The following is a 43611-nucleotide window of genomic DNA, read 5'->3' on the forward strand; positions in this document are numbered from 1 at the left end:
CTGAGATGAGCTAGTCATGGTAAAGAGTTTTTTTATCACTTTAAAAAGTCCATATATCAAGCTGAAATATCATCGATGTGAACTCTGTGATTAGAGTGTCAATATATCAATGAATGTGCTGTCACATGCTAACATATTCTATTAGTTGGTTTTTGATTGAGGAAGTCGCTCGACGACCAAATCGATAAAGGCCCTGACCTTAGGTGATAGATGCTTACGGCTTGGGTAAACCACAAACACATCTATGTCTGTCGTTGGGTACTCGGGAAAGAGGATCTCAAGCTGGCGTGTCTCTAGGGTGTCTTGCAGATAGAACTCAGGTAAGCGGCAGATCCCTAAGCCATCTAAGGTCATTGCAAACTCCATCTCACCGCTATTACAAAGAACTTTTTGTCGAACATCGACGAAAAAGCTCTTACCTTGCTTGTCGCTATAGTGCCAACGTGTGGGTAGCTTTAGGTTGGAGTAACAAAGGCAGTTATGTTTAGCTAACTCTTGAGGGTGATAGGGTCGCCCATGTTTGGAAAGGTACTCTGGCGTTGCTACTGTGTAGGCTTTGCAAGAGTATATCTTACGGCAGATTAGACTAGATTCATCTAAGTTCTCAGAGGCTCGAATCACTAAGTCATAGCCTTCGCTTATGACATCGACGCGGCGATCATTAAGATCTAACTCTAAATTTACATTGGGGTAATTCAACATATACTGGCTCAATATAGGCCGCAGATAGTTATTGGCAAACCCCACGGGGCTGCTGATTTTTAAATGCCCCTTTGGACTGACATCATGTTGAGTGATGAGTTGAACCGCTTGCTCTGCGTCCTGAACAAGTTGAAGGCACTGTTGATGGTAGGCTTGTCCCTCTGGGGTTAATCCAATAGAGCGTGTTGTTCGGTTAAGCAGTCTTACCCCTAGGCGACTTTCAAGCTTGTTCACCTCTTTGCTGATGTAAGAGGTGGAATGCCCTAAGGCTTCGGCCGCCGCAGAGAAGCCACCACTTTTGACCACCTGAGTGAAGATCACTACGCCATCAAATAGTTTATTCATAGTCATATGGAAATAGTCTTTATGAATTGAGGTTATTAATCTTAATTGAGTGTTAATATACACTGCTTCTCATTGAGTTGTTAGTTGTCGTTCACTGACAGCAGCTCGTCTTTTAAATGAATTATGACTAATTAAGAGAGAAGCCCATGAAACTATTAGCCCTTGCTGCCAGCAGCAGCTCAAAATCTATCAATAAACAACTTGCTACTTACGCTGCCTCACTTGTTGAAGGAGCCGATGTAGAGGTACTCGATATTAATGATTATGAGATGCCACTTTTCAGTCAAGATAGGGAGGATGAGTTAGGTCACCCTGAACTGGCACAGCAGTTTTTTGCCAAAATAGGCGAAGTCGATGGCATTATCATCTCATTCGCTGAGCACAATGGCTCATACACGGCCGCTTACAAGAACCTGTTTGATTGGACCTCTCGTATCGATCAAAAAGTATTTCAAAACAAACCTATGGTACTACTTTCGACCTCTCCAGGGCCTGGTGGCGCCAATACCGTATTAACGGCTGCAAAAGGTTCAGCACCACACTTTGCTGGTGATGTTAAAGCGAGCCTATCTATCCCGAGTTTCTTTGATAACTTTGATATGGAAGCCGGTAAACTGCGTAATGAAGAATTAAAGCAAGCTTTGTATGATGCGGTGAATAAGCTTTAATATTTACATATCAAGTTGAAAAAAACCGCTTAGGCGTTAACTAAGCGGTAACATGAAGTTTCATGTTAAAAGCAAGGTTGGGAGACCTTGGATGGAATCTCTAGCCCATTTCAAATGGGTAAAGCCTAGATTTACAAAGCATATTTCACTGAGAACTGCAGGTAAGTTGAGTCTGCATCGGCATCACTGACCTCATAATTACCGATCTCTATCCCTGTCCACAGGTGTGGCGTGAGCTGTTTAATCAGGTTTACTCCCCACATCTGTCTCTCTCTATTTTGAATGTCGGTTTCTGCATGACCGTAAAAGAGGGTGCTGCGATAACTCTCACTCCAGAAATGACGGTAGGCGGCGTAAAAGGCCGTGGTCTCTTCCGGTACGCTAGTGTCACCATCAGGAATAATATCTGTGGTCAGCCCCGGTGCCACATACCTGCCTGACTCTCCAACATTGACCTGAAAACGAAAATCATCCCTTTCTCCAATTAACAACTTACCGTAAAGGTTAAATGCGGCAGTGGTTTTATCTATGCCATCGCTGTCAAGTTGACGGACTAATGCGGCAACCCCAATCTCTCCCCAATCAGCTTTATGTATGTAGCGTCCAACAATATCGGGAATAGCATCATTCTTGTTGTCGGCGCCAGTTGTTTCTGGATTTTCCAATGCGAACTGAAAGCCACCATAGGTGTAGCGGATCTGAGTTTGACGAATAAAGGCTTCACCGACATGGGGGCCACCAAAATCTAAGGTCTCAGGAATCGCTGTCAGTGGCATGAAGGTTGACCATGTTTGACCTACAAGCCAGTTGTCATATTTGATAAAGGCGTGACGTAATCTTGGGTCGTAGTTATTGACGATCGCCTCGCTGCCATCGGAGCCGTAAAAATCCATCTCCACAAATCCCATCACCTTGCCATGGGTGTAGCTGGCGTTAAATCTTGACTCTCGCATGGTGAAGTTAGTTTGTGATGAGTCTTCACCTGTAGCGCCCGATGCTATCCAAAATGGGCGATAAGGCACTTCGCCGGATACGTGGCGGACATCAGCTTTAAGATACCCTCCGAATTTGAGCTTATTGTCTTCACCGAGATCAAACTCGAAAGCTGCGTAACTCGAACTGCTAAAGAGTCCTAATGTGATGAGGGCTAATGTTGAAGTTTTCATATCTATCTCCTTATTTTATTTTTAGTTTCGCTTTTTAACTCAATCGACTAAGGCCAAATAGTTCTGGGAAGAAAACCAGAAGAGCCAGAATTAACATCTGTATGGCGATAAAGGGCAGCACGCCTTTGTAGATCGCTAATGTCTTAATTTGTGGTGGCGCGACTCCCTTGAGGTAAAACAGACTGAAGCCAAAGGGAGGCGTTAAAAATGAGGTTTGTAGGTTCATGGCGATAAGAATGGCGAGCCAGTTCATATTGAGTCCCAACGAGAGGGCTATCGGGGTCAAAATTGGCACTATGATGAAGGCGATCTCAATGAAATCGATGAAGAAACCTAAGATAAAAATGGTGAGCATGGCGATAAGTACAAATGTCCATTGGGCGTTTGGCAACGAGACAAAAAACTCCTCAACGATGGACTCTCCTCCGCTATAGCTAAACACCATAGAAAATGCTGTGGCGCCGATAAGCACGGCAAACACCATAGAGGAGACCTTGACGGTTTCCAGTGCGCTGTCAAAAAGGAGTTTGAACTTGAACTTGCCATAGATGAGTGCCAGCAATAGGGCGCCAACGCCACCCAGAGCGGAAGACTCTGTGGGAGTTGCCAGTCCTGAATAGATAGAGCCCAAAACCGCAACGATGAGAAATAGCGGTGGAATAATCAGTTTCAAGCACTTGATAACCATGGTCAGGTTAGGCTCATCAAGCTCATTTTTTATGGGCGGTGCAATACTGGGTTTGATGTTGACTATGGCTAAGATATAGATGAGATAAGCACTCACCAGTATCAAGGAGGGCAGAAGCGCTGCGGTGAACAGATCGCCAACAGGCAGTCCCATTACATCTCCGAGGATGATTAAGATAATCGAAGGGGGAACGATTTGACCTAAAGTGCCTGCTGCACAAATAATGCCTGTGGCTAATTTCGGATCATATCTATGCTTGAGCATCACTGGCAGGGATATTACCCCCATGGCAACCACACTGGCGCCAACCACTCCCGTAGATGCCGCTAAAAATAGGCCGACAATGATGGTCGATATTGCCAAGCCGCCTTTAAGTCCTCCAAAGAGTTTCCCCATGGACTCAAGCAGCTCTTCAGCCAAATTAGTCTTCTGCAATACGATCCCCATAAAGATAAACAGGGGAACTGCCATCAAAATGGTGTTTTGCATCGTGCTCATAATTCTAAATGGCATAAATGCGAATAGATCGATGCCGAGCACTAAGATCCCGATAGCCATAGAGACGCCAGCAAAGGTAAATGCAATGGGGAAGCCAAAGAAGATGGCGATCATCGCGATAATAAAGAGTGCTAAACCTGTCATTATTTTGCCTCCACTAGTGAGCCAAGCAGGACTGATACTTCACCGATTAACCGGTATATCCCTGCGATGATCACGAAGACAAAGGAGAGTGGAATGACTGACTTTATGATCCAGAAGTAACTGAGTCCGCCGGGATCTGGGCTTTTCTCGCCGAGTTGGTAGGCATCCTCAACAAAAGCGGCACCGAAATAGATGATAAGTAGGCTAAAGGGGAATACCGTGATGAGTACCCCTAAGATGTTGATCATAGCTTGAGTTTTTCGGCTTAGGTTGTCGTAGAAGATATCTACCCTTACATGCCCATCCTCCTTCAGTGTGTAGCCTATTCCGAACATAAACATGGCGGAGAATAGGTGCCACTCCAGCTCTTGCATCGCAATGGAGATGTTATTGAATAGGTAGCGCATCACAACGTCATAAAAGACATTAAATAACATCAAAATCATTAAAATGGCGCAGAGATAACCTAAGCTATCCAGTAGTTTACCGAGTAGAGTATGTGTTTTTTTCATACGACTTTTCTTATATTTATGGCCGAGTAGGCACTGAATGCCGAGCTAAGGTAAAGTCAGAGCTCTTTAGTAAATGGGCTTGAAACGCATCAAGCCCTTCAGTCGTTACTGGCTAATTTCCAGATAGGTTTGATCAGATATTTGTGTCCATGGACGTGTTATCTCTTGATAACGTTCCTGTGACTCGATGATCGCTTTTGTAAGCGGGTCTTGCTGTTTGAACTGCTCTATTAAATCGTTATTGGCTTGTTGCAGCTTGAGCATGATGCTTGCTGGGAAGGTCTTTATCTGGATCTCTGGGTGCTCTTTCGCTATTTTTTCAAGGTTGATGGCGTTTTCATGCATCGATTGAGCATACATGTCATAGGCAGAAGCTCGCATGGCGATAGTTAAGATAGCTTGCAGATCGTTTGGCAGCGTATTAAAGGCTTTCTCATTCACTAGAAACTGCAGCTCAGTCGCGGGTTCATGCCAGCCTGTGTAATAAAAGGGAGCAACCTTTTGAAAGCCCATGCGTAAGTCCAGTGATGGTCCTACCCACTCCAAAGCATCGATAGTATTTCGCTCAAGTGCAGTATATAGCTCACCTGCTGGGATATTGACTGGGCTTGCACCTAGTTTAGATATCACCTCTCCGGCAAAACCTGGGATCCGCATCTTAAGGCCTTGCAGATCATCTACCGACTTGATCTCTTTACGAAACCAGCCACCCATTTGATTACCAGTATTGCCACCCGGGAAGGAGAGGAGTCCATAGGGCCCGTAGACCTCCTGCATTAGCTCCATGCCGCCGCCATAGTAAAACCAAGCGTACTGTTCGGTTGCGGTCATGCCAAAGGGTCTGGTTGTAAAGAACATGGTTTTGAGATCTTTTCCCTTCCAATAATAGGAAGCTGAGTGGCCCATCTGATATTGTCCTGCTCGAACCATATCGAAGATGCCTAGAGGGGCTTTGTGTTTATTTTTGGAATCAATAGAGATAATTAGGCGGCCGTTAGACATCTCTTTAACCCGCTGTGCCATGCTTTTCACTGTGTCGCCAAATACTGGAAAATCCTTTGGCCAGGTTTCAGCTAATCGCCAGCGATAGGTTTTCTTTTCATCAGCGATTGAGTTGCTAGATGCTAAAAGTAGCGTTGAGATAATGAGTGTCGCAGATAGGAGTTTGAACATCTTGGTGTCCCATAATCAAATTAGTGAACTGCCAAGTTAGTTATTTTTTTAAAGGCTAGATATTCGTTTTACTACTGAGCCATCTAAGGGTTTTTACGTAGTTGTTCTTAGTTTTTCTCGTAATGTTCCCTCTGTCTAAGCCTCTTTAATCGGATTGAGCATAGAAAAGACAAATTTTTTATAGATAAAACTCAACTGGCTTATCATTTTTTAAAACAATAATTTACCTTTCTGTAACATTGCTCTGCGGTATTTGTTAGTGCTGAAATATCACTCTGTAAAATCGGGTTAGGTTGAAATTTACTCTGGCTAGTGCACTAATATTAAGACAATAACAAAATAAAAATATTTCAATGGGACCCAGTTTTGGACTTCAAACAGAAGATTATTGCACTCAGTATTCTTCCGCTAGTGCTCTCAATGCTGATTATTGTTTTGGCGTTACATTATCAATCTGAACTCTTATCGGAGCAGAGTGGGGCATCTTATCGAGAGAAGATCCTTGAGTTAAGAAAGCAGCAGCTGCAATCAAATATCGAGCTAGCGATGGGAGCGATTAGCCATATTTATCAGACTGCCAGTGAGGAGGACTTGCTTGCCCAGAAGCAGGTTGCTGAGATCCTTAATACCTTGCAACACGGCGATGATGGCTACTTTTTCGTTTATAGCGACAGAGGCGTCAATATTGTTCATCCTCGTCAGCCTTATCGTGTCGGCAAAGATCTATGGGATTGGGTTGATGTGTCCGGTAATCCCTTAATTCAGATCTTGATCTCCAATGCGCAGCAAGGGGGCGGTTTTCATGAATATCTGTGGGAGAAGCCTTCAACGGGGTTACTGGCTAAGAAGCTTGCTTACTCTGTCATGTTGGATAAATGGCGTTGGATGGTAGGAACTGGGATCTATATTGATGATATAGACCGAGATGTCGTGACGCTACAAAATGAGATTAATGGATATATTAATCAGACATTTGTAGTTATTTTTGTGTTAACGGTTGCTGGTGTTGTGGTGGTGTTTTTTTCCGGTCTTTTTCTGCAGGCAAGCGAGAGGAAATTGGCTGATGTAAAGCTTAAAGCCCTGACTAACCGTATTGTCGATACCCAGGAGGTTGAGCGTCAACGGGTCTCTAGAGAGCTACATGATGGCATTATTCAGATGTTAGTCTCGACAAAGTACGTGGTTGAAAATGCTATTTTTAGATTGGATAAAGGGGAGGTAGCCACTAAGGAGTTGACCCAATGTGAGCAGTATTTAGATGCGACGATTAATGATGTGCGTCGAATATCTAGGGATCTGCATCCAAACTTACTAGAGGATCATGGTTTATCTGCTGCGCTCTCGGCGTTAATTGAAGACTATCGAAATAGACTCAATATCGATATCGCTTTTGAGCCTCTTGCCATTAATAAATTACTTCCCAGCGATGCAAGAACGACCCTGTACCGTATTGCACAAGAGGCACTGACTAATATTGAGCGCCATGCTCATGCTACAAAAGTCACAGTAAAAGTTAAGGTTAATGACGCTTGGTTTATTCTCTCAATCTCTGACAATGGAGCTGGTTTTGATACGCAGAAGTTAAGCCGGAATAAATCTCCATTTGTTGGAATTGGACTGAGAAATATGGCGGAGCGTATTAGCTACTTTAATGGCAGGCTCGATATTTACAGCGCGTCATCGGGGACTAAAGTCGTGGCCAAACTACCCAAAAAACTACTCAAATACAGTAATTCAGAGAAGAGGTAGCCGATGCGAATTTTTATTGTGGACGATCATCCGATCTTTAGAGAGGGGTTAATTGCCCGCTTATCTATGGATGATGACTTTGTCATTGTTGGCCAAGCTGCAAATGGTAAAGAAGCCCTTGAGAAGATGCCTAATCTAATGCCCGATATTGTGTTGATGGACATCAGTATGCCTGAGATGAATGGCATGGATGCAGCGGAGATTTTTAAAGATAAGTTTCCCGAGATTAAAATATTAATCCTGAGTATGCATGATGATAAGGAGTATGTGTTGAGCGTACTTAATCGTGGAGTGAGAGGCTATGCCCTTAAAGATATCAGTGCCGCTGAGATGTTCTATGCCTTACGGGTTATTCATAATGGTGGTATCTATTACAGTCGAGCTATTTCAGATCTCTTAGTCCAGAGTAGTCAGGAACCGGATAAAAATACGGTATTAACCACCAGAGAGCAGACTGTGCTTCGTTTGCTGGCTTCTGGATTGAATAATAAGGAGCTCGCTCGAGAGCTCGATATTAGTGTTCGCACCATAGAGACACATAGGCGAAATATTAAAGACAAGTTAGCCATTAAAACCAGTGCGGGCCTAGTGCGTTACGCGATTGATCACGGGCTTGATGGTTAATCCTCTTTAATAAACTCTTGTCCTGGTTGCCAGTCGATATAGACGCTGTCTTTCTCCTCCATGTAAGGCGCTTTAACGAAGACAGATTTGAAGTTTTTATCGCTCTCATTACGGAACAGGTGTGACTCTCCTGGCTCACAACGTAGGTAATCTCCCTCTTTTATCAAGACTCGAACACCATCAACATAGACGGCACATTCGCCTTCGAGGACCAAGAAAGACTCCTCCTGTTTCACATGTTTGTGACAAGGGTGAGCTTCGCCTGGCGTGATCACCACAATACCGAAATCGACTCTTGGGCCATTGGTGACATATTTAGGGCCATATTCGCCAAATCGATAGTCGTGCTCAGATTCATTCGTTAAATACATAGCTGTTCCTACTCACGTTAAGTTTTATATTGTGTCGATAACTTTCTTATACTCGCTGGTATTACAATCCCGGTGCTTGCCACATGGAGGTGGTTAGTCCTTTATCGACTAAGCCTAACTCCTGCTGATAAACTTCTAGCCAGCGCTGCTTCAGCTCTTGGTAGCGCTGGAAGTTATCCCTATTTGGTTGGTACTCTTTCTCCCAAGTCACTAACTCATTTGCCGCCGATCTCATATCCTTATAGACGCCAATTCCCACGCCAGCGGCCATTGCAGCCCCCAGTGCGGTGGCTTCTTTCACTTTAGGAATTTTGACCTTTTTCCCTGTCACATCAGCCAAAATTTGTGGCCAGAGTGTGCCTTTACTCGCGCCGCCAGCAAACACTAATGTATCACTATTTGAACTAATTTCATTGGCGGTGAAGTCATGTATCTTCTCTAAGTTGATGGCTGATACGATACAGGCGTTCTCCTCTAAGCTTCGAAATAGGCAGGCGGGGCCGCTCTTTTCAGGATCCAGAGAGAGGTTGATAAATGAGGGAGCCGCGTGATACCAGTTGCCGTAGTTCATGGCATCGGAAAATACTGGGATGATATCGTGGGAGCCGACGGGGACGTCGCAGGCCATCTCTTCAAGAAGCTCGTAGGTATCGATACCACGGCGCTGCGCTTCTAACTGCTCAAGTTTACAGAAGGTATCCCTAAACCAGCGCATCACTAAACCGCTAAAGAAGGTGATCCCCTCGGCTTGAGACAAACCAGGAATAACATGAGGATTAACGCGAATAGACATATCCTTAGGTGGGGTTGTGGTGGCTGGAATATTGACCACCTGCTGCCAAAAGCTGCCGCCTAGCACTGCCATATCGCCTAGATTGACCACTCCAAGACCTGCCGCGCCGAGCTGTACATCACCGCCGCCCATTACCACTGCCGTTCCTGCTGCAAGTCCTGTTTGCTCTGCAGCGTATTGAGTAACACCTCCAATTCGGGTGCCTGTTTCATGTACAGTGGGGAAAATGGTATCGGTGACACCAACCTCTAAGGCCATTTGAGGTTGCCACTGGCGCTTTGACAGTGAAAAGATCCCTGTCGTGCCTGCATTTGATGGCTCAGTTGCGATAACGCCACTGAGTTTGGCCAAGATCCAATCACTGAGCATGGCTACAGTGTGCATTTGCTCATAGATCTCTGGGTGGTGCTCCTTAAGCCACAGGATTCTTGGTAATGCTCCTAGGGCAAAGGTTTGTCCTGATTGCCGGTAATACTCTATCTCAATATCTGAGATGGCACTTTTTAGCGCCTTTACCTGCTGAGCAGCTCTGGCATCGACATTAGCCACAGCCCAGATCTCGTTTCCCTCTTTGTCAAAGAGTACTATGCCTTCTCGCATGCTGGTGGCTGAAATTGAGACTATCTGCTCGGGAGTGATGTTGGCATCTGTTATTACATGTTGAATGCAGCGACAAAGGAGGGCCCAGTTTTGCTCGCAATCGAAGCCCATAGAGTGCTCAACCCCCTCCTCTTCGAGATGTGACCACTCCTCCTGACCGACCGAAATTTGCTGGCCCTGAAGGTCGAATAGCACTGCTCTACCGCTTCCTGTTCCTGCATCGATGGCTAACAGATATTTATCCATGTTCATCTCCTTATGCTGCTTCTTATGGGCTTTGCCACTTTTTTTGGGGGGGAATTTATCTATGCTTCCCCCCTCACACATGTTTATCTAGACTGAGACAGGCTCCTCGCTTGGGAGGTACTCCTTAGACAACATCATCTTGATGGCACTCGTTAGATTGAAAATTGCTGACTCTTGATTGTCATCTTGCTCGTTTTTATTGGGCAACTGACAGCTAAGGGCAAGTACTTTTATTGTGTCACTGCTCATTACCGGGAGAGCGTTATGGTTGACACAAAGGACTGTTGGGGAGAGGCCATGCTCTAAAAATACCTCACAGGTATTGATTAATAACTGGTTGGCTGAGTTGTCATCTAGACAGATCAAGTTATCCAAACCACCAAAATCAATAATCGCGGTTTCAGCAGCTTCCTGGCACTTATCTAGCGTATCGAAATCTTGCTCATGATTAAGCTCGATGACATTGGCTCCCAGTGAGGTGAGCTCAGCAACTAGGGCTTGCCTCACATCATCACTGCCTGAGGTCACTATGATGACTTTACCAAGCAGAGGTGTGTTTTTGCTGGCGGCTTTTTTAAGTTTGGCTTGCTCAAGCTCCCAATATTCAACCTCAAATATCTCCTGTGCACTGAGCGCCTGATATTGACTTATCTGCTGGGCTGTCAGGATCGCATCAAAAGTGTGACTGGTAATATCCTCTATGATGAGTGCCTCTTTCACTGTTTTTCCGAAAGAAATCGCCGCCTTTCCCTGCCAAATAGCGAAATTAGGGGCGTAGTTGAGCATGGTTTGACCCTGTTGATAGGACCCGAAGTACTCAATATACTGACTGGCGTATTCGCTTAAATCTGTTTCAAAATCTTCACCTAATATCACAGGTATCCGCTTAGTACGGATAACGTGATCCGGAGTTAAAGGTCCACGTGTGGCAATATCGTTAAGCTTAGGATGACTGGCCATATGGCAAGAGGGGAGGGAGCTATTGAGTAGGGCGACTTGTGCAGCTCCCTTTTGTGCTGAAACTAATTTGCGGATCTGAGCTAGCTCGATTAGATCGATACTGATCTCCTGCTCTGGGTACCCACTGGGTTCATGACCAGTGCTCTCCTCAATGGCTTCCGATTTTAGACAAAGTTTAGCTTCAATAAACTGCTCAGCCTCCGTGACTAAGTCGATGGTTTTCTCGTAAGCGACCTTAGCATCATCACTAAAGGTAAATAGGCCATGGTTCATCAACACTAATCCCTCTATCGATTGCCACTCCAGCTCCTGTGTCATCTCATACACAAGTTTAGCCAGTGCAAACCCTGGCATGACGTAAGGGATAACAAATACCCGTTTGCCAAAGAGCTCTTGGAGCATCCCTTCACCGTCTGGCGTATTTGTTAAGGTCACTATGGCATCGGCATGGGTATGATCAACATAGGCAAAGGGGATGATGGCGTGAAGAATTGCTTCTACCGATGGGTTAGGCGCACTGGGATCTGTCATCGCTGCGCGTTGGTACTTTACCATGTCGCTATCACTGAGCTCTTTTAGCCCTGCCATTTTAAGCAGCACATCCATTTTTACTGGAGCAAACCCTCCAGCTTCAATGGTTTCTAGATCCCAACCACTGCCTTTTACGTAGAGAATCTCTTCTGTCTCACCGAACAGATTGGTGATTTGAGTTTTGACCGAAGTATTACCACCACCGTGGAGCACAAGTGCGGGTTCTTGTCCGAGAAGGCGCGAGGTATAAACCCTAAGTGCTAACGGGGTATTGAGTTGTTCTGCTATCTCATTTTGCCACAAGCTGTGCATGGTAAGCCCTTCCAGATAAAAGTGAGTTAGGTAAGTCGATATTGGTTAATAACATAGCACACTCATTTAAAAAGTTAAGGCTATTAATGGGTTAGCTTTAGGTATTTATTAGCTAAACAATATCTTTAGTCTGGTATTTGTAGAAAGTTCTTTTATGACTCTAGAAAAGGTGTGTATCAAACTTGCAAATAGGTGTTGCAATTCTGCAACTGATTAACTCTTTGATTGGTAGTAAGTAAAGAGATCTCGACCTATTTGAACGATAAAATCTTATTAGTGAGAATTATAACCAGCTGTTTTAATTGGAATGTATGTTGGCACATTTTATGTAACTCCTGATACCCAGTTCGGCCAGTCGTAAAGCCGAAAGGTGTTCATCCAAATGGAGAGTTTATATGAAATATTTTAAGCTTTGGTTAGCATTAGTTAGCTTGTTGTCGAGTTCAGCCATTGCCAGTACTCACACATTATACGCTGGCCAATATCAGGAGATAGGGAGTGTTGAAACCACCTATATGGGGTTACTTTTAACGGTAGAAGCGACAATTACTGAGCCAGGTTGGTGTCTGGTAAAGTCCCACCTTTATGTTGGAGATACTGCACCTGAGAGTTCTTCACCCGGCCAATTTCCCTATAGTCATGATCTTGGTTGTAGTGTCTCAGATACCTATATGATCGATGTTTCGGCGAATGATCAATATGTGGCCTATCATGCAGAAGCAGTGGAAACAGCTTTTCCTATCGGCGGGGATCCCAATTTCACTGTCGGTCCTGGTAGTGAGTCCTATTTTGAGGCGGCAATAGATGGAGGGGGAAGTTATCCAGCTTGGTGTATCGACCTCGCTCACAGTATTAGTTATGGAACCACTTATACAGATTGCGAGTTACGCTCTATCTTAGATGTGGATCTGCCTTGGGTCTATCTTCCTGAAAACCTACCTTATGTTCAGTGGATCATCAATCAGGATTGGAGTGAATTACTGCCTGGTTCTAGCTGGCAAGACATTCAGGGAGCCCTATGGAAGTTGACGCAACCTACGCCTCCTGAAAATGCGGCAGGTGGGATTAACTGGAATGAAGAGAATGCATTAGCCATTGTGGATATGGCGATGATTGCTGTGGATGATTTTGGTGTTGGAGACACTCAATTATTAGTCATGCAATGTAAGAGTGGTAACACCCTTAAGCAGACAACCCTTATCGCTATTGGTATGTCTATAGAGGAGTTTTTTATTGCAGAGGAGACAGCTTGGTCTGCAGGTGATTCATTTTGGTATAACAGAAAAGGTAAGCAAATTGGCTGGGGGAGCTATTGGTTGGAGTTTAGGGAAACTGAATAATCGTCTATCAGTGGATGATTTTATGATGAAGCCTATAGTTTTAAATACCGTTAAAAAGGCGAAACTGTCTCACGGCTGCTACACTATTAATAAAAAAGGTAGCAGCCATGACGACTCCTCTTGTAAATCGTTCAGTGATGCTGTGGCCTGAGTCGTTACAAACCGATATAGATAAGCAACTTATTGAGGGCTTAGCGAGCATCGGTTGGCAGTTTCAGACCAGCATTTTTAAGAAAAGCAGTGCGGCTTCGGTCGGGTTGGCTTTTATTGATCTCGCCTCCTTGGAACGATCTAGGGCCGTACTGGAGAAGGAGAAACATTGCCAATGGATAGTTATCACAGCTCAGGAGGAGCTAAAACAGATAGCTAAGCGTCTCTCTTTGAGCAATGTTTATGATTATCACCACAGACCCGTGGATATCGATATTCTTTCCGCCATGATAGGTCACTGCATCGGTATGCAGCAGCTCAACACATCTGAGCCGGAGGTGCATACTGAGGGGCCAACGAAATCCCTTAATCTACTATATGAACTGGCCTGTAAAGTGGCCAAAACCGATGTAACTTTGCTGCTTCAGGGGCCGTCTGGCAGTGGTAAAGAGTATTTAGCGCGCTATATTCATAAGAACTCTGCTCGTCATACAGGACCTTTTGTCAGCTTAAATTGTGCTGGCATACAAGCGACCTTAGCTCAAGATGAGCTTTTTGGTCATGAAAAGGGGGCGTTTACTGGTGCGGATCAGCAACATATTGGTGCCTTTGAACAGGCTAACGGGGGAACGCTACTACTCGATGAGATAGGCGACCTGCCGATGGAGTTACAGGGAAACTTTTTACAGGTCCTTGAAACTCGCCATATCAAGCGAGTTGGCAGCAGTGTACAGCGTCCCATTGATACCCGAATCTTAGCTGCTAGCCATAGAAACCTGTTTGAACTGGTGCAGGAGGGGCATTTTAGGTTAGATCTCTATTATCGGCTCAATGTTATTACGTTGGAGGTACCGCCGTTGGCTGCAAGGCAAGATGATATTTTGCCACTTGCTCGTCGTTTTTTACTGGAGTTTGAATCTAATCACCATGTTTCTAAGCGCCTCTCATCTGATGCTGAGCGACAACTTTGTCTGCATTATTGGCCTGGAAATGTCCGTGAGCTACACAATGTGATCACCCAAGCTGCTATTTTAGTGGATGGAGACATTATCTACGCTAAGGATATTCAGTTCAGTACGCCCAGTGGCAGTGGTTCATCACTAAAAGAACATCTGGAGAGGGCTGAGGCGGAGCATATTCGTTCAGTCTTGCTGGCACATCAAGGCAATCGAAATAAGGCTGCACTGCAGCTTGGGATCTCTCGCCACACTCTCTATCGCCGCATCAAGCAGCTTGACGTTAACGCTTAATCTTTTTCTCATCAGCTTTATTCTGAACACTTAGTTCTAGGGTTAAATCTCTTAACTCGAACCTCTGAAGTGGTTAAAACTTGTTATTTAACTTCAGCTTTGGCAGTTTAAGCCTAATTGCTTTAAGAGCCTTCATAAAATATAAGGCGTGACCACTTCGGGATAGATGATGAAAAATAATAACAATGGAGCCGCAACGCTTAGGCCATTAAGTAAATCCTCTTTACTGCTAGCAGGATTAACGACACTGGCTTTAGCCGCCCCTGCAATGGCTGCAAATATCACTGTGATACATGCCGGTGAACTACTAGTGACTCCAGGTAATAAACCACTTAAGCAGCAGACGTTAGTTATTGAAAATGGGACGATTAAGGATGTTAAGTCGGGGTATTTAGCTGCTAAGACTTTTGGTGATGCTCAGGTTATTGACCTTAAGAAACATTTTGTTATGCCAGGGTTGATGGATATGCATGTTCATCTTCAAGGGGAGCTTGGTCCTAAAAATGACAGTGAAAAGCTACGCATGTCAGACGCCGAAATAGCTATTCGCAGCGCCTATTTTGCTAAAAAAACCTTGATGGCAGGTTTCACTACGGTTCGCGATTTAGGAGCTAAGCCTGAACAGATTTATGCCCTGAGAGATGGGATTGAGAGGGGCTGGGTTGATGGGCCTCGTATTATCGCCTCTGGCGGTGTTTCAGTTACTGGGGGGCATGGTGATGTGGATGGTATGAGTCCCGACCTACTTGACAAATACACCTCTAAAACGATTTGTGACGGCCCTTATGACTGCCGAAGTGCCACAAGACGTGCAATTAAGTTTGGCGCCGATGTGATTAAGATAACCTCTACCGGAGGTGTTCTGTCTGATACCAATACAGGTACAGGTCAGCAGATGGCCGACGATGAACTTAAAGAGATTGTGGATACCGCTCACGGGCTTGGACGTAAGGTCGCGAGCCATGCCCATGCGACTCAGGGCATTAATGCCGCTCTGCGTGCAGGTGTCGACAGTATCGAGCACGGCAGTTATGCGGACAAGGAGAGTATTAAGCTATTGAAGAAAAATGGGGCGTACCTCGTTCCAACCTTGCTTGCGGGTGATACTGTGGTAAAGATGGCTGCAACATCAGATTTTATGTCAGAGGATATCAAGGCTAAAGCTAAGCGGGTTGGCTTTGATATGACTGATAATTTTAAAGCTGTCCATAAGGCGGGTGTGAAGATAGCCTATGGAACTGATAGTGGTGTGTCTCAACATGGGACCAATGCTCGCGAGGCGGTGTTGATGCATCAAGCTGGGATGTCGAATTCAGACATCTTAAAATCAGCGACAGTTAATGGCGCCGACCTTATCGGTATGTCGGATGAGCTAGGTACTCTGGAGATTGGAAAGTTTGCCGATATCATTGCAACTGACATGAGCCCACTTGAGGATATTAAGGCCCTACTGGATGTCGACTTTGTGATGAAAGGTGGCAAGGTGTATAAAAATAAGGATTGATACTAGCAGCTTACATAGCAACAGAGCTGAAGGATAGCTTCTAGCCCTGTTGCACTTAAATTAGCCCTTATGCTTTGATGATAAAGTCGCCCTGCATGATTGCCCAGTGTCCAGGGAAAGAGCAGAAGAACTTATAAGACTCTGCAGGAGACATCCCCTCAGTGCTGAAGGTAATACTGGTTGAAGCACCACCACCGACAATATCAGTATGGGCAATAACACGCTCATCTCCCTCTTTTACATAGCTAAGGGCGGCACCTGCTCCCATCCCTTCATTGGCAACGGCTGACATATCGGCAAGCTTAGTTAGCACCCAGTTATGGCCCATGGCTGTAGCAGGTAGTTGTCCTGCGTGAGTTAAGGTTAAGGTGACCTCTTTACAGCTTGCCGGAACGCTTAGTTCTTTGGTGTTAAATTGCATCGCATCATTGGCGCTGATTGTTAATTCACATTCACTCGCGTTGGCGGCAGCACTGAACGACAAAGAACAAAGTGCACTAAAACCGAGTAAACCCACTGCGCTTATCGTCTTTAGACGATTGATTGAGATTTTCATTTTGAAATCCTTTTTGATTATATTAAGTGTGTTAAACACGGCGATATCATAATTAAATTAAATCTTAATGAGAATTGTTATCACTGTTTGAGAGGGAAGGAAGAACTAATAAAGCCGTGTTTATGGAAAGTGGTGTCCACATTAAAGTCTATACTATCAATTTGTTATATTATTTTTTGGAGGCAGCTGATCTATTTAAAATTTACAATTGTAAGTCGATGATTTGATGTAGTAGCCATGTTAGTTTAGGGGCATTTACAATACATCCAGTAAATATTGCCTTAGAAGGTTTTCACTCCGGTAGAAAACAATTAAGATCAACGTCGCAAAACTGCTCACGCAAACGTAATGAGTAACATTGGATGTAATAACAAGGGAATAATATGGAATATTTTGTAGGCGGGTTAAAAAAGTATGCTGATTTTACAGGTCGAGCTCGCCGTAAAGAGTTTTGGATGTATACGTTGTTTTATCTGATCTTTTATGTTTTAGCTGCTTTTATCGATTCTCTCTTGGGGACTATGATATTTACTGCTATTTTGGCATTAGGATTGTTTCTACCTACAATCGCAATTGCAGCTCGTCGCTTACATGATACGGGGCGATCTGGCTGGTGGCAGTTACTGGGCCTTATTCCGCTAATTGGGGCCATCGTTCTACTGATCTTTTATGTGCAAGATAGTATTGGTGAGAATGAATATGGTGCAAGCCCGAAGGCCGTAGAAGCGTAAAATAGTGTGATAAGTTAAGAGGGGGCTTTGGCCTCCTTTTTTATTGTCCAATTGATTTATAGCTCTGTGTTTGGTTATCAACAGAAACAGAAAAAGAGCATCGCGGCCCCTTTTCAACTTTATAGTCAGCCAAACCTGACTGCAATATAGCCGAACTTAATTTGCGGTTACTTTTATGCGTTCAACATCTGCTGCGGGCTCATCAATAACAAAATCTAACTGCACCTGAACATCTTTAGCACCTTGCTTAGACTTTTTGTAGGTCCACTGCTTAAGCGCTTTTACCGCCTGCTTGTCGAATACACCTTTAGGTGAGGATTTGATCACAGAGATATTTGCAACAGCACCAGATTTTTTGATATCAAACTCAAGTTGCACAAAGCCATTTTGTTTTGCTTCAACCGCTGCCTTTGGGTATTTAGGCTCTACGCGTGTTAATGGATGGATCTGCTGTTTTTTTACTGTATGAGTAGAGTCATGCTTATCACCAGCTTGGACTTGTTGATTCAGCATTAAGCCGCTAAAACCTAAGCCTAGTGTGAGACCGATAATTGCGAGTGTGCTTTTTCCATGTTGTTTCTTCATCTGTAATATCCTCTCTTTTAGTATATTTTTATTTCCATAGTGGGTGTGTAACATGCCGATGTGAGCTTGCTGGGAGTAAGTGAGCAAGGCTCGGCTATAGGCAATCTTTTCATCTGTATTCATAGATGCGGTTATTTGAGCATCACAGGCTAACTCTTGATCATCACGAAAACGTCGGTACGCGAGCCAACAGATAGGGTTAAACCAGAAAATACTGAGCAGGGCAAAGGCGATAAGATTCACGCCGATATCACCTCGGCGATGGTGATACTGTTCATGTTCAATCACGGCCGTTTGTTGGGCGATACTGAGTTGTTCAAATCCATAGGGAACGATGATTTTTGGTTGACGTAATCCCGCTAGCATAGGGGAGTGAATATCCTGATGTTGAATAACGGGCAGTCGAGTCTCTATACTAGTAAACGGTGAGCTATGATTGATTAGTTGTTTTAGTCTTACAGCATGAACGGCAATGGTCATCAACATGAAAGCGAGCCCAAGAGACCAGATTGCTAATAGGGTGGGAGCGGATAAAAACAGTTCATTGTCAGCTAATGTTCTATCTGCCAGTACCCGATAGTGCTCAAGCTGTATGATGCGAGAGTTAGATAGCAAGTTTGGCACTAAGTGTATGATGGCAGAGCCAAGTAGCAGCATTGGAATTGCTAGCCAGAGCGCATAGGTGTGGTGAGCCCCGAAGAGTTTCAAAATCTGTTTGTGACCGACTAACAAAATGGCACAGATTAAGCTGATGAGTATGGTTTGCTCCATTAACCAATTAAGCATTATCACTTCTCCTCTTCCCAGTTATCGATAAGTTGTTTTAACTCAGCGATATCATCAGAGCTGAGCTTATTCTCCTTCGCGAATCCAGCAACTAAGGGGGTTAACTTGCCTGAAAAGACTCTCTCTATGAAAGATTGACTCTCTTTAAGCTGAAACTCCCCTTGATCTATAAGTGGATGATAGAGGTATGAGCGTCCCTGCTTTTCAAACCCAATAGCCTCTTTTTTCACGAGTCGATTGAGCAAAGTTTTGACTGTTTTCTCATGCCACTGCTTGCTCTTATCAAGTTGAGCAACGACCTCTGATGAACTCATAGGGGATGAGTGCCAGAGTAGATTGAGCACTGCTAATTCGGAATTACTGATCTCTTTCATGGCCATCTCCTGAAACAAATTTAACCTTTATTATGATTACGAGTGTAATCTTTAGTTGTTAAGATTACACCTGTAATCATAATGGTCAAGTGTTTTATTTAACATATATTGATAAATTGTAACCAAAGGCTTTATCTCGACTTTAAGCTCAGGGTAAAATAATGATTAAACACACCTAAACAAGGATGCTAGGTATTATATGTTTTGTTATAACCCGCCAAAGAAGAGCGGCAAACAAGGAGGCATTCAGCTATTAGCTGGTGTTGTTTTGATAAGCGCTATGGTGACTCCGTCTGCATTAGGTGGGAGTAGTACTGGCTTAACAGGCTCCATTGCTCACAACCATAAACTCTCAATTTTTGATCAAAAATTGAGTTTTACACTTCCCGAAGGTTGGAAATTAGCTTTTTCAGAGAAGCAAAACACCATGTTTTCTGCTGAGTTTACGCCAGTTTCTGATGAATTGAGAGATTGGTCATCGCTGTTTTGTGTACAAGGTTTTAAGGGATTAGCAGATAGCTTTTCGCCTGAAACTTTTTTAGATTCGATTGCTGCGACCTATCAGGAAAACTGCACGGGAGAGATCACCTATCAAAAATTAGGTGAAAGCGATATCGATGGGTATTCAGGGTTTACTGCCATTATCGGTTGCTCTCATATGCCAAATACTCATAAAGCAACTCAGTTTAATGCAAAATCATATTTATCCGATCCTAAAGGTGAAATAGGGCATTACACGGCGATATCAGGTGAGCAAGATATGTATCTGTTACACCAATCTATGCGAGGAGAGGTGTTTAATGCAGAGACACCACCTTTAGAGTCAGCTAACTACCGAGAGTTTATGGCAACAATTGCTCCTTATGGCCTCAGTCGATAGCCATGCTTTTTGAGGGGAGGTTACGATCTTGTCAATCAAAGGTTAGACTTTTATCCGTGTAGACGTCTATAATGCCGCGCTCACCTTACGCTGTATTAGCGCTGGTGATATTCTATACAAGTTTTAGTCAATCTTTTGTGGTGCCTGAGCTTATCCCAAGATTTTATTAAGTCGGATTTTAATGGGAGAGGGAGGGATAATCGGGAAGCCTGTGGAAATCTGGCACTGCCCCCGCAACGGTGAATGGTAAGAGTTAGGCGCGCCTGTTTTATCGGCAAGATAATGGGTGTTAAAAAAGTCTGAACTTGTGCTGCTTTTCTTTAGGAGATGCAGCAATACCTAAGTCCGGAGACCGGCCCATTTGATGATTTTGAGATTTCGGCGGGCAGATCTCGAAATGCGATAGAAAGCTTCAATCATTTGAGCTCAATCAACTCTATTCGTGACATTTTTGCCCCGTTTTCCCTTCAGGAGTTAAAGGAAAAATGGGTACATTATCTATTAAAGAGTCTATTAAACAGACTCGTAAAAAGTCTAATAAAGGCTCAATCAAATTATCTCAAGTTGCACTGTTAGTGAGCAGTATCATCAGCTTATCTTCATATTCGGCTATGGCCGAAGACGTTACTGCCAATACTGTCAAAGTTGATGAAAAGATCACTGTAACGGGCTCACGTTTTGACAGAACCGCCGATCAGCAGCTTACTGTTATCAACACTATTGAACGTGAAGAGATCGCACGTCTTAATCCTAAGTCGGTTGCCGATGTGTTAGAAACATTGCCAGGAGTCAGCATTTCACGCAACGGTGGTGCGGGTCAGGCAGTATCGGTTAGCGTTCGCGGTAGCAATTCAAACCATGTATTAGTGCTAATCGATGGCATAAAAGTCGGTTCAGCAACGCTAGGCACCGTCAGCTTTAATACGCTTTCACCTGAAAACATTGAGCGTATCGAAGTGTTAAAAGGACCTCGTGCATCAGTTTGGGGCAGCGACGCAATTGGTGGCGTGATTCAAATTTTTACTCGTCAGTTAAAAGATGGTGAGTGGTTTGCTGGTGCAGAATATGGCAGCAACGATTACATTCGCGGCTCGTTTGGCACAGGTATGAGCCATGGTAATGGCAGCACAACGCTTGCTGTTAACCATGAACAGTCTGATGGATACGATGTCTACAATGGCGCACCGGTTGAAAATGACGATGACGGTTATAACCGCACCTCTTTATCGTTAAAAGGCTCTCAGCAAATTAATCAAAACTGGCAAGCACTTTGGAATGGTCAGTATGATAAAGGCAATACCCAATACGATGATATCTATGCGTTTGGGTCTGCCGATGAGTCTGACTTTGATAATTACCTTTGGAATCTTGCTGCGCAGTACAGCAATGAGCAATTTACCAGTAAGTTGGCATTAAGCCAGTTTAGTGATGCGAATGAAAACTTCCGTGGCGACGATATCATGGTGCCGGTTTCAGTATTTGAAACCAAGCGCGATCAAATTAACTGGAGTAACCAATATCTAGCGGCTAATGATTTAACCTTCACTGGTGGTGTTGATTGGTCAAACGAAGCGGTTAAAGGCGATTACGCTCAAGATGAACGTGATATTTTTGGGGCCTATATACTTGCGCAGAAGCAGTGGAGCCAACTACTTGCAGAAGTTGCGGTGCGTTATGATGATGTAGAAAACATTGATAGTGAAGTGTCTTACAACGCCAGCCTCGCTTACCAGCTGACTGAAGAGTGGCGCTTGGCGGCATCAACTGGTACAGCTTTTAAAGCGCCGACCTTTAATGACTTATACTGGCCAGATTCCGGTAATCCAGATCTGATTTCAGAAACAGCTAAAAGCTACGATCTGACTTTGCACTATCAAGCAAGTGACATTCGTGCTTACATTAGTCTATTTGAAAACAGCATTGATAACCTAATTGCTTGGGGACCAACAGGTGAGAAAGATGAGTATGGTTTTGATATCTGGAAGCCTGCCAATGTTAATGAAGCTAAAATTCAAGGTGTTGAACTCTCTGCTAACTTTAGCGTGTTTAACCTCGAACATCAGGTAGCTTACACCTTCCTAGATGCGGAAAATAAGCAAACCGATGATGAGCTCATTGGCCGCAGCGAAAATGAGTTTAACTACCAGGTTAGTTATGCTTGGGAGCAAGTTGATCTATTGGCTAATTACCACTACCAAGGTAAACGTTACGCTGGCTCAAAAAATTACTTTGATGCCACTCATCAGTTGGACCTTAGTATTGGTTATCAGTTAGATGATGCATGGAGTTTTCGTTTAAAGGCGAATAACCTGTTCGATGAAGAGGTTATTTCTGCGCAAAACTACTTTAGTCCTGGAAGAGAGTTTTTCTTTAGTGTGAATTACCAAGCGTTCTAGATAGTGCGATTGGAATTTAGAAATTGAAACTAAAGCCAGATCAAGTATCTGGCTTTTTACGTTATTAATTGGAATAAATAGAAAGAGACTTTGAAATGTACCTCTCATTGATATATCGCCAATTTGCTCGGTTAACTATTATTTTCTCACTATTATGCTTACAAGCTTGCTCTGGCCCTAAACTTGAGCCACTTGCTGCAGATGCTGAGATCTTAGCATTTGGTGATAGCCTGACCTATGGCAAAGGCGTTAACAGTGGTGAGGATTATCCTGCGGTGCTTGCTGAGTTGTCCGGAAGGTATGTGATCAATGCAGGTGTCTCAGGGGAAACAACTGCACAAGGGTTAATAAGGTTAGATGTTCAATTAATGGAGCATTCACCTGACTTGTTAATATTACTTGAAGGCGGAAATGATTTTTTACGCAGTACACCACCCGACGTGGCTAAAGCGAATTTAGCAAAAATGATTGAGTTGGCACACTCTTACTCTATCCCTGTGTTATTAATAGCTGTTCCTGAGAAAAGTATCTTTCTATCTCCTAGTGATATCTATGAAGAGCTAGCTGAAACCTATGGGCTAATTTTGCTCAAAAATGAGCTGACTGAGCTACTAAAAAGTCCCCAGATGAAATCTGATACTATTCATCTTAACCGAGCAGGTTACCGGGCTTTAGCTGAAGCGATTCATCTGAAACTTATTGAGGCTGGCGCGTTATAACTTATCTCAAAGCTGAGAGGAGTAAGGTTATGTACAGGCCGCTATTTGTGTAAATTGAGCGTTTGGTGGTATATGCTTATACAGTATCGGTTACTTTATTTACACACCTTTAAGGTAGGTTAATTTGGGAGTTGGCCCAATTAAGAGTAGAAAAAAGAGGTAAAGTCGCCATTTACGTGAAATGAGCTTGACCCTGACAGGCTTTTTATGGGTAAATTCCCTGATAAGAGTTAGCGACTTGTATAATAATAAATTAGGTTAAATTTCCCATGACAGATCTTGAGCATCAAGTATTCACTCAAGTACGAGCGATCATTAGTAACGAAGAGCAAGTCATTGGTCGTCGTGGCATTTTGATCCCCCTTAAAAAAGCCATCATTGCTGATGGTGATATTCGAAATGTCATCGATATCGTCTCCTCAGATCCTGCACTCGCTGCACATATGTTATGGCGTAGCAATTCGGCTATGAATGCCGATGCTAATCGCTCGAAAAATCGTTCACTAAAAGATGCCTTGGTCAGATTAGGTCAGGTTAATATCTATCGTTATGCGTTTACCTTTTACCTTAAAGAGCGTTTGGATGAGCTGCCACAACCCTATAAGAAATTGGTGCAAGGGTATTGGGCATTAACAGAAAATATTGCGAGTAATGCTGTCGATAGTTTGCATCAGATGTTAGGAGTAGATATTAATCCTGATGAGGTGCAAACCTTAGCGCTTTTTAGTGTGTTTGGTGAGATTATCGCATTGACGGCATTTGCGTACCTTAATGCTGAATCTGAGGAGTCTTTTCCTCTGAGCATTATCAAGTCGCTTATTGATAATCAGAAACAAACTTTAACGATAGAAGCTTTCGACTCTTTAGGGTTAGATGAGGAGCTACAAGAGGAGTTTATGATTGCGCATAACCTTCGTCAAACCAGTAACCCTAACTCTCCAGGGTTAGTGTTAAGACGTGTATTATCGATGAGAAATCAGCTACTTAACCCATTATAATACCAATAAGTATAAAGATTCGAGTAGCGAGTTACGAGCAACAAGGTTTGCTCGCTACTCGCTACTTTCCAAGCCCAATCTTGAGTTTCTGGCTCTCTTGTACTTAATTCAATTTATGCTGTTTAGCTAAACCTTCATTTGCGACTAATGTTAGCCAATTTTGCGCTAACCTGACATTGCAGCCATCTTTTCTGTACGCGCCGAAAAGCGGGCGTTTAAGCCCTTCGGCACCTAATTTTACCGAAGTTAAATTGAGGCCATAAGACTCACTGATTGACCAGGTTGGCAATGCGGCAACGCCATCTCTACAAGCGATGCGCTGTAGTAACATCATAGTGAGATCGCAATGGAGTTGCTCGCCGGCTTCAACCCCCGCAGGTTCCATAAAGTGACGATATAGATCTAGCCTTTCAAGGGGCACTGGATAGCTGATGATTGTCTGCTTTTCAAGTTGTTGGGCAGTGACATACTCAAGTTTAGCAAGGGGGTGGTCTTTGGAAACCACGAGTTTAACTTCGAAGTCAAATAGGTGTTGGTAGGCAAGGGCTTGCCCAGGGACAGGATCTGAAGTTAATACCACATCCAGTTCGCCCATCTCCAGCGCGTTGAGTGAGTCGAACAGATGACGGCTGGAGAGCTCTAAATTAACTTGGGGAAATGCTGTTCTGAATTGTTCCATGACTGGCATTAACCAGCGAAAGCAGCTATGACATTCGATACCAACCTCAAGTTGGTTTCCCCCCTCATTTAAGCCCTGCTTAAGATCATATTCTGTTTCTATCACCTTAGGCAGTATCTCCTCTGCTAGGTTTAGCAACCTTGCCCCCTCTTGTGTAAAAGCAAGAGGTTTACTTTTTCTGATGAAAATAGAGGAGTTGATTCTGGTTTCTAACTCTTTGATTTGGTGAGATAGAGCGGATTGAGTTACAAAGCGCTTCTTGGCCGCACCAGCAAGGCTTCCGCTCTCTTTAAGGGCCACAAGTGTACGTAAGTGTCTAAGCTCTATCATAATATTCTCTATCCATTTCTACATGAGTTTCATTCATGTTGTGCTTGAAATCTATTCCCTTGTTTCAGATTAGACTATCATAATACACTTCTAGACGTCCAGACGCCTAGGTGTTCAATTATTGATGTTGGTGCTCAAACCACATCATCCTCACTCGTCCACTTGTCGCGTTTACTCTGAATTTTGCTCATATTAAAGTAAAAGGTATACAATATGCAAACCGTAAAAATCGCCAGTTTAGGATTTCCCCGTATCGGTCGTCAGCGTGAATTGAAATTTGCTCAAGAGAAATATTGGCGAGGAGAGTTAACTCAAGAGGAACTTAAGTCTGTGGCTAAAGGGCTACGAAGCACTCATTGGAAGTGGCAAGCAGATGCAGGGGTAACTCTGCTGCCAGTGGGAGATTTTGCTTATTATGATCAGGTACTCACTCTTAGTGCGACTTTAAATGCTATTCCTGAGCGTCACCGTGATGAGAGTGAGACGACATCAGGAGAGATAGGCTTGGATACGCTCTTTAGGGTTGCCCGCGGCCGTGCGCCAACGGGTAAAGAAGCGCCAGCGGCTGAGATGACTAAATATTTTAATACTAATTATCACTATATTGTTCCTGAGTTGACTGAAGAACAGCAATTTAGCATTGCGTATGAGCAGTTATTTGATGAAGTGAGTGAGGCACAAGCATTAGGTTATCAAGCGAAACCTGTTCTATTGGGCCCTGTAAGCTACCTTTATCTTGCTAAGTCAGTGGGGAGGGATTTCGACAAATTATCTCTGTTGCCACAGCTTTTAATCGCTTACGAACAAATTTTAAACCGCTTTAGTGGGCAAGGTGTGCAGTGGGTTCAGCTTGATGAGCCTGTTTTAGCATTAGAGCTAGACAGTGAATGGCAAGAAGCGATTACTTCGGCTTATCAGCTTCTTCAAAACAGAAACTTGAATATTCTGCTAGCGAGTTACTATGGCAGCATAGGGCATCATCAAACACTCGTATCGGCGTTGCCAGTTGCAGCTATTCATCTAGATCTTGTGACAGCACCTGAGCAGTTGTCACTTTTTTTACCTCATTTAAGAGAGGATCAGGTCCTGTCGTTGGGGGTGGTTAACGGACGTAATGTTTGGGCTGCGGATACGGATCTGATTAGTGAACGTCTTGCTGTGGTTGCCAATGATCTTAAAACTCGGATCTGGCTAGCTCCCTCATGTTCACTGCTGCATACTCCTGTGGATCTCGATATGGAGACCAAACTTGAACCCGCGCTTAAGCAGCAGTTAGCTTTCGCTAAGCAGAAGTTAGTTGAGTTAGCGCAGATTAATACCTTGCTGAGTTCACCCAATAGTGAAGAGTCTCAACAAATTGTGGCTAGCTGTATTGAGCGCCGTAATGCCCGTGATGCAGCAGCTGATCAGCAGGTGATAGAGAGAGTTAATGGCTTAGGAGAGAGGGATTATGAGAGAGACACAGCCTTTATTCATCGCCAGCAGTTACAACAGGATAAGTTTCAGTTACCCCTGTTACCAACAACAACCATAGGTTCATTCCCACAAACACCTGCAATCCGAGGGCTTAGAAATCGCTGGCGTAAAGATGAGATCAGTGAAGATTTTTATAACCAACAGCTTCAGCAAGTTACCAAGGACACAATCGAGCGTCAGTTAAAGTTGGGAATAGATGTGCTGGTTCATGGCGAAGCTGAGCGAAATGATATGGTTGAATACTTCGGTGAGCAGCTAGAGGGCTTTGGTTTTACTCAGTTTGGTTGGGTACAGAGTTACGGTTCTCGCTGTGTTAAACCACCGCTTATTTATGGTGATGTGTCTCGACCCAATGCCATGACTGTCGAGTGGGCCGAATATGCTCAAAGCCTGACGGAGAAACCAGTTAAAGGCATGCTAACTGGCCCTGTGACGATTTTACATTGGTCATTTGCTCGTGAAGATATTAGCCGTGAACAGATAGCCACACAGATAGGCTTGGCGATTCGTGATGAGGTGGTCGATCTTCAAAATGCAGGAATTGGAATAATTCAGATCGATGAGCCTGCATTTCGTGAAGGCTTACCACTTAAGAAAGCTGATTGGGAGCATTACCTTAACTGGGCAGTGGATGCATTTAAGCTCAGTGCTGCTGGGGTGGCAGATGAAACACAAATTCATACCCATATGTGTTACAGCGAATTTAATGAGACCATAGCTGCGATAGCAGCCATGGATGCGGATGTGATAACCATCGAGACTTCCCGCTCAAGAATGGAGCTGTTAACGGCATTTGAAGATTTTGAGTATCCCAATGAGATTGGTCCTGGTGTGTATGATATTCACACACCCAATACGCCAACCGTGGATGAGATGGTGATATTGATTGAAAAAGCAGCCCGTAAGATCCCTGTTCGTCAGCTTTGGGTTAACCCTGACTGTGGCCTTAAAACTCGCACTTGGGATGAGGTTGAGCCTGCGCTGCAGAATCTGGTTCAAGCCACTAAAGTGCTTAGAAGGCGCTTAGGTTAAGATGATTGGTCAATCAGATCTGTTGTGGACGAAATGGGATTCCATAGCGCATCTGTTTGTTAAAGTAAGCGTGAGATCTTCTGTCTTTTTTGTAGCATGGGCTTCATAATGTCGCCCATTAAGATAGTTATCCTGAGTATTCATTGTGCGTTTAGACAAATATATCTGCGAGTCGACTTCACTTACCCGCTCTTTAGCGAAGAAAGCACTACATAGAGGTGATGTGACCTGTGATGGTAAGGTCATCAAAGATTCGGGGTTTAAAGTAACCGATAAGCAGGTGATCTGTTTAGAAGGGGAGCCGTTAAGTGTGATAGGTCCACGCTTTATTATGCTAAATAAGCCCCTTGATACCATCTGTTCGACCATAGATGAGGAGTACCCTTCAGTCTTAGGTTTACTCGATGTGGTTAAAGCTGACGAACTGCATATCGCAGGTCGCTTGGATGTGGATACGACAGGACTTGTGTTGATCACCAATGACGGTCAATGGTCCCACAAGATAACTTCCCCTAAGAAGGAGTGCGGTAAACGGTACCTTTTAGAAACGGCTGAACCACTAAAACAGGAGTGGGTAGAGGAGTTTGCCTTAGGCCTTCAGTTGAATAATGAAGATGGCTTAACGAAACCTGCGATTTTGGAGATTTTAGGCTCTCATCAAGCACGTCTTACCATTACTGAAGGTAAGTATCACCAAGTAAAGCGTATGCTGGCGGCAGTCGGTAACTGCGTTACCAAGCTTCACCGTGAAAGTGTTGGGGAGATAGAGTTAGATGAAGATCTTGCCTCTGGTGAGTGGCGTTATTTAACGGAAGCTGAGATAAAATCGGTTCGTTAAACAATACTGATATGCATGATGCCCTCAAATGAGGGCATCGCTTTATCTCATGTTTAGTGTTTTTTTAGCGTTACCTCACCACTGATCGTTGATATATCAATATCGGCAAGGGCGTCGCCGAGTGTAAACTTTAGGTATGAGCTAGGGGAGTACTTCTCCTTGCTTGGTTTATCCGAGGTTAGTTCGTTATTGATTCTTCCACCTGGACCTCCATTGATCTTAAATCTAGCATCAATGTCACTGTTTAAAGTTAACTCTAGGTCACCACTGACGCTGCTTAAAGTGGCTCTATCTGAGATAGAACTAGCTGTAAGTTCGACCTCCCCACTAATTGTTCTTACTGCGAGTGAGTTGAGGCTTGCTAACTTAATATTGGTATCACCGGAAACTTGTTCAATTGTGACCTCTTTGGCTAGGGAGCTAGCTGTGAGCTCCCCGCTGACTAGTTTGTAGCTGACCTCTCCTTTACTTTGCTTATCTATGATGTTCCCAGATACTGTGTGTAAACTTATCTCTCCCTTGAGCGCTGTGGCATTGATGTCTCCAGACACCGTTTTTATATGTATCTGTTTCTCTAAACTGTCAAGGTTTACGCTACCACTGATAGAGTTGATAGAGATATCTCCTTGTACTTGAGTCACTTTATAGTCGGCAGAGAGTCCGCTTACCGTTAGATTTAGTGAGCGAGGAACCTTAAAGGTGAGCGATGAACCCTCTTTATTTTTGCCATTAAACTGCCTTGGCATCTTATCTTCAAGGGTGAGCTCACTACCTTGGTGCTCGACGATAAACCCCTCGCTGAGTTCATCTAAAGAACCCTGAATACTGACCTCTTGCTTATCCCAGCTTTGGATTGTTACATAGCCTCTTAACACTTTGATATTGAGGTTTAGTCCCTTATCTACCTTTATCTGTTTATCGATAGATTCGCTTGCCAGTGCAAACTGGCTCACTAAAACTAGTGGGAGTAATAGGCATCTTGAAAGGTGTTTAATTATCATATGGTATCTCCATTTTGATTTTGTAAAACAGGAAGGGATTGAGCCTGTGTTAACAGCTCTATCTCTCTTGATTGTGTCCATAGCCACAGCTCCCAGAGTTGTTGATCTGTGGGGTTAAGTTTGAGCGATTGATATATCTCTTTTGCTGCTTGCCTTAATTGTTTTATGCCTGTTTCAACAGGAGAGCTAAAAGGGCTAGATTGCCAATCCACTTTTTGCCCCATCATCTGTAACTCCGCCACTTGGTTGGCGTGTTGCATCTGAATGTTATCAATACTGGCGAGCAGGGCTTGGTTGGGATCGATATTGGTCGGTTTGTTTATCTGCTGTAGCCCTAAAAGAGCGCCAATAATGATGACGCTGGCTAGAGCCAAAGTACGCCAATGGTTTGTGTGTTTACCCACAGGTGCATCTAATCGCTTCTCTATCTCCGGCCATAGGTCGGTTTTAGGCGAGAGAGCCTTAGGTAATTTCGATACCATTTTATCGAGTTGTTCATCGTTATTACTCATCAGATCATCTCCTGAAGTAATTTTCTTGCTCTGTGATACTGCGCCTTACTGGTGCCTTGAGCTATGTTGAGTTTGTGTGCTATTTCATGATGTTGGTAACCCTCAACAGCAAATAGTACAAAAACAATTCTGGCTCGTTCAGGCAGTTTAAGCAGGTGCTTGTCCAGTGCCTGGTACTCCATCTCATCACCTTTAAGCTCTACTTGTTCAGAGAGAGGAGAGAGTCGAGCCCAAAAACTCTTGTGTTTTTTAATGCTACTAAGGGCTTGATTCACCGTCATGCTATGTAGCCAAGTTGAAAACTGGCTGTCACCTCTAAACTGAGGTAGTTTCTGCCATAAGCGCACAAACGTTTCTTGAGTCGCTTCTTCAGCTAAATAGTGTTGTCCTGACAGTCTGAAACAGAGCCCATATACCCGCTTATGATGGAGAGCATAGAGGTGTTTAAATGCTTTTTTGTCACCTTGTTGAGCCAGTTCAATCAGATCTTTTTCTGAGGCTTCACAAGGTTTGATAAACGCTATCTGTGCACTCAAATTTTGTTCCTTGTGTTTATTTTTCTTAGATATCTATTAGACATAGGCAAGAGGGGAAAAGGTTTGAATGAGTTTAAAACTTTTTACAATGTTATTACATCTATACCAATTACATTAAGTATCTGACCATTTAGCGAGAGCTGAGTAAGGTAGGAAAGTATTAGGGAGGTTATTTTGAATGAGGGAGTACTCCCTCATCATATGAAAACTATGTTTTAGAAGTGATGTTTCAGTTGTGAATAAACCAGTTGTGCGCCCACAAGATCCGCCAGAGCAGTACCTACAGTTTTGAACAGGGTTATCTGCTGTTCATCTTCTCGCCCCTGTATTTCACCTTTACAGAGTTGAGCAAGTTCTCCTTTTACACTCTCTAATTGATACTCTCCCTCTGACACAGGGATCAGCAACTCTCCCGCTTCTGCAAAAACATTAATTTTAGAATCAACGTATACAGCCGATCTCAAGATAAGCTTGCTATCACACTCACGTCTATCCTGATTATGGTTGCCAACAAAGTCCGTGTGGGTGCCAGGTGTTACCCAGTCACTGTTAAACAATGGGGTTGGAGAGCCCGTTGCACAGCTAATGATATCTGCCTCACGGACACTGTGCTCTAGGTTCTTGCTGAGGGTAACTTCAATATCGGGTCGCTTATTACGGATCTTCTCAATAGTTGCCTGAGCTTTATCTTGATTTCGACCCCAAACCGTAATTTGAGTGATAGGGCGTACACTGGCGTGGGCGAGAGCCATAAATGAGGCGAGATTACCTGTACCAAAAATGAGTAATTTATTGGAGTCCTTACGGGATAAATAACTACTGCCTAAAGCTGAAATCGCGGCAGTGCGCCAATAAGTGACACTCGTACCATCGACTAAAGCTTGAGGAACGCCTGTTTTGCGGTCAAAGATCATTATTTTTGAATATAGGCTTTCTAGTTGCTGATCTTTTACTGGATTTTCAGGGAAATAGGTAAAAGCCTTGACTGCAATGGCTTTCTCATTCCATGAGGGAAGTACGGCGAAGGCATCACTGTGTGAAGTGGCTTCATCTAGTGAATACACTTGCCTTTGGGGCATACCGGCAGGTTTTGAGAAAGTATCTCTAAGCTCGGCAATAAGCACTGGAAAGTTAAGTGTGTGATGTACTTCTTCTGCATTGATGACAATCATATATCTTCCTTTTTTGAATATTGTATACCAAGATCGCTTTTGAATAAATACTGCAACTAAAAAGGAGCTGAATAGTGGAAGGTGTAGATCATTTCCATGTTTATGATTCTTTATGTTGTTTTTGTATTAAAATAAGTTAATGATGCTGGCTTTGTGGCCGATAACCAAGATAAACACAGGGTTGAACATGTGTCATGTTTTCTTTTTAGTTTTATTTGTTTTACATCACTAACTTTTAGTTAGTTTGCTTGAATTTTAGGGATCTCAATATGCTTATCCGTCATAAATTAATGCTCAGTGCAGCGGTTTCAATTGTTGCTTTGGTAGCTATGTTTTCATTACAGCGGTACTCCAGTGGTGTTCAACAGGAGTTATCATATGCTGCTCAAGGAGTGATAAAACTAGAAAAAGAGGTATTGAGTCTTCGTAAAGACGAGAAAGATTTTTTTGCCCGTTTAGATTTTAGTTATTTGGAAAAACATAAACTTAATGTAGAGGAGATGAATAGTGAGATTGAGTCTTTAAGGGAGATCTTCGATAGCAATAGTATTCCAGTCTCTGAGTTAAATGGGTTTGAAAAGAGTCTAGAGTTTTATCAGGAATCATTCCAAAACGTCGTTGTACTTCAAAAAGAGATTGGATTAACGCCCAAAACTGGCTTATATGGTGGATTAAGAGAAGCTGTTCGTAATGTTGAGTCCATAGTCAAAGAGTATAAACAAGCTGAGCTGATGGTGATCATGCTGCAGTTAAGACGAAATGAGAAAGATTTTATGCTTCGTAGAAGCATGGGGTATGTGGACAAGTTTAATAATAATATTCAACTATTTGAAAGTGAACTTAATAATTCAAGCATCGACAATACTGGTAAGGGGAAAGTATCTGAGTTGATGGCCAGTTATCAAAGGGATTTTGCGTTATTGGTTTCCAAAGAGCAGGCCCTAGGGTTAACCCAAAATGATGGTGAGATGGGAATACTGCGTGATGCTATCAGGGCTGCAGACTCAAACTTAGTGAGATTAAAGGAGCAATCACTTACTGCCATTGCCGATGCAGAGGAGTCATCAATCACTTTAGGCTTTGTGCTTTTCTGTGTTATCGCCGTTATTTTGATTGCTTTTACTCTTTTTGTGATCCGCAGCATCATGGAGCCGGTGACACAACTGAGTAGTGCTATTTCTGATATTGAGAAAAACAAAGATTTGACGATCCGCTGTGATGCTGATGCCGACGATGAGATTAGCCAAGTTGCAAAGCATTTCAATAGTATGCTGGATAGTTTTCAACGTCTAATTGAAGAGGTAAATGAGTCGGTAGAGAGCATGACTCACTCTTGCTCAGAGTTGTCTCTAAACTCTGTTAAAGCGTCAGAAGGGGTGGCTCAACAGTTAAATGAAACCGATATGGTGGCGACGGCGATCACTGAGATGGGGGCGACGATAGACGAGATCGCTAAGAATACTGAGTTGGCAGCAGAGCGCGCTGGAAATACTCATACCAATGCCCTTGAAGGCCAACGCGGAGTAGAACAAACAATAGAGAAGATTCAATCTCTGGCAGAGCAGCTCAATAGCTCTTCGAAAGTCGTGGGCGAACTTGAAAAAGATAGTAAAACGATTGGCAGTGTTTTGGATGTTATCCGAGGTATTGCCGAGCAAACGAATTTACTTGCGCTTAATGCAGCTATTGAAGCAGCTAGAGCCGGTGAGCAGGGAAGAGGTTTTGCAGTTGTGGCCGATGAGGTGCGTAGTCTGGCGATGAGAACGCAAGAGTCTACAGAGGAGATTGCGAGCATTATTGAGACCTTACAGTCTAGAACTCGATCCATTGTAGAGTTAATGACAGCGACAGAGAAACAAGGGAGCGAGAGTGCAGAGCAAGCCGCTTCTGCTGGCACTTTACTGCAACAGATTAACTTAGATGTCACCAACATTATGGATATGAGCACTCAGATAGCGGCTGCGATAGAGGAGCAGAGTATGGTCGCCTCTGAGGTGAATAAAAACGTGGTGATTATTCGAGATATTGCGCAAGAGTCTGCAACAACGGCTAACGAGAATGCGCAAGCTTCTGAAGAGGTTAAGGGGCGTGCAGATCTGTTACACAGTGCGGTAAGCCTATTTAAGGTCTAATTCTGATCAGTAGACTAAGCTTAGTAGAGGAATTAAATGGGTAAGATTAATGAAATTAAACCATTTTTTAAGTTTTCTAGGCTTAGCTTTACTGCTAGTGTCATTTTCACTGGCAAGTGTGCTCTACTACCTTGTTTATCTACCAGCGATTGAATCTGAGGTACGTTCTCAACAGGAGAGGGAGTTACTCGCTGTTCAGACGGGAATTAAGTTTGCGCAACGCAACTTAGATGTGCTGTGTTATGACTACTCTGTGTGGGATGAGATGGTTGGCTTTGTTGCTGTGAGAGACGAAGCTTTTAGTCGGTCAAATTTAAGCAGTAATGCATTTGAAGCTGCGAATATTGATGGTGCATATTTATTTAACACCGATGGAGATCTGCTATGGCACTATAGTAGCAGTGAAAAGTTACTTCCCAATACCTTACCTAAAAATAATAAAACTTGGATAGGCTCTGTGTTACCTGATCTTAAGGCCATTGAGAAAGCTGTGCCTACAACCCGAAATGGGTTAATACATCTTGGACAAAGTGTTGTCTACTTTAGTAATACCTCTGTTTTACCCTCCGATGAAGAGGGGGAAGTGGTGGGAAGCCTTATGATGGTTAGAGCAATTAATAGTGAGTTAACAGAGGAGATACAGCAGCTTAGTTTAGTTAATTTTAGTCTGGATATGCTTGATCCGACCAAAGAGTATGATGGTATAGAAACCTTTGATGCTGTTCCCTCTATCGACTCGTTAGCCCGACAGCATATGTGGTTACTTAATGATGTGTTTGGTATTCCCGCTTTGAAAATCTCCGTTACCCATGACAAAAGCTTGTCTCCATCTCTTTTTACCCCAGAATCAGCTGTGTTATTTTTTACCCTTGTGCTTGTTTCATTGGGCACGATTATCCCTATCTCTATTATGATCTTAAAGCCGCTTCGCTCCGCCAATAAGGTGTTAAAGAAGATGATTGATAGCGGGAAATTGATAAAGATGAAAACCGGTTGGCATATTGACGAGATAGTGAAGCTTTCCCTTTCATTTAACCAAGTTGTTGAGAAGTTAGAGCGGCATCAAAACTACCTTGAATCCTTATCTTATAAGGATCCTTTGACCGGAGTGGCAAATCGTCGCAGTTTAGAGGTGTTTGCTCAGAGGGCTCATGAACAATGGTCTGAAGGGAAAGGGCTGATAGGTTTCTTGATGGTAGATATTGATAACTTTAAAGCTTACAACGATACCCAGGGGCATTTAGCTGGAGATAAGGCGATTTTGACCATTGCGCAAACTCTACTTCTGGAGTGTCGAAGAAGAGGTGAGTTATTAACTCGCTATGGTGGAGAGGAGTTTTGTGTGGTGATCCATGGAGATAACATTGCTCAGATGGAGCTGTTATCAAAAAGAATGTTAAAGCAGGTGTGGGAGCTAAATCTCTATCATCCAGAAGCTTCTCACGGTAAAAGAGTGACAGTGAGTATTGGAGGCGTGTTATATGAGAGATATTCCCCCTCATTTTCCGATATGACTTGGGAGATGATGATAGGTCAAGCAGATGCACAACTTTATGAAGCAAAGATGTCTGGGCGAAATCAGATTAAGCTTGAGTATGCTAAAGAGCAGCAACTAAAGTTAGTAAAATAGAGAGTGAAAAATAAAAGTTGGGATTAGTAAAAATAAGGAAGATATTTGGTTCGTAGTATTAATCAAGGAATGATTAAAGAGAAAATTGGTGCCCGAACCCGGAATCGAACCAGGGACACGAGGATTTTCAATCCTCTGCTCTACCGACTGAGCTATTCGGGCAACGGGGTGCATTAAAAGGCTTTTGCGCTTTTGAGTCAACAAGTTTTTTGAATAATTCGTTATTTCTCTATCAAGTGAACATCTTTCGCGCTATCTGGTGTGAAATGATACAGTTTTAGGCCGAAAACAAAAAAGCTCCGAAAACGGAGCTTTTAAACTTAGTCGCCAAACTTAATGAGATTTTTAGTTTGAAAGTGCTGAATTATTTGGGAAGTTTGCCTTCATCACCGACAATACATTCTCTTTTAGCTTAGCTTGTCCAAGTTCACCGTAGGCGATAGACATTATCTCTAACGCACGCTCTGTTGACGGAGTACCTGGGAAAGTTTCCATGACCGACTGTGCTCGAGTCGCTGCAGCACTCCAAGCGTTCATTTTAATATAGTATTCAGCCACGTTGATTGAGTATTTCGCCAAACGGTTTTTCAGCTGCTGCATACGTTTAGCCGCATCGGGCGCATATTTACTGTTTGGGTATGACTTAATTAAGCGATCAAAATCTTTAAATGCATCCTGAGCCACTTTAGGATCTCTATCAGTTCGGTCAATATTGAGCATATCGTGGAACATATAGTTATCTGACTGCATATTAACTAGGCCACGCATATAGTAGACATAGTCGATATTTTTGTGTGTTGGGTTGAGTCTGATAAAGCGATCTATATTAGCGATACCCGAAGCAGGGTCATCTAGCTTATAATAGGCGTAGATAAGATCGAGTTGTACTTGAGTTTTATGTGGACCGAACGGATAACGAGAGTCTAATGCCTCTAATGAGCGCACTGCTTTACTGTAGTTACCTAGCTCCATAGAGGTTCTTGCTTGTGAATACAGTACATCAGGAGAGGATTTGCTAGTCTTCAACTGATCTTCTTGATTACTACTACAGGCTGTTATTGCCAGTGAAAACAGGCCTATTACCGCACCTTTAACAAATGTATGCATACTTAAATTCGATTCTTTTAAAGTTATAGTTAGGAATTTTTTCATTTCAAGATAAAATAGAAACAATTCGATTGTAACAGATTATACACTTTTTATGACCCCGAAAAGCGGGGACGGTTCCTATGACACTAGAGATTAATCTAAAAAGCGAGATAACAGCAACACAAACAGGCCAAAGATTAGACCAAACTTTGGCTGAATTGTATCCTGATTACTCCCGTACACGCATCAAAGAGTGGATCCAAGCTGGTTGGGTTTACATTGATGGCGTTGTTTCAACAAAACCTAGAGAAAAAGTGCTTGAAGGGCAAGAGATTGCCATTGAAGCGACACTTAAGGAAGAGACCGCGGCTAAAGCGCAAGCGATAGATTTGGACATTGTTTATGAAGATGACCATATTATTGTTATCAATAAGCAAGCGGGACTGGTTGTTCACCCTGGCGCGGGTAACCAAGATGGTACCTTGATGAACGCTTTGCTTCATCATTGTCCAGGAATAGAGCTGGTGCCTCGTGCGGGTATTGTTCACCGTTTGGATAAAGATACGACAGGTTTGATGGTTGTTGCTAAAACTGTTGAGGCTCAGACTCATCTGGTTTCTGCGTTGCAAGCTCGTGAGATCACTCGTGAATATGAAGCGGTTGTTTTAGGAACCTTGATCTCAGGTGGTACTGTGGATGAGCCTATCGACCGTCACCCAACTAAGCGTACTCACATGGCAGTCGTACATAACGGTAAGCCTGCGATGACACACTACCGAGTTGCTGAGAAATTCAGAGCTCATACTCGTTTGAGACTACGTCTTGAGTCTGGCCGTACTCACCAAATTCGTGTGCATATGTCTCATATTGGACATACCTTAGTGGGAGATCCTGTTTATGGTGGTCGTCCTCGTCCTCCTAAAGGTGTGACGCCCGAGTTTTTTGAAACTTACATGGGCTTTAAACGTCAAGCTCTGCATGCGATTAGACTTGAGCTAGCGCATCCATATACCTTTGAAATTATGAGTTGGCAGGCACCTGTTCCTGAAGATATGGTTACCCTGACAAGAGCGCTAAGAAAAGACACTGAAGATAATCCTGTGGCTGTTTAAATGTGCTCTACTTTATTTCTCATTAAGATTATGAATAAGTAACACTTATTTATGATTGATAAAAATGTGATTAAAGATAGAGGCTGGCATATCCCAGCTAACGTTAATATCGCTTTCACTACTCGTAAAGGTGGTGTGAGCCGTGCTCCCTATGCAAGCTTGAATTTGGGCTTGCATGTGGGGGATGTCAGTGAGGATGTGCTAGTAAATCGAGCGCTCGTTCAAGAGCGCTTACAGCTTCCTGTTTTACCCGCCTGGTTAAATCAAATTCACAGTACTCATATCGTTAATGCTGACAATCGCTCAGTACAAGATGCCGATGGGAGCTATAGCTGCTCTCGCTCTCAAGTGTGCGTGGTGATGACCGCTGACTGTTTACCTGTGCTTTTGTGTGATAAATCCGGTACTCAAGTTGCAGCAGTGCACGCAGGTTGGAAAGGTCTGTGTAATGGTATTATTGAAGCTGCGTTGGAAAAATTTGATTGCCAAAACGATGAGCTTATCGCTTATCTTGGCCCCGCTATAGGGCCACAGCAGTTTGAGGTTGGGGCTGAAGTGAGAGCGCTTTTTCTTTCCCAGCATAAAGAAGCGGACCCATTTTTTATTAAGAAGAGATCCGCTATTTCAGAGCATCTAACAGATCCTCATGGTGAGGATAAATACTTAGCGGATCTGCTGGGCCTTGCCAAGTTACGTTTAACCTTGGCTGGAGTAAGTGATATCTACCTGTCTGACATCTGCACTTTTAATCATCCTGACTATTTCTCCTATCGCAAAGAGCAGATCACGGGGCGAATGGCTTCATATATCTGGCTGACTTAGTACAAGGAACTTCCACATAGAAAGATCCACTACACCTTGAAAAATACTTAAAAACCCCCATCTTTTAGTTAATCAGGTATGTTTCATTTGTTTGTGGAGGCTATATGCGACTCGATCGTATGACCAATAAATTTCAAACGGCAATTTCCGATGCGCAATCTCTCGCGCTAGGTCGTGATCATCAGTTTATTGAACCCATTCATCTTATGATGGCCTTACTTAATCAAGATAATGGCTCTATTCACCCATTATTAACTCAGGCTGGCATTAATGTTAGTTCGCTGAGATCTTTGGTTAGTCAAGAGTTGGAACGTTTACCAAAGGTGGAGGGAACCGGAGGAGATATTCAGCTATCACAATCTCTGATCCGTCTGTTGAACCTATGCGACAAACTCTCTCAGAAACGCAAAGATAAATATATCTCCAGTGAGTTGTTTATACTCGCCGCCCTTGAAGGTAACGACACGCTTGCTCAAAGCTTAAAAAAATCCGGTGCAACGAAAGAGTTGATGGAAGAAACGATAAAACAGGTACGTGCCGGAAAGAATATCGACGATCCTAATGCGGAAGATCAAAGGCAAGCACTTAAAAAGTTTACCGTCGATCTGACAGAGCGTGCGGAGCAGGGGAAACTCGATCCTGTTATTGGGCGTGATGATGAGATCCGCCGTACAATTCAGGTGTTACAGCGTAGAAGTAAAAACAATCCTGTATTAATTGGTGAGCCTGGTGTGGGGAAAACCGCCATTGTTGAGGGGTTAGCTCAGCGGATCATTAATGGTGAAGTACCCGAAGGGATAAAAAACAAGCGTGTGTTGTCATTAGACATGGGCTCGTTAGTTGCTGGGGCTAAATATCGTGGTGAATTTGAGGAAAGATTAAAAGCGGTTCTCAATGAGTTGTCTCAAGAGGAGGGACAAGTGATCCTCTTTATCGATGAGCTGCATACTATGGTCGGCGCAGGTAAAGGTGATGGTGCTATGGATGCGGGCAATATGCTTAAACCTGCATTAGCACGTGGTGACCTTCACTGTGTGGGCGCAACGACCTTAGATGAGTATCGTCAATATATTGAAAAAGATGCGGCACTTGAAAGACGCTTTCAAAAAGTTTTGGTCGAAGAGCCGAGCGTTGAAGATACTGTGGCCATTTTACGTGGTCTAAAAGAGCGTTATGAGCTTCATCACCATGTTGAGATCACTGATCCTGCGATTGTTGCTGCTGCTAGCATGTCGAATCGTTATGTTTCTGATAGGAAACTACCGGATAAAGCAATAGATCTTATCGATGAAGCTGCATCGAGTATCCGAATTCAGATCGACTCTAAACCAGAGCCGCTGGATAAATTGGAGCGTCGTGCCATTCAGCTTAAGCTAGAGGAGCAAGCACTTACAAAAGAAGCTGATGAAGCTAGCCTGCGTCGCCTGCTGACTATACGAAAAGAGCTAAGAGAAGTTGAAATTAAGGCTTCTGAGCTAAATGAGGTGTGGCGAACTGAGAAGGCCGCATTGGCTGGGACTCAACATATTAAGTCGGATCTGGAGCAGGCGAGGTTGGATCTCGATGTTGCTCGCAGAGCCAGTGATCTGACTCGTATGTCTGAGTTACAGTATGGTCGCATTCCTGAGTTAGAGAAGCAGCTAGACTTAGCATCTCAAGCTGAGATGCAAGAGATGACCTTACTTAGAAATAAAGTCACGGATGTGGAGATCGCTGAAGTACTATCTCGCGCCACTGGTATACCTGTTTCTAAGATGCTTGAAGGTGAGCGAGAAAAGCTTCTGCATATGGAGGATGCTCTGCATACCCAAGTGATAGGCCAGAATGAAGCTGTGGATGCGGTCTCGAATGCGATTAGACGTAGTCGAGCTGGTCTATCAGATCCCGATCGTCCAATTGGTTCATTTCTGTTTTTAGGCCCAACAGGGGTGGGGAAAACTGAGCTGTGTAAGTCACTGGCTAAGTTTCTCTTCGATACCGAATCAGCATTAGTGCGTATCGATATGTCAGAGTTTATGGAAAAACATTCTGTTGCGCGTCTGCTTGGGGCACCTCCAGGATATGTGGGCTATGAAGAGGGGGGCTACCTAACCGAAGCTGTAAGACGCAAACCTTACTCAGTGATCTTACTTGATGAAGTTGAGAAGGCGCACCCAGATGTATTTAATATCTTGCTGCAGGTACTTGATGATGGTCGCTTAACCGATGGCCAAGGTAGAACCGTAGATTTTAGAAATACAGTTGTGATCATGACCTCGAACCTAGGCTCGGATATCATTCAGGAGCGCTTTTCGACTCTATCCTATGATGAGATGAAGTCAGAGGTGATGAATGTTGTTGTCCATAGCTTCAGACCTGAGTTTCTGAATCGAGTTGATGAGACTGTAGTGTTTCATCCTTTGGGCGAAAAGCATATTGAACATATTGCTTCAATCCAAATTGAATCTTTGATGCGACGTCTTGCGGAAAAAGATTACGAGCTAGATATCAGTGATGAAGCGCTTTCCTTTATTGCTAGAGCTGGGTTTGACCCTGTCTATGGTGCGCGGCCGTTAAAACGTGCCTTACAGCAAGAGGTGGAGAACCCGTTAGCTCAGAAGATACTAAGCGGTAGCTTAGTGCCGGGTAAACCCATTATCGTTGAGAATGAAGAGGGGGAACTAATATTTAAGCAGTAAGTTAGCCTTCTAACTATTAATTCTTTGAACATTAAACAGGCTCTTAGGAGCCTGTTTTGTTAAGTGAGGAGGGGTTATTTTTTACAAAAGAGCTTTATACGCTCCTTTTGAGTGCTTATCTGCTCCTGTCTATCCTCCTCTCTCATTGAAACCATCTCTCCAGTTTTTTCATCTTTGCTCTTTAATCGAGAGTGTGAAGTTAGGATGTTTAAATTCTGCTTAGCATTTTCGCAAATAGCTGCCGCTTGCTCAGAGCTTTGCTTCCTTATTGCTTCAGCATTTTTCTCATCTTCAGTTTGTACTGCAGCAGAACTTTCTCTGACTTTTGGCTGAATGAAGCCTATTGGTTTCTGCTCTATATCTTCACTGTAGAGTTTACTTGAATCTGTATCTGTATTTTCAGGTGGTTGTTGGCTGTAATGAGTGACACCATCTTTATCTACCCATTTGTGGATCACTGTCGCGGATACAGTAAAGGTAAGTGTTAATGATAAAGAGAGCAAAATGAGTTTTGTGAACATGAGCATTATCAGTAAACCTATATTAAAAGTAATAAGATTAGTCCGTTAACCATAAGTATAGATATGCAAACGAAATATAAGTGACACCTTTGATGTTAGCTTAAAATAATTCCAAAGCTTGTAAAGAGGGAGTGAGATCCCTTGCTAATATCTATACTAATGTATGGTAAGTTTTTCATACAAGATACTAGTGGCTTTATTTTATGCAAAAATTAAATAAAGAGGTGGTGAGAAAAAAAGGGATCTACCTTTTACCAAATCTCTTTACCACCGCTGGACTATTTTCTGGCTTCTATGCGGTTATCGCTTCAATGAATGGTTTCTTTGAACTGGCTTCAATTGCGATTTTTGTGGCCATGTTATGGGATGGCCTTGATGGAAGGGTCGCAAGAATGACCAATACTCAAAGTGACTTTGGTGCAGAGTATGACAGTATGTCTGATATGGTCTCTTTCGGTGTGGCGCCAGCTCTACTCGCATATAACTGGGGACTTTTCGAGTTAGGGAAAATAGGCTGGCTTGCTGCATTTATTTTTTGTGCAGGCGCGGCTTTGCGATTGGCTAGATTCAATACCCAAGTTGGTGTTGAAGATAAAAAGTATTTTCAAGGCCTAGCAAGTCCTGGTGCAGCTGCCGTTATCGCTGGAAGCGTATGGCTTGGTAGTGAGAATGGCATAAAGGGAGATGAGATAAGCTGGTTGGTAGCTTTGCTCACTTCACTTTTAGGTTTATTGATGGTGAGTAACTTTCGATATTATTCATTTAAAGATGTTAACTGGCGAGGAAAGGTTAACTTTTTGACAATACTGCTAATGGTTGGTGTGTTTGTACTTATCTCTATTGAGCCTGCTTTTATTCTTTGTCTTATCTTTTATCTTTATGCTTTATCTGGACCCATTGTCACCATCCACAGCATACGTAGGCTAAAAAGGAGTGTTAGTATGGCCGGTAAAAGTGACGAAAAAGACAATGGTCCATCAGCGTAAAGTAAAACGTTTAAGTACCTAAGCTGGTCTACCTCTGTATTCATTACTCGGCTGATCTCTAGCCATAGTTCCAATATTATTCAATAATAAAACAGAGTAAATAGCCACTTTCGCCTGTTTTACGCCCATAAAGCTTTAAAACTGCTCGAATAAACATTTTTTAGCGAAAAGCCCTTGCGTAAATGTTTTCACTCCCTATAATGCGCTCCCACTGACACGGTAAACAGCATCGCCAAGCGATAGATGAAAGCGTGTTAAGGCATCAAGTTAAGCAAGTTTAAAACTTCTTAAAATAAACACTTGACGTCGAGCAAGGAAAGCGTAGAATACGCATCCCTAGCCCAAAGCGGCGAACGTTCTTTAACAAGTTGAAACAAGAAATCTGTGTGGGCACTCACAGGTGTTGAGTTATTCGAAATTGTCTTCTGTTCTTCGGAATGTCGGCAATCAAAATATTACTCAATGAATGAGTGTTCATAAGTTGGAGTGATAGCTTCAACAATTTATGTACAGTTTGATATCACTTTTTAAAGTGATAAACAAAGTATTCGTTGAGCCGTTCTTCATTCTTAATCGGATGAGAACACAAAACTTTAATTGAAGAGTTTGATCATGGCTCAGATTGAACGCTGGCGGCAGGCCTAACACATGCAAGTCGAGCGGAAACAGGAGAGTAGCTTGCTACTTTCGCTGTCGAGCGGCGGACGGGTGAGT

The 43611-nt window shown here is 43.3% G+C and carries 38 protein-coding genes, 1 tRNA gene, 1 rRNA gene and 1 riboswitch (1 of these 41 only partly in view); of the genes, 20 read left to right on the top strand and 20 right to left on the bottom strand.

Annotated elements, in window-relative coordinates:
- Positions 1–39 carry the 5' end (the start) of a cation:dicarboxylate symporter family transporter gene (locus K0625_RS10990; protein ID WP_220109724.1) on the bottom strand. The gene continues 2130 nt to the left of window position 1, outside the view, so only the first 39 of its 2169 coding nucleotides appear in the window; the start codon lies at positions 37–39; the stop codon falls past the left edge of the window.
- A 102-nt stretch (positions 40–141) separates the two neighbouring features.
- On the bottom strand, positions 142–1053 hold the full coding sequence (locus K0625_RS10995) for a LysR family transcriptional regulator (protein ID WP_220109725.1): 912 nt from the start codon (positions 1051–1053) through the stop codon (positions 142–144).
- 140 nt (positions 1054–1193) lie between these two features.
- On the opposite strand from K0625_RS10995, the gene K0625_RS11000 reads away from it, so the two are divergent.
- On the top strand, positions 1194–1715 hold the full coding sequence (locus tag K0625_RS11000; RefSeq protein ID WP_220109726.1) for an NADPH-dependent FMN reductase: 522 nt from the start codon (positions 1194–1196) through the stop codon (positions 1713–1715).
- Positions 1716–1846: 131 nt separating this feature from the next.
- Here the strand turns inward: K0625_RS11000 and K0625_RS11005 are convergent, their stop codons facing one another.
- From K0625_RS11005 to K0625_RS11020, 4 genes are all read right to left on the bottom strand, one after another.
- Positions 1847–2881 (bottom strand): DcaP family trimeric outer membrane transporter, encoded by a 1035-nt coding sequence (locus K0625_RS11005; protein WP_220109727.1) that lies wholly within the window; start codon positions 2879–2881, stop codon positions 1847–1849.
- Positions 2882–2915: 34 nt separating this feature from the next.
- Positions 2916–4211: a TRAP transporter large permease gene (locus tag K0625_RS11010; RefSeq protein ID WP_065204421.1), complete on the bottom strand. Its 1296-nt coding sequence runs from the start codon at positions 4209–4211 to the stop codon at positions 2916–2918.
- A complete protein-coding gene (locus K0625_RS11015; RefSeq protein WP_220109728.1) occupies positions 4211–4723 on the bottom strand; it encodes a TRAP transporter small permease subunit in 513 nt (170 codons plus the stop codon). Before K0625_RS11015 ends, K0625_RS11010 begins: the two co-directional genes overlap by 1 nt.
- A gap of 105 nt (positions 4724–4828) precedes the next feature.
- Positions 4829–5896, bottom strand: coding sequence for a TRAP transporter substrate-binding protein (locus K0625_RS11020; RefSeq protein WP_220109729.1), 1068 nt, complete (start codon positions 5894–5896; stop codon positions 4829–4831).
- 366 nt (positions 5897–6262) lie between these two features.
- On the opposite strand from K0625_RS11020, the gene K0625_RS11025 reads away from it, so the two are divergent.
- The gene (locus K0625_RS11025; RefSeq protein WP_220109730.1) at positions 6263–7645 is read left to right on the top strand and encodes a cache domain-containing protein; all 1383 of its coding nucleotides are present in this window, start codon (positions 6263–6265) and stop codon (positions 7643–7645) included.
- 3 nt (positions 7646–7648) lie between these two features.
- Positions 7649–8269 (top strand): response regulator, encoded by a 621-nt coding sequence (locus K0625_RS11030; protein ID WP_012326338.1) that lies wholly within the window; start codon positions 7649–7651, stop codon positions 8267–8269.
- Here the strand turns inward: K0625_RS11030 and K0625_RS11035 are convergent.
- From K0625_RS11035 to K0625_RS11045, 3 genes are all read right to left on the bottom strand, one after another.
- Positions 8266–8640, bottom strand: a complete 375-nt coding sequence (locus K0625_RS11035; protein ID WP_012326337.1) for a cupin domain-containing protein — start codon at positions 8638–8640, stop codon at positions 8266–8268. The two genes, K0625_RS11030 and K0625_RS11035, sit on opposite strands and share 4 nt — an antisense overlap.
- A 61-nt stretch (positions 8641–8701) precedes the next feature.
- Entirely contained in the window at positions 8702–10279 is a 1578-nt protein-coding gene (gene lsrK, locus K0625_RS11040; RefSeq protein ID WP_220109731.1) for an autoinducer-2 kinase, read from the bottom strand.
- A gap of 87 nt (positions 10280–10366) precedes the next feature.
- A complete protein-coding gene (locus K0625_RS11045) occupies positions 10367–12082 on the bottom strand; it encodes a bifunctional aldolase/short-chain dehydrogenase (protein ID WP_220109732.1) in 1716 nt (571 codons plus the stop codon).
- Positions 12083–12477: 395 nt separating this feature from the next.
- Here K0625_RS11045 and K0625_RS11050 point away from each other — a divergent pair, with 395 nt between their 5' ends.
- The 3 genes from K0625_RS11050 to K0625_RS11060 all read left to right on the top strand — a co-directional run bounded on the left by K0625_RS11050 (position 12478) and on the right by K0625_RS11060 (position 16326).
- Positions 12478–13422 (top strand): hypothetical protein, encoded by a 945-nt coding sequence (locus K0625_RS11050; RefSeq protein ID WP_220109733.1) that lies wholly within the window; start codon positions 12478–12480, stop codon positions 13420–13422.
- Positions 13423–13529: 107 nt separating this feature from the next.
- Positions 13530–14822: a sigma-54-dependent transcriptional regulator gene (locus tag K0625_RS11055; RefSeq protein ID WP_220109734.1), complete on the top strand. Its 1293-nt coding sequence runs from the start codon at positions 13530–13532 to the stop codon at positions 14820–14822.
- Between the two features lie 169 nt (positions 14823–14991).
- Positions 14992–16326, top strand: coding sequence for a metal-dependent hydrolase family protein (locus K0625_RS11060; RefSeq protein ID WP_220109735.1), 1335 nt, complete (start codon positions 14992–14994; stop codon positions 16324–16326).
- A gap of 67 nt (positions 16327–16393) precedes the next feature.
- Here the strand turns inward: K0625_RS11060 and azu are convergent, their stop codons facing one another.
- A complete protein-coding gene (gene azu / locus K0625_RS11065; RefSeq protein ID WP_220109736.1) occupies positions 16394–16882 on the bottom strand; it encodes an azurin in 489 nt (162 codons plus the stop codon).
- A gap of 383 nt (positions 16883–17265) precedes the next feature.
- Between azu and K0625_RS11070 the strand changes: the two genes are divergently transcribed.
- Positions 17266–17613, top strand: coding sequence for a DUF805 domain-containing protein (locus tag K0625_RS11070; RefSeq protein WP_220109737.1), 348 nt, complete (start codon positions 17266–17268; stop codon positions 17611–17613).
- Between the two features lie 156 nt (positions 17614–17769).
- Here the strand turns inward: K0625_RS11070 and K0625_RS11075 are convergent, their stop codons facing one another.
- Both K0625_RS11075 and K0625_RS11080 read right to left on the bottom strand, forming a co-directional pair.
- Positions 17770–18984: a M56 family metallopeptidase gene (locus K0625_RS11075; protein ID WP_220109738.1), complete on the bottom strand. Its 1215-nt coding sequence runs from the start codon at positions 18982–18984 to the stop codon at positions 17770–17772.
- Positions 18985–18986: 2 nt separating this feature from the next.
- Entirely contained in the window at positions 18987–19358 is a 372-nt protein-coding gene (locus K0625_RS11080; RefSeq protein WP_220109739.1) for a BlaI/MecI/CopY family transcriptional regulator, read from the bottom strand.
- Positions 19359–19557: 199 nt separating this feature from the next.
- Here K0625_RS11080 and K0625_RS11085 point away from each other — a divergent pair, with 199 nt between their 5' ends.
- The 4 genes from K0625_RS11085 to K0625_RS11100 all read left to right on the top strand — a co-directional run bounded on the left by K0625_RS11085 (position 19558) and on the right by K0625_RS11100 (position 24351).
- The gene (locus K0625_RS11085; protein WP_220109740.1) at positions 19558–20238 is read left to right on the top strand and encodes a hypothetical protein; all 681 of its coding nucleotides are present in this window, start codon (positions 19558–19560) and stop codon (positions 20236–20238) included.
- A 155-nt stretch (positions 20239–20393) separates the two neighbouring features.
- Positions 20394–20613, top strand: a riboswitch (cobalamin riboswitch).
- A 110-nt stretch (positions 20614–20723) separates the two neighbouring features.
- Positions 20724–22634, top strand: a complete 1911-nt coding sequence (locus K0625_RS11090) for a TonB-dependent receptor domain-containing protein (protein ID WP_232847033.1) — start codon at positions 20724–20726, stop codon at positions 22632–22634.
- A 95-nt stretch (positions 22635–22729) separates the two neighbouring features.
- Positions 22730–23353 (top strand): GDSL-type esterase/lipase family protein, encoded by a 624-nt coding sequence (locus tag K0625_RS11095; protein WP_220109741.1) that lies wholly within the window; start codon positions 22730–22732, stop codon positions 23351–23353.
- Positions 23354–23622: 269 nt separating this feature from the next.
- A complete protein-coding gene (locus K0625_RS11100; RefSeq protein WP_220109742.1) occupies positions 23623–24351 on the top strand; it encodes an HDOD domain-containing protein in 729 nt (242 codons plus the stop codon).
- Between the two features lie 103 nt (positions 24352–24454).
- Here K0625_RS11100 and K0625_RS11105 read toward each other — a convergent pair whose 3' ends face one another.
- Entirely contained in the window at positions 24455–25360 is a 906-nt protein-coding gene (locus K0625_RS11105) for a LysR family transcriptional regulator (protein ID WP_220109743.1), read from the bottom strand.
- Between the two features lie 213 nt (positions 25361–25573).
- On the opposite strand from K0625_RS11105, the gene metE reads away from it, so the two are divergent.
- Entirely contained in the window at positions 25574–27868 is a 2295-nt protein-coding gene (metE, locus tag K0625_RS11110; RefSeq protein WP_220109744.1) for a 5-methyltetrahydropteroyltriglutamate--homocysteine S-methyltransferase, read from the top strand.
- A gap of 145 nt (positions 27869–28013) precedes the next feature.
- Positions 28014–28706 carry a 16S rRNA pseudouridine(516) synthase RsuA gene (gene rsuA / locus K0625_RS11115; protein ID WP_220109745.1) on the top strand — a complete coding sequence of 231 codons (693 nt, stop codon included), beginning with the start codon at positions 28014–28016 and terminating at the stop codon, positions 28704–28706.
- A gap of 53 nt (positions 28707–28759) precedes the next feature.
- On the opposite strand, the gene K0625_RS11120 is transcribed toward rsuA, so the two are convergent.
- The 4 genes from K0625_RS11120 to lhpI all read right to left on the bottom strand — a co-directional run bounded on the left by K0625_RS11120 (position 28760) and on the right by lhpI (position 31927).
- A complete protein-coding gene (locus K0625_RS11120; RefSeq protein ID WP_220109746.1) occupies positions 28760–29707 on the bottom strand; it encodes a DUF4097 family beta strand repeat-containing protein in 948 nt (315 codons plus the stop codon).
- A complete protein-coding gene (locus tag K0625_RS11125; RefSeq protein WP_220109747.1) occupies positions 29704–30219 on the bottom strand; it encodes a hypothetical protein in 516 nt (171 codons plus the stop codon). Before K0625_RS11125 ends, K0625_RS11120 begins: the two co-directional genes overlap by 4 nt.
- Entirely contained in the window at positions 30219–30755 is a 537-nt protein-coding gene (locus K0625_RS11130; RefSeq protein WP_220109748.1) for an RNA polymerase sigma factor, read from the bottom strand. Before K0625_RS11130 ends, K0625_RS11125 begins: the two co-directional genes overlap by 1 nt.
- Positions 30756–30970: 215 nt before the next feature.
- The gene (lhpI, locus tag K0625_RS11135) at positions 30971–31927 is read right to left on the bottom strand and encodes a bifunctional Delta(1)-pyrroline-2-carboxylate/Delta(1)-piperideine-2-carboxylate reductase (RefSeq protein ID WP_220109749.1); all 957 of its coding nucleotides are present in this window, start codon (positions 31925–31927) and stop codon (positions 30971–30973) included.
- 269 nt (positions 31928–32196) lie between these two features.
- On the opposite strand from lhpI, the gene K0625_RS11140 reads away from it, so the two are divergent.
- Complete coding sequence (locus tag K0625_RS11140) at positions 32197–34059, top strand: methyl-accepting chemotaxis protein (protein ID WP_220109750.1); 1863 nt, start codon at positions 32197–32199, stop codon at positions 34057–34059.
- Between the two features lie 49 nt (positions 34060–34108).
- A complete protein-coding gene (locus K0625_RS11145) occupies positions 34109–35689 on the top strand; it encodes a sensor domain-containing diguanylate cyclase (RefSeq protein ID WP_220109751.1) in 1581 nt (526 codons plus the stop codon).
- 86 nt (positions 35690–35775) lie between these two features.
- Here the strand turns inward: K0625_RS11145 and K0625_RS11150 are convergent.
- Together K0625_RS11150 and K0625_RS11155 are read right to left on the bottom strand one after the other, a co-directional pair.
- Positions 35776–35851: transfer RNA gene (locus K0625_RS11150), tRNA-Phe, on the bottom strand.
- Between the two features lie 183 nt (positions 35852–36034).
- The gene (locus K0625_RS11155) at positions 36035–36796 is read right to left on the bottom strand and encodes an outer membrane protein assembly factor BamD (protein ID WP_220109752.1); all 762 of its coding nucleotides are present in this window, start codon (positions 36794–36796) and stop codon (positions 36035–36037) included.
- Positions 36797–36918: 122 nt separating this feature from the next.
- Here K0625_RS11155 and rluD point away from each other — a divergent pair, with 122 nt between their 5' ends.
- From rluD to clpB, 3 genes are all read left to right on the top strand, one after another.
- A complete protein-coding gene (rluD, locus tag K0625_RS11160; RefSeq protein WP_220109753.1) occupies positions 36919–37890 on the top strand; it encodes a 23S rRNA pseudouridine(1911/1915/1917) synthase RluD in 972 nt (323 codons plus the stop codon).
- A 51-nt stretch (positions 37891–37941) separates the two neighbouring features.
- Positions 37942–38712, top strand: a complete 771-nt coding sequence (gene pgeF / locus K0625_RS11165) for a peptidoglycan editing factor PgeF (protein WP_220109754.1) — start codon at positions 37942–37944, stop codon at positions 38710–38712.
- A 104-nt stretch (positions 38713–38816) separates the two neighbouring features.
- Positions 38817–41390, top strand: a complete 2574-nt coding sequence (gene clpB / locus K0625_RS11170; protein ID WP_220109755.1) for an ATP-dependent chaperone ClpB — start codon at positions 38817–38819, stop codon at positions 41388–41390.
- A gap of 74 nt (positions 41391–41464) precedes the next feature.
- Here clpB and K0625_RS11175 read toward each other — a convergent pair whose 3' ends face one another.
- Positions 41465–41917 (bottom strand): DUF4124 domain-containing protein, encoded by a 453-nt coding sequence (locus tag K0625_RS11175; RefSeq protein WP_220109756.1) that lies wholly within the window; start codon positions 41915–41917, stop codon positions 41465–41467.
- A gap of 197 nt (positions 41918–42114) precedes the next feature.
- Here K0625_RS11175 and pssA point away from each other — a divergent pair, with 197 nt between their 5' ends.
- Together pssA and K0625_RS11185 are read left to right on the top strand one after the other, a co-directional pair.
- Positions 42115–42897, top strand: a complete 783-nt coding sequence (gene pssA, locus K0625_RS11180; protein ID WP_220109757.1) for a CDP-diacylglycerol--serine O-phosphatidyltransferase — start codon at positions 42115–42117, stop codon at positions 42895–42897.
- Between the two features lie 594 nt (positions 42898–43491).
- Positions 43492–43611: ribosomal RNA gene (locus tag K0625_RS11185) — 16S ribosomal RNA — on the top strand; the annotation flags it as partial.

This window comes from Shewanella nanhaiensis, from assembly GCF_019457885.1.
GTDB classification, from domain to species: domain Bacteria; phylum Pseudomonadota; class Gammaproteobacteria; order Enterobacterales; family Shewanellaceae; genus Shewanella; species Shewanella nanhaiensis.

Excerpts from the sequence above, each read along its gene's own strand:
- K0625_RS10995 (WP_220109725.1), bottom strand. The coding sequence starts at position 1,053 with ATGACTATGAATAAACTATTTGATGGCGTAGTGATCTTCACTCAGGTG.
- K0625_RS11000 (WP_220109726.1), top strand. The coding sequence starts at position 1,194 with ATGAAACTATTAGCCCTTGCTGCCAGCAGCAGCTCAAAATCTATCAAT.
- K0625_RS11005 (WP_220109727.1), bottom strand. The coding sequence starts at position 2,881 with ATGAAAACTTCAACATTAGCCCTCATCACATTAGGACTCTTTAGCAGT.
- K0625_RS11010 (WP_065204421.1), bottom strand. The coding sequence starts at position 4,211 with ATGACAGGTTTAGCACTCTTTATTATCGCGATGATCGCCATCTTCTTT.
- K0625_RS11015 (WP_220109728.1), bottom strand. The coding sequence starts at position 4,723 with ATGAAAAAAACACATACTCTACTCGGTAAACTACTGGATAGCTTAGGT.
- K0625_RS11020 (WP_220109729.1), bottom strand. The coding sequence starts at position 5,896 with ATGTTCAAACTCCTATCTGCGACACTCATTATCTCAACGCTACTTTTA.
- K0625_RS11030 (WP_012326338.1), top strand. The coding sequence starts at position 7,649 with ATGCGAATTTTTATTGTGGACGATCATCCGATCTTTAGAGAGGGGTTA.
- K0625_RS11035 (WP_012326337.1), bottom strand. The coding sequence starts at position 8,640 with ATGTATTTAACGAATGAATCTGAGCACGACTATCGATTTGGCGAATAT.
- lsrK (WP_220109731.1), bottom strand. The coding sequence starts at position 10,279 with ATGGATAAATATCTGTTAGCCATCGATGCAGGAACAGGAAGCGGTAGA.
- K0625_RS11045 (WP_220109732.1), bottom strand. The coding sequence starts at position 12,082 with ATGCACAGCTTGTGGCAAAATGAGATAGCAGAACAACTCAATACCCCG.
- K0625_RS11050 (WP_220109733.1), top strand. The coding sequence starts at position 12,478 with ATGAAATATTTTAAGCTTTGGTTAGCATTAGTTAGCTTGTTGTCGAGT.
- K0625_RS11055 (WP_220109734.1), top strand. The coding sequence starts at position 13,530 with ATGACGACTCCTCTTGTAAATCGTTCAGTGATGCTGTGGCCTGAGTCG.
- K0625_RS11060 (WP_220109735.1), top strand. The coding sequence starts at position 14,992 with ATGAAAAATAATAACAATGGAGCCGCAACGCTTAGGCCATTAAGTAAA.
- azu (WP_220109736.1), bottom strand. The coding sequence starts at position 16,882 with ATGAAAATCTCAATCAATCGTCTAAAGACGATAAGCGCAGTGGGTTTA.
- K0625_RS11070 (WP_220109737.1), top strand. The coding sequence starts at position 17,266 with ATGGAATATTTTGTAGGCGGGTTAAAAAAGTATGCTGATTTTACAGGT.
- K0625_RS11075 (WP_220109738.1), bottom strand. The coding sequence starts at position 18,984 with ATGCTTAATTGGTTAATGGAGCAAACCATACTCATCAGCTTAATCTGT.
- K0625_RS11080 (WP_220109739.1), bottom strand. The coding sequence starts at position 19,358 with ATGAAAGAGATCAGTAATTCCGAATTAGCAGTGCTCAATCTACTCTGG.
- K0625_RS11085 (WP_220109740.1), top strand. The coding sequence starts at position 19,558 with ATGTTTTGTTATAACCCGCCAAAGAAGAGCGGCAAACAAGGAGGCATT.
- K0625_RS11090 (WP_232847033.1), top strand. The coding sequence starts at position 20,724 with ATGGGTACATTATCTATTAAAGAGTCTATTAAACAGACTCGTAAAAAG.
- K0625_RS11095 (WP_220109741.1), top strand. The coding sequence starts at position 22,730 with ATGTACCTCTCATTGATATATCGCCAATTTGCTCGGTTAACTATTATT.
- K0625_RS11100 (WP_220109742.1), top strand. The coding sequence starts at position 23,623 with ATGACAGATCTTGAGCATCAAGTATTCACTCAAGTACGAGCGATCATT.
- K0625_RS11105 (WP_220109743.1), bottom strand. The coding sequence starts at position 25,360 with ATGATAGAGCTTAGACACTTACGTACACTTGTGGCCCTTAAAGAGAGC.
- metE (WP_220109744.1), top strand. The coding sequence starts at position 25,574 with ATGCAAACCGTAAAAATCGCCAGTTTAGGATTTCCCCGTATCGGTCGT.
- K0625_RS11120 (WP_220109746.1), bottom strand. The coding sequence starts at position 29,707 with ATGATAATTAAACACCTTTCAAGATGCCTATTACTCCCACTAGTTTTA.
- K0625_RS11125 (WP_220109747.1), bottom strand. The coding sequence starts at position 30,219 with ATGAGTAATAACGATGAACAACTCGATAAAATGGTATCGAAATTACCT.
- lhpI (WP_220109749.1), bottom strand. The coding sequence starts at position 31,927 with ATGATTGTCATCAATGCAGAAGAAGTACATCACACACTTAACTTTCCA.
- K0625_RS11140 (WP_220109750.1), top strand. The coding sequence starts at position 32,197 with ATGCTTATCCGTCATAAATTAATGCTCAGTGCAGCGGTTTCAATTGTT.
- K0625_RS11145 (WP_220109751.1), top strand. The coding sequence starts at position 34,109 with ATGAAATTAAACCATTTTTTAAGTTTTCTAGGCTTAGCTTTACTGCTA.
- K0625_RS11155 (WP_220109752.1), bottom strand. The coding sequence starts at position 36,796 with ATGCATACATTTGTTAAAGGTGCGGTAATAGGCCTGTTTTCACTGGCA.
- rluD (WP_220109753.1), top strand. The coding sequence starts at position 36,919 with ATGACACTAGAGATTAATCTAAAAAGCGAGATAACAGCAACACAAACA.
- pgeF (WP_220109754.1), top strand. The coding sequence starts at position 37,942 with ATGATTGATAAAAATGTGATTAAAGATAGAGGCTGGCATATCCCAGCT.
- clpB (WP_220109755.1), top strand. The coding sequence starts at position 38,817 with ATGCGACTCGATCGTATGACCAATAAATTTCAAACGGCAATTTCCGAT.
- K0625_RS11175 (WP_220109756.1), bottom strand. The coding sequence starts at position 41,917 with ATGCTCATGTTCACAAAACTCATTTTGCTCTCTTTATCATTAACACTT.
- pssA (WP_220109757.1), top strand. The coding sequence starts at position 42,115 with ATGCAAAAATTAAATAAAGAGGTGGTGAGAAAAAAAGGGATCTACCTT.